Genomic DNA, 50,464 nt, shown 5'->3' on the forward strand with positions numbered 1-50,464 from the left:
AGCAGGCGGGTGCGGGCGTGGTCGATGACCTTGATGACGCGTCCGCGATAGGGCGTGCCAGCGGTGTCGTCGGTCTTCTCGACGCGCAGCAGCGCCCGGTCGCCGACCCCGGCGGCGGTGCCCGGCTGCGGGCGGCGCGGGACGTGAATGCGGATCTTCGGTGCCGCGCCAAACTCCTCTTCATCCCATTCGGTTGGCGTGGCGAGCAGTTCGCCGTCGGTATCGCGGCCGGTGATATCGGCCATCACGGTCGGCGGCAGGGCGGCGGGCTCGAGAACCTTGCGGCCGCGCTTGGCGATGGTGCCTTCGTCAGCGAGTTCGCGCAGGATTCGCTTCAGCTCGACGCGGTCGGCATTCTTCAGACCGAACTCGCGGGCGATCTCGCGGGTGCCGATCTTGCCTGGATTCGCACGGATGAAGGCAACGATGGCGTCCCGGGCCGGAAAGCCATTGTCGTGTTTTCTCTTCACTTATCCCCGGGCCTTGCCCGCGCTCTTTTTCGCAGGCGTTTTGGGTGCTGCTGCAGGCTTTGCTGCTGAGGTCTTTGCCGCCGACGCGACCGGCGCGCGCGCCTTGCTGACGGCTTCCGATTTCGGTTTCGCCGGGGCCTTCTTCACCGCGGCCTTCTTGGCGGGTTTTGGCGCGTCTGGATCAACGGGCGCCTTGGCCTTGGCGGCCTTCTTCGGTGCGGCTTTCTTGGCGCCACGCTTCGGCTTGCCGCCGCCCTTGGCGGCGCGTTCGTCGATCAGCGCGATGGCTTCGGCGAGCGTAATCGTATCCGGCGTCTTGTCGCTCGGGATGGTGGCGTTGACGCCGCCGGCGGTCACGTAAGCGCCGTAGCGGCCGTTCTTCACGGCGACACCGCCCAGACTCGGGTGCTCACCGATCGGCCTGCCCGGATCGGCGCCGAAGCGGCGGCCGCTCGGACCCTTCAAGATCTTTTCGGCGATCAGCGTCACCGCGCGATTGAGGCCGATGTCGAACACCTCGTCGCCGGCCTCCAGGCTCGCATAGGTCTTTTCATGGCGCACGAACGGACCGAAGCGGCCGATGCCGGCGGTGATCGGCTCGCCAGTCTCGGGATGCTTGCCGATCTCGCGCGGCAACGACAGCAGTTTTAGCGCAAGCTCAAGCTCCATATCGCCGGGCGAGGAGCCTTTCGGAATACCGGCGCGCTTGGGCTTTTCGCCCTCGGCATAATCCTTCTGCTCGCCGAGCTGGATATAGGGACCGAAGCGTCCGGCCTTCACCGTGACGTCGAGATCGGTCTCGGGATCCTTGCCGAGGACGCGGTCGGCGCTGGCCTCGCTGTCAGCGGCAAGCGGACGGGTGTGACGGCATTCCGGATAATTCGAGCAGCCGACAAAGGCGCCGAACTTTCCAGCCTTCAGGTTGAGCCTGCCGGTGCCGCAGGTCGGGCACTGCCGGACATCGCCTCCGTCAGCGCGAGGCGGATAGATGTGCGGGCCCAGCATGTCGTCGAGCGCATCGAGCACCTCAGAGACGCGAATATCCTTGATGTCGCTGACTGCACCGGCGAAACCGGTCCAGAATTCCTTCAGCACATCCTGCCAGGAAATCTCGTTGTTGGAGATGCGGTCGAGCTGTTCTTCCAGATTGGCGGTGAAGTCATACTCTACATAGCGCGCGAAGAAGTTTTCCAGGAACGCGACCACGACGCGGCCCTTGTCTTCGCCATGCAATCGTTTCTTCTCGAGCTTGACGTAGCCGCGGTCCTTCAGGACCTGCAGGATGGAAGCGTAGGTCGAGGGCCGGCCGATGCCGAGTTCTTCCATCCGCTTGACCAGCGACGCTTCGGAGAAGCGCGGCGGCGGTTCAGTGAAATGCTGGGTGACGGCGAGATCCTGCCGCTTCAACGCTTCGCCCTCGCTCATTGCGGGGAGGCGACGGGAATCCTCGTCTTCCTCGTCGTCGCGGCCTTCCTGATAGAGGGCGAGGAAACCGTCGAACTTCACGACCTGGCCGCTGGCGCGCAGGTCCAGCACGCGTGAGCCAGCCTTGGCCGCGATATCGACGGTGGTGCGTTCCAGTTCGGCGGATTCCATCTGGCTCGCGATGGTGCGGATCCAGATCAGCTCATAGAGCTTGGCCTGATCGGTATCGAGACGCCGGCGCATTTCGGCCGGACGGCGCGACATATCGGTCGGGCGAATCGCTTCATGCGCTTCCTGCGCGTTCTTGGCCTTGCTGACATACTGGCGCGGCGCGTCCGGGACATAGGCGTTGCCGTAATCCTCGCCGATCACCTTGCGGGCCTGGGTAATGGCCGAGCCGTCGATCTGCACGCCGTCGGTACGCATATAGGTGATGAGACCGGTGGTCTCGCCGCCGATATCGATGCCTTCATACAGGCGCTGCGCGATCCGCATCGTATGCGCCGGCGCGAAGCCGAGCTTGCGGCTGGCTTCCTGCTGCAGCGTCGAGGTGGTGAAGGGGGCCTGCGGATTGCGGCGGGCGGGTTTTGCTTCGACGGTCGAGACCGTGAAGTTGGCGGCCTCGATCGCTTTTTTGAGGTCTTCGGCTTCGGCGCCGGTGCCGATGTCGAGGCGCTGGATCTTCTTGCCGTCGGCGCCGACCAGCCGCGCTTCGAACGTGTCGCCGCGCGGCGTCGTCAAGGTGGCCACCAGCGACCAGTATTCGCGGGGCACGAATTTTTCGATTTCAAGTTCGCGGTCGCAAACCAGCCGCAACGCCACCGACTGCACGCGGCCGGCCGAGCGGGCGCCCGGCAGTTTGCGCCACAGCACCGGCGACAGCGTGAAGCCGACCAGATAGTCCAGCGCGCGGCGCGCCATATAGGCGTCGACCAGCGCGCCATCGATCTGGCGCGGCGACTTCATCGCATCGGTCACCGCCTGCTTGGTGATGGCGTTGAACACCACGCGCTCGATCTTGTGATCCTTGATCGCGCGCTTCTCTTTCAGGACTTCGAGCACGTGCCAGGAGATCGCTTCGCCCTCGCGATCAGGGTCGGTTGCGAGAATCAGTCGGTCGGCGCCCTTCAGGGCCTTGGCGATATCGTTGAGCCGGCCGGCCGCCTTGGGGTCGATCTCCCAGATCATCTGAAAATTTGCGTCCGGATCGACCGATCCGTTCTTGGCGGGGAGGTCGCGAACATGGCCGAACGAGGCCAGAACCTCGTAGGAGGCGCCCAAATATTTGTTGATCGTCTTGGCTTTCGCCGGCGACTCCACAATGACGATATTCATGTCATTCCAATGGCTTACGGGAAAAGATTAAGGCCGGTTCCGCGAGACTCGCGGCCGCCGTTTCGACCCGAACATGGGTGGTGAGGCGGCCCCTGTCAAATCGACAGATATTGAGTGGGGGCCGGAAAGGGGTCTTGGACGTCCGGACTTATATACAGGAAGTTGCGGATTGCGCCCTAGAGTTGCGCCCGCAAAGAGGTTATTTCTCGTCCATATTATATGGGATTGGGTCATTTTATTTGAGCAAGGCAGGGGGCGGCCGGAAGCGCACCGCTTCGGGCGGTAATCGGCGATATCAAGCGGTTGAATCAGGCGAGGAGGGCGGCCCCGACGAGGCCGTGGCCTTCATCGCGGAGACCGTTGCCGAATTGACAAAACTCGCCGAGCGCCACCGGCTTGAGGTCCTCAGCCATTTGCTCGGGATGGCGCTGCTGGAAGCCCAGGAGCACCTGCGGCTGCGGAGCAAGCGCAAGCTGTCGTAGGCGGCGCGTCCGTTCAGGCCGAAATAGACCTGAGTTTCCGTGATGGCTTGGTGTCCGGGCGCGGTTTGAGCGCCGTATCGGCCGCGGTCAATAGCCGCCCATCTTGCGAATGGAGTTCGAGCTTGCGAACGGGGCGGCCCTTTTCCTTGTCGACCAGGATGGTCGTGATTTCCTCGGGATGGTCGTCGAATTCCTCGCTCCACTGGCGCAGAGCTACCAGGATCGGAAACACGCCGCGGCCTTTCGGCGTCAAAAGATATTCCTGATAGGCGCTGCCATCGGAGGCGGGAGCCAGCTTGAGAATGCCCTGATCGACCAGCGCGCGCAGGCGCACGGTGAGGATGTTTTTGGCGAGCCCGAGACTTTTCTGAAATTCGCCGAAGCGGCGGCTTCCGAACAGCGCCTCGCGGATGATCAGCAGCGACCACCAGTCGCCGATCGCGTCCAGCGAGCGCGCGATCGGGCAATCGTCCTTGTCAAAACTCGTCCGTTTCACCATGGCAGTCTCCGGATGACATCACGGCTTTGTGGTTGCATTATAAAACCAGATGATCTAGAAAGCAATCTAGTTTAATAATGCAACCATCGGAGGCTCCCGTGAGACTGGCGAACAAGACGGCGTTCATTACTGGCGGAAACAGCGGCATCGGACTTGCGACCGCCAAGCTGTTCGTGGCGGAGGGGGCGCGGGTCGCCATCACCGGGCGCAACAAGGAGACGCTGGAGGCGGCTGCCAAAGAACTCGGGCCAAATGCGCTTGCGATCGTCGCCGACGCCACCGACATCGCCGCCACCGAGGCTGCGATCAAGCAGGCGGTTGGGAAATTCGGCAAGCTCGACGTCATCTTCGCCAATGCCGGCATTGCCGGTGGCACGCCGCTTGGATCAGCCACGCTTGAGACCTTTGAGAAGGTCATCAGCACCAACATCACGGCGGTGTTCTTCACCGTGCAGGCCGCGGTGCCGCATCTCAACGACGGCGCCTCCATCATCCTGAACGGCTCGGTGATTTCGGTGCTCGGCAATCCCGGCTATTCCGCCTACGCGGCAAGCAAGGCCGGCGTGCGCGCGATGGCGCGGGTGATGGCGTCCGAACTGTCGCCGCGCAATATCCGCGTCAACGTGGTCTCGCCGGGTGCGATCCGAACCCCGATCTGGGGCGCGGCACTGGCGACCCCCGAAGCCGAAAAGGCGTTCGAGCAGCGCATCGGCGCCACCACGCCGCTCGGCCGCATCGGTGAACCCGATCATATTTCGAAGACGGTGCTGTTCCTGGCCTCCGACGATGCCGCGCATATCCAGGGGCAGGAATTGTTCGTCGACGGGGGTGCTACGGCTTCGCCAAGTGGCGCGCCGATTTATCGGGGCTGAGGCAATCCCAGCAATATCGAGGCCGGCCGGCGGGACGCTGGCCGGCTCACGCCCTGCGGCGGATTGGCGCTGAGCCAGAACGCGCATTGAACCATGCGTGCAACTGCTTGAGATTTCGAGGATAGTAGCTTTGTAGACAACCATGAACCGGTGAGCCCAGTCGTGCCGAAGACCACTGGCATCTCCTCGACCCCGGCGGAAAATTCGGACACCGCGCAATTCGTTTCAGTCGCGCTGTTTTCGGGTGTCGGTCTGCTGTTCTCCCTGATTGTCGTTATCCTCCGCATCAACGGCGTTTTCTGATTGGAGCGGCTGCCGTCACTCGCATGGTGACGGCAACCGCTCGCGCATCAACTCAGGCTGCGTTCAGACTGCCCGCGGCTTTCAGCGCGCCGGCGACCGCTTTTTCGCGATGCTCGGGACCGACCTGGATGCCATCAGCCGAAATGAATTCCGGATTCTTGTTGCCGATGAACCCGAACACCCAGCGCAGATAGGTCTCCAGATGTTCGCCGACGGCGGCCGGCGTGCCGGGGCCGTAATATCCGCCGCGCGAGATCGCGACGATGACGCGCTTGTTGCCGGCCAGGCCTTCGACGCCCTGCGCGTCGTATTTGAACGTCTTGCCCGCGACCAAAATCCGGTCGATCCAAGCCTTGAGCTGGCTCGGAATGGTGAAATTGTACATGGGCGCCCCGAGCACGACGATGTCGGCGGCCAAAAACTCTTCCAGCACCGCGTGGCCGGCGGCGAGGTCCGGCTGCAGCGAAGCCTCGGGCGTGGCGCCCTGGCCGGCCGCGAGATGCGAGCCCGACAGATGCGCCAGCGGCGTCAGGGTCAGGTCGCGGTAAGTGACCTCGAGGCCGGGGGTGGATTGGCGCAGCCGGTCCACGATGGCGGCGGAAACCTGGCGGCTGACGGAGTGGGGGCCGAGGACGCTGGAGTCGATATGCAGAAGTTTCATTTGGGTCACCCTTGGTATTGATTTGTAACTGGCGCTATATGAGTGACTGCCCTAGAACGCCGCAAGAACGCACATTTTTGAAACCCGAGCACATCTATGAGACCCGAGCACATCAATGTGCCTGCCTTGCCCCCGAGCCCACATGCGTCAGGCGACTGCCGCGCGGTGGCTTCGGTGCTGGCCCGCGTCGGTGACAAATGGAGCGTGTTCGTGATCATGCAGTTGATCGGTGGGCCGCAGCGCTTCAACGAGCTCAAGCGCGTGATTGGCGGTATCTCGCAGCGAATGCTGACCCTGACGCTGCGCGGACTGGAGCGCGACGGCCTGGTCACACGCACGGTGTTTCCGACCATTCCGCCGCGGGTTGATTACGAACTGACCGATCTCGGCCGCGGGCTGGCGGAGCCGGTCAAGGCGCTCGGCCAATGGGCGTTCGCGCATCTGCCGGAAATCGAGGGCGCGCGCACCAGTTTCGACGCGCGTAACGACAAGTAGTTAAATAGTGGTTATATGATACCCTTTCTTTGCATGGGGTTGTTTTCGCGATTTTGTGTCTCGTCCCTGCCGACGAGGCACGGCGCTTCTAGATCAGCGACACCAGCCCGCCGCCGTGGCGCTCCAGCCGTCCGGCAAGCTCGAGCTCGAGCAGCACCGACCGGACGATCGCGGGCGAGGCGTCCGACATCCGGATCAGATCGTCGAGGCTGATCGGGCTTGGCCCAAGCAGATCGATGATGCGCTTGCGTTCGCTAACGCCCGCGTCGAAATCCAGCGGCTCGCCGTCGGGCTCGCGCAGTTCAATTGCGAGCGGACGCTCCATGATCGGCGCGACCGCGTTGATGACGTCGCTGGCTTCCGTGGTCAGAGTCGCCCCCTGCTTGATCAGATCGTTGGTGCCGGCGGCGCGGGGATCGAGCGGCGAGCCGGGGACCGCAAACACTTCGCGGCCTTGTTCGGCGGCCATCCGCGCCGTGATCAACGAGCCCGAGCGGTGGGCTGCTTCGACCACGACGACGCCGAGCGAAGCGCCGGAGATCAGGCGATTGCGGCGCGGAAAATCGCGGGCGCGCGGCACGTGGCCAAGCGGCATTTCGGAGATCGCGCCGCCTTGTTCGAGCAATGCGGCCAGCAGGTCCTCATGCTCGGGCGGATAGATCCGGTCATGGCCACCGGCCAGCACCGCAACCGTGCCGCTCGCAACCGTTGCCCGATGCGCGGCCTGGTCGATGCCGCGCGCCAATCCGGAGATAACGACAAACCCGGCATCGCCGAGGTCGCGCGCGATCTGGCCCGCGAATTTCAATCCGGCGCCGGAGGCGTTGCGCGAGCCGACGATCGCAATCATCGGCCGCATCATCACCTCAGGCGCGCCGCGGACGCCGAGCAGCGGCGGCGCATCGTCCAGCGTGGCCAGCCGCGGCGGGTAGCCGGCTTCACCGGGCGCGACGAGCGCTAAGCCGATCTTTCGGCCAGCTGCGAGTTCACCCCGCGCGTCGTCCTCGCTGCAGATGCGTCCCGGTCCTGGCGCGCCGCCCCGCCGCGCCAGATCGGGCAGCCGCTCCAGCGCGGCGCGGGCGCTGCCGAAATGCCGGAGCAGCGAGGCGAAGGTGCGTGGGCCGACATTGTCGGAGCGAATGAGCCGCAACCGGTCGATCCGCTCGGAATCGGTGAGGTGGGGTGCGCTGGGCGTACGGTCGTGCATGTCGGTGCAGCTTTGCCCAACCGGAGATTGCAATCAACACCTGTTCTCACGGCTGCCATGCCCGCCGATGCGTTGCTCCGTTCCGGTCCGCTCCGTAAAACCCGTTGGTCCGCCGCAGGAGGAATGTCCATGATCTCGCTCGCCGACCTTCAACGCCGTATCGCGCAGGGTGATCTTTCCGCGGATGCCGCGATTGCCCAGTCGCTGGAGGCGATCGGCGCACAGGAGAAAATGATCGGCGCCTTCGTCTGCCATGATCCGAACATCCGCGCCGAGAACGCCGGGCCGTTGCGCGGCGTCGCCGTCGGCATCAAGGACATCATGGATACCGCTGATTTCCCGACCGAGATGGGCTCGTCGATCTACAAGGGATTTCGATCGCGCGGGGATGCGGCGGTCGTGATGGCGCTGAAAGCGGCAGGAGCCAGCATCGTCGGCAAGACTACGACGACGGCGTTCGCATCGTCAGATCCGACCGCGACGCTTAACCCGCGCAACAACGCTCACACGCCCGGTGGATCATCGGCCGGTTCGGCAGCCGCGGTCGCGGCCGGCATGATCCCGCTGGCGCTGGGCACGCAGACCGGTGGCTCGGTGATCCGGCCGGCCTCGTTCTGCGGCTGTGCCGCGATCAAGCCGTCCTACCGCCTGCTGCCGACCGTCGGCGTGAAGTGCTATTCGTGGACGCTGGATACCGTTGGTTTGTTCGCCGCCGGTGTTCGCGATGTTGCGCACGGCCTTGCGGCGATGACGGGCCGGGATGAATTTTTGCCACAGGCGTCAGTGCCGACGCCGCGCATCGGCGTCGTTACCCAGGACTTTGCCGGTGCACCTGAGGCCGAAGGCGCCGAGGCACTGCAGATCGCCGCCAGGGCTGCGGAACGGGCAGGGGCATCTGTGCGCACGCTGGCGATGCCGGAGATCGTAGCCGAAGCGTGGCGCGAGCATCCCACAGTGCAGGAATTCGAGGCGCATCAGGCGCTCGCGTGGGAATACCGCGTGCATTACGACGCTGTCGCGCCGAACCTGCGCGGACGGCTCGATGAAAGCAAGGGCATGCTGCCTGCTGCCTATGACGGGGCAATGCAAGTTACACGTCAGGCCAGAATCGCGCTGACGAAGGTTTTTGATGACGTCGACGTGCTGCTGGCCATATCAGCCCCGGGTGCAGCACCTGCGGGGTTGGGCTCAACGGGCGACGCCCGCTACAATCGGCTGTGGACGCTGATGGGAACGCCCTGCGTCAACATTCCCGCGCACATCGCCGCGGGAGGATTGCCGGTGGGCGTGCAGGTCATTGCGCGCTATGGCGAGGACGCGAAGGCGCTGGCAGCGGCGCGGTTCGTCGAGGAGGCGCTGGCGCAGAAGTAGGATTATTTCGCGCCGATGCGGCTCTCGGTTCCGGTCTGCAAGCGCTTGATATTTTCGCGGTGCGCGTAGAACAGCAGGAGCGTCATTACCGCAAACAGCGAAGCCAGCGCCGGGTGGAGGAACCACCACAGGAACAGCGGCGTCACGAAGGCTGCGATCAATGCCGACAGCGAGGAGTAGCGCGTGGTGATGGCGGTCGCGATCCACATCACGCAGAACACGATGGCCGCAGGCCAGAACAAGCCGATCAGCACGCCGATATAGGTCGCGACGCCTTTGCCGCCTTTGAACTTGAGCCAGACCGGATAGAGATGGCCCAGAAAGGCGCCGAATCCGGCCAGCATCGCGGCGTTGGGGCCGCCATAATAGCCGCAGAGGACGACCGCGAGCGTGCCCTTGAGCGCGTCGCCGATCAGCGTCCCGGCGGCGAGGCTCTTGCGGCCAGTGCGAAGCACGTTGGTGGCGCCGATACTGCCGGAGCCGATCGAGCGCAGATCCTCGGTGCCGGCGAACTTGGTCAGCAACAGCCCGAATGGAATCGAGCCAAAGAAATAGCCCACGAAAAATGCAACGATGAGAAATGGCTCAAACGTCATCGGCGTTGCTCCCGCCGCGGAGCATTTCACGCACGTCTGCGTTTTCTTGACGCGAACCGGTGTCCACTTGGCTTGAAAACGCTCTATCAGACATGTTCATAGACCGTCCGTCCGCCCACGATAGTACGCACGACGCGGCCCGAGAAGCGGGCTTCGTCGAACGGCGTATTTTTGCATTGCGATTTGAGGTCGTCGCGGTCGAGCACCCAGGGTACGTCGGCATCGATCACGACGACGTCGGCAGGGGAACCCGCCCGCAGCGAGCCGCCGGGGAGGCCCAAAATCTCGGCCGGGCGCGTCGACATCGCGCGGATCAGGGTCTTGAAGTCCATCTCGCCATTGTGGATCAGCCGCAGGCCCGCCGGCAGCATGGTCTGCAGCCCGACCGCGCCGGCGGCGGCTTCCGCGAACGGCAGCCGCTTCACCTCGACGTCCTGCGGATTGTGATCGGACATCACGACGTCGATCAGGCCGGAGGCCACGGCGGCGACCAGCGCCAGGCGGTCGTCCTCGGTGCGCAGCGGCGGCGACAGTTTCAGGAACGTCCGGTAGGGACCGATGTCGTTTTCGTTCAGCGTGACGTGGTTGATCGAAACCGACGCCGAAACTGCAAGCCCCGCGTCGCGCGCGCGCTTGAGGATTTCCAGCGACTCGATGCAGCTCAGTGAGGCCGCGTGATAGCGGCCGCCGGTCAGCGCCACCAGGCGCATGTCGCGTTCCAGCATCACGGCCTCGGCGGCATTGGGGATCCCGACCAGGCCCAGCCGTGCGGCGAACTCGCCTTCGTTCATCACACCTTCGCCGACCAGATCGGGGTCTTCGGTGTGGTGTACGATCAGCGCGTCGAAATCGCGCGCATAGGTCAGAGCGCGCCGCATCACCTGCGCATTGGTGACGCTGTGGGCGCCATCGGTGAAGGCGACGGCGCCGGCGGCCTTCAACAGGCCGATCTCGGTCATTTCCTCGCCGCCCATGCCCTTGGTCAGCGCCGCCATCGGGTGGATGTTGACGATCGCGGTGTCGCGCGCCCGGCGCAGCACGAAGTCGACGGTGGCCGAATTGTCGATCACCGGCGAGGTATCGGGCTGGCAGATGATGGTGGTGATGCCGCCGGCGGCCGCCGCCTGGCTGGCGGAAGCAAAGGTTTCGCGGTGGCTGGCGCCGGGCTCGCCGACAAAGGCGCGCATGTCGATCAGCCCGGGGGCGACGACCTTGCCGGCGCAATTGACGATGTCAGTGCCTTCGGGGACGCCGGCAGCGCCGATGCCGCGCTTGGAGTCGCGGATCACGCCGTCGGCGATCAGGACGTCACCAGGGCCGTCGAAGTCGCGCGAGGGGTCGACGACGCGGGCGTTGGCCAGGAGGATGGGGCGGCGATCGGTCAGCATGTCAGGCGTTCGGCAGGTTACGGGCGAGTGCTTCCAGCACCGCCATGCGCACCGCCACTCCCATTTCGACCTGCTCGCGGATCAGCGATTGCGCTCCGTCAGCCACGAATGAGTCGATTTCGACGCCTCGGTTCATCGGACCGGGATGCATCACCAGCGCGTCGGGTTTTGCGTAGGCGAGCTTTTTCTGGTCGAGGCCGAAATAATGGAAATACTCGCCGGACGACGGCACGAACGAGCCGTTCATGCGCTCGCGCTGCAGCCGCAGCATCATGACGATGTCGGCGCCGTTGAGACCCTCGCGCATGTCGCGCGCCACCTCGACGCCCATCCGCTCGATGCCGCGCGGCAACAGCGTGGAGGGCGCCACCACGCGCACCCGGGCGCCCATGGTGTTCAGCAGTAGGATATTGGAGCGGGCGACGCGGGAATGCATCACGTCGCCGCAGATCGCGATCACGAGGCCTTCCAGCCGGCCTTTGTTGCGGCGGATCGTCAGCGCATCCAAGAGCGCCTGGGTCGGATGCTCGTGGCTGCCGTCGCCGGCATTGATCACGGAACCGTCAACCTTGCGCGCCAGAAGTTCCACCGCACCTGAGGCGTGGTGGCGCACCACCAGGATGTCCGGATGCATGGCATTGAGCGTGACGGCGGTATCCATCAGCGTCTCGCCCTTGCGGATCGAGGACGAGGATACCGACATGTTCATGACGTCGGCGCCGAGCCGTTTGCCGGCCAGTTCGAACGAGGATTGGGTGCGGGTCGAGGCCTCGAAGAACAGGTTCACCTGGGTGCGACCGCGCAGCGAAGTGCGCTTTTTGTCTACCTGGCGGTTGAGCTCGACATATTCCTCGGAAAGGTCGAGCAGGCCGGTAATATCGGCGGCGGAAAGCCCCTCGATTCCCAGCAGATGCCGGTGACCGAGGACGAAGGTCGATTTCGATGCAGGGGTCATTAAAACGAGAGCTATAGGCAGACTTCCCAAGCGGGGCAAGTGCGAATAGGGGGCTTGCGAGTTATCCCCCGGTCAGTCGCCGCGCAGGGTAAAGAGGGTTGCCGCAATTGCGCCGCGTTCGGCGCGCGGGGAAGGCGTCCAATGCAGAAATGGCACGTTATTTTAGCGATCGGATTAACCTGTCTTGGCCTGTCCGGGCCGCAGACTGCAAAGGCGCAGGGGCTGCCGGGCGGCTTCGTCTACCTGCGCGATATCGATCCCAGCATCATCCAGGACATGCGCTACGCCACCTCGAACAACTTTGTAGGCAAGCCGTTGAGGGGGTATGACGCCGCCGAATGCGTCGTGAAGCGCGAAGTCGGCCTGGCGCTGAAGAACATCCAGCAGGAACTCGCCAGGCAAAAGCTGTCGTTGAAAATGTTTGACTGCTATCGGCCCGAACGCGCGGTCGCCGACATGGTGGCGTGGTCGAAGAACGGCAAGGAGACGCAAGCCGACCGCCGCTATAACCCGGCCTTCCGCAAGGCCGATTTGTTCCGTCTGGGCTATATCGCAACCCGGTCCGGACATTCGACCGGCGCCGCGCTCGATCTGACCCTGGTCGACCTGACCGCCGACAATTCCGCGAAGTTCGATTCCACCAAGGCCTATGCCGACTGCACCGCGCCTGCCGAGGCGCGCGCGCCGGAAGGCAGCGTCGATATGGGTACCGGCTATGATTGCTCGGACGTCAAATCGCATACCGCCGCCCCCTCGATCACGCCGGCGCAACGGCGATCGCGGAATGTGCTGGTGGCTGCGATGGCCCGGCAGGGGTTTGTGAACTATTCGAAGGAGTGGTGGCACTTTTCGCTGCCGGGGGTCGGCCGGCAGGCCTATGATTTCCCGATTGCGCGACGGAATTGATTCGAGCAAGACCCGCCATGAGCCAGGCATCATTTTCGACCCACGAAGTCTTCAACCAGTCGCCGCCGTTCGAAGATGTCGATCTGTTCACGGCCGACCGCCCGCTGGCTGAAGCGGCAGCCGCCAATGGCGGTGGCGAGGCGAGCCCTGAACTATCCGACTTCGGCAAGCATTGGGGGTCGGCGGCGATGGCGGCGCGAGGCCGTGCCGCCAATGAGAACACTCCGAAGCTGCGGACCTTCGATTCCCGCGGCAACCGCCGCGACGAGGTCGAGTTTCATCCGGCCTATCACGAACTGATGGCCCGCTCGGCGGATGCCGGCGTGCATAATTCGACCTGGAGCGCCGACGGCAAGCCGGCGGGCGGTGCTTCGGAAGTCGTGCGCGCCGCCAAATTCTACATCGCCTCGCAGGTCGAGACCGGGCATCTCTGCCCGATCACGATGACGCGCGCATCAGTGGCGGCGCTGGCCGAGCAGCCGGATCTGCTGGCGAAGGTAATGCCGGTGTTGGCGACGCGGTCTTACGATCCGGGCTTTGCGCCGTGGTGGACCAAGCGCGGCATGACGGTCGGCATGGGCATGACCGAGAAGCAGGGCGGCACCGATGTGCGCTCCAACATGACGCGCGCCGAGCGCGACGGCGATGCCTATCGCATCACCGGCCACAAATGGTTCATGTCGGCGCCGATGTGCGATGCGTTCCTGGTGCTGGCGCAGACGGACGGCGGGTTGAGCTGCTTCTTCATGCCGCGCTTTGCGCCGGATGGTTCGGTCAACGCGATCCGCTTTCAGCGGCTGAAGGACAAGCTCGGCAACCGCTCCAACGCCTCATCAGAAGTGGAATTCACTGGCGCCTATGCGGAGCGCATCGGCGACGAGGGCAAAGGCATCCGCACCATCATCCAGATGGTGCAACTGACCCGGCAGGATTGCGCGATTGCCTCCGCCGGCCTGATGCGTTCAGGCCTGGCGCATGCGCTCCACCACGCCAGGCACCGCAGCGTGTTTCAGAAGCATCTTTCTGACCAGCCGCTGATGCAGGCGGTGCTGTCGGACATGGCGCTGCATGTCGAAGCCTCGATCGCGCTGGTCATGCGCCTGTGCCGGGCGTTCGACCGGGCGCCGTCCGACGCCAAGGAGGCCGCCTATATGCGGCTGCTGACGCCGGCGATCAAATACTGGGTCTGCAAGAGTGCCCCGGGCTTTCTCTATGAGGCGATGGAATGCCTCGGCGGCAACGGCTACGTCGAGGAGGGTATTTTGGCGCGGCATTACCGGGAGTCGCCGGTCAACGCGATCTGGGAAGGGTCAGGCAATGTGATGTGCCTCGACGTGCTCCGGGCGCTGTCGCGCGAGGCCGAGGCGGCATCCGCCGTGTTGCACGAACTCACCGGCGAAACGCTGGGCCTGCCGGGGGCCGGCGAGGCGGTCGGTTTTATCGGCAAAGCTTTCCGCCGACCCGACAGCGAGCGCGTCGCGCGGCTGGCGGTCGAAAAACTGGCGTTGCTCGCCGCCGCCGCGGCGCTCAACGCGGTGTCGCCGCGGCACGCGGAACTGTTTGCCGCCACGCGCCTTGCCGGGAATCACGCCAGCATGTACGGCGCGGTCGATCTTGCCAGCGCCGACGTCGCTGGTCTGCTGGAACGGGCGCTGCCCTGAAAGTCAGTTGATGGATTCCCTCAGCCTCCCGCAATCGCCCCCTCCCGTCGCGTCCGCGCTGCGTCCACCCCGGATATGGAAGTTCTGGGGCACGGCGCTGTGGGGGCTGTTCATCTTTGCCGGCATGTTTGTCGGCCAGGCCGTGGTCATCGCTTACTTCGTGTTGCGGCAAGGTTCGTGGGATCTTGCGGCTGCGATCCATGTCGTCGGGGCCGGGCTGACGATCTCGCTGTCCGTGATCATGGGAATGCCGGCGGTGCTGCTCGCAGCCTGGGTCGCGACGCGCGCCTCGCGCACGCCCTTTGTCGACTATCTCGCGCTGCGCTGGACCACGTGGCAGAATTTCCTGATCGGCGCCGTCTCACTGGCCGTGCTGGTCGGCGGCTGGGACCTGCTGTCGCGTGCGCTGGGGCGCGAGGTGACGCCGGGCTTTATGGGCGATGTGCTGAAATCGGCGCAGGCCGACGGCGCGCTGTGGCTGCTCGCGATCGCGTTCTGCGTCGCTGCACCGATCTCGGAGGAGATTATGGCGCGCGGCTTTCTCTACCGCGGCTGGTCGGAATCGCGCCTCGGAGTGCCCGGCGCCATCTTCCTGTCGTCGCTGGTCTGGACGTCGATGCATCTGCAGTACAGCTGGTTCTTCTTCGGTGAGGTGTTCACCATCGGACTGCTGCTCGGCTATTTCCGCTACCGCACCGGTTCGACCTGGCTGACGATCGTGCTGCACGGTCTCAACAACACCGCGGCGACAATTCAAACTTTCTGGCTGGCGGGCAATTAACACATCGCCGCGATCGCAATCGCGATCGGCATCGTGATCGCCGCCAGAATGGTCTGCAGCGTGATGATCTGCGCCAGCAAAGGCGCATCGCCGCCCATCTGCCGGGCCAGCACATAGGCGCTGGATGAGGCCGGCACCGCCGCGCACGCTGTGACGATCGCCAGGTTCGAGCCTGACAGCCCGAACCACAGTGCCAGCGCGACGGCGATCACCGGCATCAGCACCAGCTTGAGGAACACCGCGACCGACGACGCAAGGCTCGGGCGGAACAGGCCTTCGAGATGCAGGCCGGCGCCGGTCACCAGCAGGCCGATTGCCAGCGAGGATCGGCCCAGCGCGTCGGCGACGTCATGCCAGAGCTTTGGCAGGGGAAGGTGGGTGACGTTGATCAGGAGCCCAATCGCGCAGGCCCAGATCAGGGGATTGCGCACGACCGTCATGGCGATCGATCCGGCCGATTGTTTTTCGCTCGAGGCGTACTGCGCGAGCACGCTGACGCTGAACACGTTGACCAGGGGGATGATGGCGACCATCGCGACCGAGGCCAGCGCCAGTCCGGCATCGCCGAACAGGCTGCCCGAGACGGCCAGCGCCACATAGGTCTGCCAGCGGATGGCGCCCTGGAACACCGAGGTGAAGGCGGGTCCGTCGACCGCGCCGCGGGCGAGCAGGGGCCGCAGCGCCAGGCACAGCACCGACATCAGCAGCGCCGACAGCATCAGCGCGCCGCCGACGCCTGCGACCGGGACCTTGCTGAGGTCGGCCTTCACCAGCGTCTGGATCAAGAGCACCGGAAACAGCACGTAATAGGTCAGCCGCTCCAGCCCGTGCCACTGCGTCTCCAGCCGCATCAAGGTCCGCTTCAGGATGAAGCCGAGCACGATCAGCAAGAACACCGGCAGCAGCGCCGCCACCACCACCGCCATCTTCAGCGCTCGCCGCGCAGTGTGGCGAGCCGGTCCAGCGCGCCCTGCAGGATGAAGATCGCGGCATGCTCGTCGATCACTTCGGCGCGGCGGGCCCGGCTGACATCCATCCCGATCAGTTCGCGCTCGACGGCTGCTGTTGAGAGCCGTTCGTCCCACAGGCCGATCGCCAGATCCGTGAGTTTGGAAAAATTGCGCGCAAAGGCGCGGGTCGATTGCGCGCGCGGACCTTCGCTACCGTCCATGTTGATGGGCAGGCCGAGCACGAAGCCGACCGCGTTGCGCTCGCCGGCAAGGATGAGCAGCCGCACCGCGTCGGCCTTGAAGGCCTTGCGCTGGATGGTTTCAACGCCGGTCGCCAGCCTGCGATCGGCATTGGAAACCGCAACGCCGATGGTCTTGGTGCCGAGATCGAGGCCGACCAGCGCACCGCGTTCGGGCCAGTGCGTGACCGCTTCGATCAGAGGGAGGATGAGGGCGGGCATGGACCCGCATAACACGCAGCTAGTCTGACATGCAAAGCCGGATGCGGCGTGGCGTCCATGCGGGAACGCCACGCCATCCGTCGAGATCGTCCTAGCGGATCGCGACCGGGTTGATCATGCTCTGCACGCCGCCCTTGAAGCGCGGCTGACCGAGCACGAACAGGAACTCGTAGGCCTTGTCGGCTGCGAGTTCGGCAGTATTGATGACTTCGAGAATGTAGGTCCCGTTCATTGGCAGCAGGATCTGGTGCACCTCGAACACGTTCTTCGATTCAAACGGAATCACTTCCAGCCCCCAGGTATCGGCGCCTACGGCAACCACGCCCTTGCCGGTGAGATATTTGGCGCCTTCGACGCCAAGGCCGGGCTCACCAGAGTTGAAGCGCTTGTCGTCCTTACCGATCAGACTGGCCCAACCGGTGTGAAAGAGGACGACGTCGCCCTGGCGGATTTCCACGCCTTGTTTCTTGGCGACTTCCTCGATCTCCTTGACGTTGAAGGCGGTGCCTTCCTTCACCACATCGGTGCCGTAGTGAGCGGCCATGTCCAACAGCACACCGCGGGTCACCATCGGTGGCACTTTCTCGATGCCGAGCTTCTTCAGGCCGGTGGGGTCAGCGAATTCGAGCAGCTTGTTGCCGTTGTAATAAACGTGCTCCACGCCGATATGGCCGAGGCCGTCCATCTGGCTGCCGACGCCGACCCAGCCTTCGATGATGTCGTCGTTATAGGTGGTCTTGCTCGGCCCAAGGCCGGGAATGCCGGCCTGACCGGGCTGGACGACGGTGATCTTGAAGGCGCGCGGGGGGTAGGCGGGCATCTTGGAGTCGACGGGGAAGCCGAGCGCGTAGGTCTTGCCGGTCTTGACGAGGCCGGCCGCCTTCACAACGAGCTCCGGGGTCATATAGTTGGCGGCGCCGATCTCGTCGTTCGGTCCCCATTTCGATTTCGTCCAGTCTTGAGCGCTTGCCGTTGCAACCGATCCCAACAAGGCAGCCGAACAGCACAGCACGAACGCGTGGCGCATCGCAGATCCTCCCAGAGTTGACGTTATGGTTTTGGGTAGTCAGCGCCTCATACTAACGTAGTAGTGTGCGGCGTCCAAAAATATTTGAAGCGGCGGTCGCGCTGCGATGGAAAGCCGCACGTGTGCGGTGCAAATCGATTTGTTGCAGAAATATGGCGACGAAATTTCATACAGCGGAACGTCCGCCTGATGAGGCTACGCGATGGATGCACTGCAATTGTTTGGGCTGTTCGCAGTGACCGCGATGCTCGTTTGTTATGCGGTGGAAGACCGCAGCCACTGGTTTATCCTCGGCTTCGCCGGTGCCTGTGCGCTCGGTTCTGCCTACGGTTTCTTGCAGGGCGCCTGGCCGTTCGGGCTGGTCGAAGCCATCTGGGCCGTTGTTGCGCTGCGGCGCTGGAGCGTCAGGCGGCGGCTGATTGCATAGGCCGCCCCGTCGTGTCGCAACTCCGGCGCCGTTGAATGGCCGCTGCCCCGAAGGGGCTGGCGTCAGTAGCATTGCATGATCACCCGTGCCTCTTCAAAGCGCCGAGCGCGCAAGGCGTTCCGATGGATCCAAACATAGAGGTTGTCCACGTCACCCCACATCATGCCGGCACGATCGTCGGATGCGATTTGCAGCAGCAGCAGCCAGTTCGCCGCGTCGGATTTCAACCGCTCGGCCGCCTTCGAATTCCACGCGCTGAGGTCGAGCCCCTTACTGACGAGCGCGCATTCGGTTTGCATGTTGCCCTGAATCTGCAGCGGATGCCCGCCGAAGCGGTGGTCATGACCGTCCCGGGTGACGTCGTACCACCAGGCTTGCACGGACTTCTCCGCCCTGGCTTTGATCTCGCAGGCATTCCATTCGGGCGAGCCGTAATAGGGCGGCCACATGCCGGCATGAAGCACGCACCGCTGCGGCCGGAAGCCGGCGGTCTGTTTGTGAGCCATAATTCGGCCGGCGGGCTTGCTCGTTTTAATGAAGCGACGGGCGTCAAATCATAGATCAGCCGCGCACCCGTGATATCTCCCGGTTTATCGCCCCCGGGCCGATGGTCGGTGTCATAGAAAAAGAAAAGCCGTCCCTCGCGCGGGATGTCCGGATCGACGGGTCCCATAAGCCAGACTTCGGCGAGGTCGACCTGCGCGATGAACTGGAGCGGTGCCGGCTCCCCAGTCCGCCTGATATCCTCGACCAAAGAATCGAGACCGAATTTGCTGTAATCGACCTTTGCGGATTCGGCCGCGAAGGCTTCAAACTCGTTGGGCGGCAATAGCTTCCGAAACTCTTCGAGCATCTCGGCCGGTTCAGCCATCATGTCTTGCGGGTTGAAGAGTGCCACGCCAGCCTGCATCTCTTCGATCCGCTGCTTATGATCGGGATATCGAGGACGCCAGGGCCATGGCATCGTGACCGGAAGGTCTGGGCGTTCCGCCTATTTTGGTTGCGCCCAAAACAATTTCGGCTTCGTCGTGGACCGGTGCTGTTTCGAGCCAGATGTATGGCTTCGACCCTGCCGCCAGGGCCGTCGCGTCGGCTGCATGAACTCCCGCCGCGCGCAGCGAGCCATCGATCTCGGCTGCGGTCCTGAATAGCTTTCGCATCGCGGTCTCACCATGTCTCACGGGATTTCGTGAAACGGTAGACGACAGATCCGCGGACTCGGTTCGATCTGAAATCTCAGGCGGCGATGACCTCGCCGCTATTGTTCAGGCAGGCGGTAAAGCCTTGCAGCGCGCTATACTGATGTGCGCTGCGGCGCTGGATGAACAGGGTGTCAACCCCAGACTGAACGGCCTTCAGCTTGTGGACGTTGACGGTCTCGTTTTTCCCGACAACGGCACGGGGCAGCAGCGTTACACCCATGTCAGCGGCGACGCAGCCGATCATGCCGTCGAGCGTGCCGAGCTCGAACCGCGCAGAGGACGGCCAGCCGAACTCGGAAAACACCTGTTCGAGTCGCTGCCGATAGCTGCAGCCGGTGCGGAATACCAGGGCGGTCGGTCCGGATTCCGGCGTGCCCGCGCGCAAGGCGGGCAGATTTGCCCAGCGCCTCGACGTCACCAGCACGAGTTCTTCCCTGAAGGCGAGTGTCGAACTGAGGTCGGCGTGATCGATCGGACCGGCAACAAATGCGCCGTCGAGCGATCCGTCAAGCACGGCCGCGACCAGGTCTGCGGTCGGCGAGGTGCGCAGGCTCAAGCGCACCGCTGGAAAGCGGCGGTGGAATTCGGCGAGCAGGGAAGGCAGCCGTACGGCCGCGGTGGTCTCCATCGAGCCGATCGACAACGGCCCCTTTGGCTCGCCGTCGTCGCGCGCGGCCAGCACGGCTTCGCGTGACAAGGCGGCCATTCGTTGCGCATAGGGAAGCAAGCGGCGGCCGGCGCCGGTCAATGTCATCCCGCGGCTGTGCCGCTCGAACAGTGCGGTGCCGATCTCGGTCTCCAGCGCTTTGACGCGCTGGGTGACGTTGGACTGCACGGTGTTGAGTTCGTCCGCGGCGCGGGTGATGCCGCCGAGGCGGGCCACCGTCGAAAATGTCACGAGATCGCTCAATTCCATGGACCGGCCTCCGTTTCATTGTAGCGATGGCAGCATTCTGTAGTATTCATTTTATGAGAATGATACGTCGGCTTATCGTATCTGTCCAGATAGAGGGGTTTGGACATGTCGATCAGCACGCCATTGACGGCTCTCCTGGGCATCACGCATCCAGTCCTGTCGGCGCCCATGGACGTGATCGCGGGCGCGCGGCTGACGGCGGCGGTCAGCGCCGCCGGCGGTTTTGGCATTCTGGGTGGTGGCTATGGCGATAAGGCCTGGCTGGAGCAGGAGACCGCCAAGCTCAAAGGCATATCCGCTCCCTTTGGCATCGGCTTCATCACCTGGAGTCTCGCCAAACGGCCGGAGCTGATGGACATCGCGCTCGCGGCACGGCCGCGCGCGATCATGCTCTCGTTCGGCGATCCAAAACCCTTTGCGACCAAGATCAAATCCAGCGGCGCGCTGCTGATCTGCCAGGTGCAGGACGAGGGCATGGCGCTGATGGCACTCGACGCCGGTGCCGACCTGCTGATTGCGCAAGGCAGCGAGGCCGGTGGCCATGGTGCCTCCCGCACCACCATCGACATCGTGCCGGCGATTGTCGATCTGGTGGCCGGCCGGGTGCCGGTGGCGGCGGCGGGCGGCATCGGTGACGGCCGCGGGCTGGCGGCGATGATGATGCTGGGTGCGTCCGGAGTGCTGCTCGGCACGCGCTTTTATGCCAGCCAGGAATGCGACGGCGCCGATGAAGCCAAAAAGCGTATCTGCAACGCGACCAGCGGCAGCAGCATCAGGAGCATCATCTTCGATATTTCCCGAAACAATGTCTGGCCGGCGCCGTTCAACGGCCGCTGCCTGATCAATGATCACGCGCGCCGCTGGATCGGGCGCGAGGTCGAACTGATGCAGAACGTCTCCGCTGTCGCGGCCGAATATGCCGCCGCAAGAGCTGCCGGAAATTACGACGTCGCCGCTGTGATCGCCGGTGAGGCCGTCGGCCTGATTCATGACATTCCGCCGGCGGCCGTGATCGTTGACAGGATCGCCACAGAGGCCGACCAGATACTGGCTGGACGGCGCAACTCTTCCGCACCATCAAGAGCCTGATTGCACTCATTCAAGCGAGCAGAACCATGTGGCCAGACCGCCGACTTCTCGATCTCTTCAAGACTGAATTCCCGATCGTGCTGGCGCCGATGGCCGGAGTGATGGACCAGGAGCTCGTGATCGCGGCGGCCCAGGGTGGCGCGCTGGGTTCGCTGCCATGCGCGATGATCACGGCGGAAAAGGCGCGCGAACAGATCAGCATCGTGCGCCAGCGCGTCTCGGCGCCGATCAACTTGAACTTTTTCTGCCATACGCCGGTCGCAGCCGATCCCGCGCGCGAAGCCGGATGGAAGGTGAGGCTCGCATCCTATTACAAGGAGTTGGGCCTCGATCCCGCAGCGCCTGTCACTGCCGCGAACCGCGCGCCGTTCGACGAGGCGATGTGCGCGCTGGTCGAGGAGATGAAGCCGGAAGTGGTCAGCTTCCATTTCGGCCTGCCGGATCAGGCGCTGGTCAAGCGCGTCAAGGCGGCGGGCGCCATCGTGATGTCGTCAGCCACGATCGTGAAAGAGGCGATCTGGCTCGAGGAGCACGGCGCCGACGTCATCATTGCGCAGGGCGCCGAAGCCGGCGGCCATCGCGGCATGTTCCTGACCGAGAATATCGCCCAGCAGCCGGGCACCTTCGCGCTGGTGCCGCAGATCGTCGACGCCGTGAAAGTGCCTGTCATCGCGGCCGGTGGCATTGCCGACGGGCGCGGGATCGCAGCGGCCTTTGCGCTCGGAGCTGCGGGCGTGCAGATCGGCACGGCCTATCTGCGCTGCCCGGAATCGAAGGTGACCGCGCCGGCGCGGGTAGCGCTTGCCCAGGCGAGCGATGAAGCCACCGTCATCACCAACGTCATGACGGGGCGGCCCGCGCGCGGCGTCGCCAACCGCGTGATGCGCGAGGTCGGGCCGATTTCGCCGGATGCGCCTGATTTTCCGCACGCCGCAACCGCGCTCGGTCCGCTGAAGGCGGGCGCCGAAAAGCTCGGCAAGGTCGATTTCACCAATCTCTGGGCCGGGCAGGCAGTGCGGATGGGCCGCGAGATGCCGGCCGCAGAACTGACGCGGGCGCTGGCGGGCGCGGCGTTGGCTAGGCTGAGTTCGCTGGCTTAACGTCGGGCGGCTACCGGGGTCATGGCGCTAATGCGCCGGCTCGTCGCGTTTGACGACGTCCAGATGCTCGACGGCGAGCGATCGATAATGCGCGGCCATCTCTTTGTAGTGACGTTGCGAGATGGAATCGGTGGCGCCTTCTGCGCGCCGCTCGAACATCTCGGCTTTTTCCTGAAGTTCTCTCGCTTTGGACATGGCGTTGCCTCACGTTCGTCAGGCTAGACACGCCAAATATAGGATCGCGACGCCAAGCACGCCACCGATCGACCACAGAGCAGGATCCCAACTTTCCGTTACACTGTCGTGTTCCGTTGTCCACATGGCACGGCCTCCAGGGTGATGGCCGAGTACACGCCGCAACTGTTTCAAAACGACTGCGTCAGCCGGCCAAATTGGTTTCGTCGGCGGCTTTTCCCTCTCGAATCTCCGGACTCCCGGCGTGGACAGCAATGGCGGCACTTTGATGCGGCCTTTGGGGCCTGTTTGGCGGTATTTTGGCCCCAAAATGCCGACGGAGCGGTTCCCCGTGGTTGCGGCGCAAAACCGGGCTCTGCTATACGGCGGGTGCGATCCCCCGATTGAGGCCTTATATTAATGTCCGTTGATGCCGCTACCGTTCGCCGCATCGCGCATCTTGCGCGAATTGCGGTTGCCGAGGCCGAAGTTCCCCATTTGCAGGGCGAACTGAACGCCATGCTGGCGTTCGTCGAGCAGCTTTCGGAGGTGAACGTCGACGGCGTCGAGCCAATGACCTCGGTGACCCCGATGGAAATGAAGAAACGTCCGGATGTGATCAATGACGGCGAGATCACCGACGATGTGGTCAGGAACGCGCCCGACACCGTGAACCATTTCTTTCTGGTGCCGAAGGTCGTCGAGTAAGGAAGTCAGCGATGTGCATGCTCTGCGACGATGAAAAGGCCTACCAGGCCTACATGAACTATCTCGACGCGATGGAGCGCCAGGGCAAGGTCGCCGATCCCGACAAGGCGATGGACGCCGTGCTCGACGCGCTCGAAGCCTCCGAGCTGACGCGGCCCAAGCAAGACGACCCCGCCAACGACAAGACCCTGTCTCCGTTCTTCTGCAGCCCGATCAATAAATGACCGATTTGATTTCGATGACGATCGCTGAGGCCAGGAATGGCCTCGCGAACAAGTCTTTCACCTCGCTTGAACTGACCGACGCGCACCTTGCCGCGATCGAAGCGGCGCGCGCGCTCAACGCCTTCGTGCTGGAAACGCCGGACAAGGCCCGCGCCATGGCGCGCGCGATCGACGCCAAGATCGCCAAAGGCGAGGGCGGTCCGTTGGCCGGCATTCCGCTCGGCATCAAGGACCTGTTCGCGACCAAGGACGTGCGCACCACTGCGTGCTCGAAAATCCTCGGCAATTTCGTGCCGCCCTATGAGTCGACAGTCACTTCGCAGCTCTGGCGCGACGGCGCCGTGATGCTGGGCAAGCTCAACAACGACGAATTCGCGATGGGCTCCTCGAACGAGACCTCGTGCTTCGGCCCGGTGGTCAATCCGTGGCGGCGCGAAGGCTCCAATACCTCGCTGGTGCCGGGCGGCTCGTCGGGCGGCTCGGCTTCCGCGGTGGCGGCACTGCTTTGCATGGGCGCGACCGCGACCGACACCGGCGGTTCGATCCGCCAGCCGGCGGCGTTCACCGCCACCGTCGGCGTCAAGCCGACCTATGGCCGCTGCTCGCGCTGGGGCATCGTCGCCTTTGCGTCTTCGCTCGATCAGGCCGGGCCCATCGCGCGTACCACGCGCGACGCCGCGATCCTGATGCGCTCGATGGCGGGGCACGATCCGAAGGACACGACCTCCGTCGATCGCGCGGTGCCGGACTACGAGGCCGCGATCGGAAAATCGGTCAAGGGCATGAAGATCGGAATTCCCAAGGAGTACCGCCTCGACGGCATGCCGGCCGAAGTCGAAAAGCTCTGGAGCGAAGGCGCGGCCTGGCTGAAGGCGGCCGGCGCGGAGCTTGTCGAGATATCGCTGCCGCACACCAAATACGCGCTGCCGGCCTATTACATCGTCGCACCCGCCGAGGCGTCTTCGAACCTGGCGCGCTACGACGGCGTGCGCTACGGCCTGCGCGTGCCCGGCCGCTCCATCGGGGAGATGTACGAGAACACCCGTGCCGAAGGTTTTGGCGACGAAGTGCGCCGCCGCGTCATGATCGGCACCTATGTGCTCTCCGCCGGGTATTACGACGCCTATTATTTGCGCGCGCAAAAAGTCCGCACCCTGATCAAGAAGGACTTTGAGGATTGTTTTGCGAAGGGCGTCAACGCGATCCTGACGCCGGCGACACCGTCGGCGGCATTCGGCATCGGCGAGAAGGGCGGCGCCGATCCCGTGGAAATGTATCTCAACGACATCTTCACGGTGACCGTGAACATGGCGGGACTGCCGGGCATCGCCGTTCCCGCCGGCAAGGACGCGCAGGGGCTGCCGCTCGGCCTGCAACTGATCGGCCGGCCTTTCGACGAAGAGACGCTGTTCTCGCTCGGCGAAGTGGTTGAGCAGGCGGCCGGACGCTTCACGCCGGCCAGATGGTGGTGAGGCCATGGCAGATTTCAAGGCCAGCCTTTCCGATGACGCGCCGCAGCCGGCGCTGAGCCCGTCACTCACCGCGTTGTGGTGGGCTGCCAAGGGCAATTGGGACGCGGCGCATAAGATCGTTCAGGACGAATCCTCAGCGGAAGCGGCGTGGGTGCACGCCTATTTGCACCGCGTGGAAGGTGATCTCGGCAACGCCGGTTACTGGTATCGCCAGTCCGGCCAACCAGCGGCGATCGATTCGCTTGAGGCAGAGTGGGACCGGATCGTCTTTACACTGCTGTTGGGAGAACGGACATGACGGCGGCGAGCGGCAAGCTGATCAAGGGCCAGACCGGCGATTGGGAAATGGTGATCGGGCTGGAAGTCCACGCCCAGGTCACCTCGAACTCAAAGCTGTTCTCGGGCGCTTCGACCGAATTCGGCGGCGAGCCGAACACCCACGTCTCGCTGGTGGATGCCGCGATGCCGGGCATGCTGCCCGTGATCAACGAGGAATGCGTGCGGCAGGCGGTGCGGACCGGCCTTGGCCTCAACGCAAAGATCAATCTGCGCTCGGTGTTCGACCGCAAGAACTATTTCTATCCGGATTCGCCGCAGGGCTACCAGATCAGCCAGTACAAGTCGCCGATCGTGGGCGAGGGCGTGGTCGAGGTCGAACTCGACGGCGGCCACAGCGTCGCCATCGGGATCGAACGGCTGCATCTGGAACAGGACGCCGGCAAATTGCTGCACGACCAGAGCCCGACCATGTCCTACGTCGACCTCAACCGGTGCGGCGTGGCGTTGATGGAGATCGTCTCCAAGCCTGACATCCGCGATGCAGAGCAGGCCAAGGCATACGTGACAAAGCTGCGTTCGATCCTGCGCTATCTCGGCACCTGCGACGGCGACATGGAGAAGGGCTCCTTGCGCGCCGACGTCAATGTCTCCGTGCGCAAGCCCGGCGGGCCGCTCGGCACCCGCTGCGAGATCAAGAACATGAACTCGATCAACTTCATCGGCCAGGCGATCGAGTATGAGGCGCGGCGCCAGATCGAGATCATCGAGGACGGCGGCGCGATCGACCAGGAGACCCGGCTGTTCGACCCAAACAAGGGCGAGACGCGCTCGATGCGCTCCAAGGAAGAGGCGCACGACTACCGATACTTCCCCGATCCCGACCTGCTGCCGCTCGAGTTCAGCGAAGCCTATGTCGCCGGCCTGAAGGCCGATCTGCCGGAATTGCCGGACCAGAAGAAGATCCGCTTCATCGAAGGTTTCGGACTGTCGCCCTACGACGCCGGCGTGCTGGTGGCCGAGCGCGAGAGCGCGGACTTCTATGAAACCGTGCTGGCCGGGCTTAGCGACAAGCCGCGCGACGGCAAGCTTGCGGCCAACTGGGTGATCAACGAGCTGTTCGGACGTCTCAACAAGGAAGGCCGTGATATTACGGCCTCACCGGTGTCGGCGGTGCAACTCGCGGCGATCGTCGAGCTGATCGGCGAGGGCACGATCTCCGGAAAGATCGCAAAGGACCTGTTCGAGATCGTCTGGCAGGAAGGTGGCGACCCGCGTGAGCTGGTCGAGACGCGCGGCATGAAGCAGGTCACGGACTTGAGCGCGATCGAGAAGGTGGTCGACGACATCATCGCCGCCAACCCGGACAAGGTCGCGCAAGCGAAAGCCAAGCCGCAACTCGCCGGCTGGTTCGTCGGCCAGGTGATGAAGTCGTCCGGCGGCAAGGCCAATCCGCAAGCCGTCAACGATCTCTTGAAGGCGAAGCTCGGCATCTGAAGCGTCCCGTAACGGGACGCTTTTTGCGGTAGCTGACGTTGCGATCGACGCGAAGAAGCGTGCATCGATCTCGCATCACGGATCAAAATCATCGTCGCGACGGACAACGGGCCTTGCGAATCGGTCGCAGCGATTCGTCCGAAAATGCGGTTCTGGCGAGCGCCGATGAGACGTGACGGCGGTATCCACGAAAATTTTTTTATTGCCAAAATTCGCGACTCAGAGTCCGCGCAAGCGGCTTTTGGGCCATCTCACCGAGTCGCGATGACGTCGATTGTGCGATGATCATCACATGCGTGAATCGCCAAAACATCTATAGTGCAAGCGTTTCCTTCAATATTGACAAACGCCGACGTCGGTCGTTGCTGCACTTTTTGCATCGTCGCGCGAGCATGTTGCGCCGCCGCCGAACGATGCTTCGAGCGCGCCCTCGCATTGCCGCGTCAACACTTCCTTAAGCGGGACGCTGTTTTTTTGAACGTGTTGGTGTATTCGGGATGTAGTGCACATCGATTCCCGAGTGCACGCAGCGAACTAAGCCATCTCACTTACATTAGGAGGGCAACATGGCCAAGAAAGCTAAGAAGGCAAAGAAGGCGAAGAGCGCAGTGAAGAAGACTGCGAAGAAGACCCGCAAGGTCGCCAAGAAGAAGAAGTAAGCTCTCGTCTTTGAGAGAATTGCCGGCGGCTTGATGCCGGCGCGTCACTCGAGCCTTCAGACGGTTTGCTTCTCGGAGCAAACCTAACTCGGACGGCTCGGTCGACGAAAGAGGGTGTCGGCGAGACATCAGGTCAAACGGCTGGATCGACTTTCGGAAGAGTTCGCTTTTCCAAAACCGGTCCGGCAGAAGAAACAAGTTTTCTTCGTTCGGTGCGGAATCTTTGCTGCGCAATTTCACCGGGCCAAAGCCCGATTGAAATCTGGTCCTGACGTGTTCGCCGACGCCCTCGTTCCCCGGAACGCCTCCTGTTCCCCGGAACGTCTTGCGTTCCGAATGCCGCGCCCTTGGCGCCAGGCGCTTCGAGCCTTCCAATCCATGACATGTCTGTCCCGACTGCCCACGGCCTGCGCCGGGCTGTCGCAGATCGCGCTCATGCGCCGCCGGGCATCGGTTCCGCCGCACACCCCGCCGATCCTTATCATTGGGACTTCTGTAATTCCGGGTCCTCGGTTCGCGCCGATCACGACGCGCGCGAGATGCGAGCCGTTGCAATGGTTATCGTTCTGCCAAGCGGCAGGGTAAACCGGTCTTCACGAATCCTCACTTGTTGCTGCGGCACAGGCACTTCTGTGATTCCCCACCGGCACCCGGGCGCCTCGCGTTTACACCCCGTTCATCGCGATATTTAAACTGCCCTTCAAATTTGATGGGCCATGATCATCCCAACAAGCCGGCAAACGGCGTGGGGAATAACGGGACGTTTTGACAGTGGACAGGGGCCGCGCTCGGGGGAGGGCGGCAACAATAAAAAGGGGAGACTTTCGATGTTTCAGGGACAATTCGATCTGGAGACGGCGACACCGGTGGAAACCGCAATCCCCGATCTGCTGTTCGAGCGCGGCCTGTACTGGGCGAGCGGCCGTTCCGGCGTCGTCAACCTGGTCGCCGCCCATAAATGGTTCAATCTCGCCGCCCTGAAGGGCCGCGCTGACGCGATCTCGATGCGTCGCGAAGTCGCCGAGATGATGTCGGATGTCGAGATCGCCACGGCGCAGCGCGAAGCCCGCGCCTGGATGACCTCGCACTGAGTTCGCGAACCGCGACGGACCGGCGGGAATGCCTGGTGCCGTGTACCGGCCATCGGCAGCACCCAAAATGGGCTCAGTGCCCGCTCAGCACCAGCGTCTTGACGGGCAGCAGCAGGGCCTGAATCCGCAACAGCAGAGCGTGCACGAGGCCGGTGGCGTCGACGACGTGCAGCCCAAAGCTCTTGAACGCGCTGAGCTTGCCTGAGGCGATCAGTTCGTGATTGCTGGTATAGGCGTTGGCGATACAGCTGCTGCCCGGCGTCACGCCCTCCAGCCCGCCCTTGTAGATCGGCTCCATGAAAACGAGAATGGTGCCCGGACGCGCGGTGTTCTGCGCCTCGATCAGTTGTTCGCCGCCCCTGAACTGGCCAGCCGCGATGTAGTCCTGCACATTGGTCACCACCATCGGAATGATCACCCACGGCTTGGAAATGCAGGTGGCCTCGGCGACCATTCCGGCTTTCATGACCTGACCCTCGATCTGGCCAAATCCGGCCATGAGAGCCCTCTTTCCCGCGCCCTCCGGAATCAAAACGCCGGCCGTCCGCATGATTGGAGTGACGATATCACCCGGCCTCAGTCCGAACTGCTCGACCCGCCCGTCGACGCCGGCGCGAATAAAGGTCTTGTCCAGATCGACCTGCGCTTCGGCCAGCGCCGCCTCCGCGCTGGCTTTCTCGGCCGGGAGAAGGGCGGTGACGCGGACCGCGGCCGATTGTTTTGCAGCGTTGGCGGCATCAAGCGCACCCTGGCGGCCCGCCTGCAGCACCTGCAGTTTTTCGATGTCACGCTGCGGGACGATGCCGGGATTGCGTTGCTGGAGATCCCGCTTGACGTTCAGCTCATCGGTTGCCTGCTGATAATCGCCCTGAGCCTGCTGGACCTGTCCTTCCGCCTTTAGAACATCGGCCTGTGCGGTCAGCATGGCGGCATCGACTTCGGCGATCTTTCGTTTGGCGGTCAGCAGCGCGGCTTCCTGCTTGGCGCTGTCCAGTCTGAAAATCACCTCACCTTGCTTGACGGGCGCGCTGACATCGATGTTAACCTCCGCCACCCGGCCGGTCACTTCGGTCATGATCGGGACGGTCCGGTAGTACATCGTCGCCGAATTGGTCGACGGATGATAATAGAAGATCATCGTGATCAGCGCGACCGTGAGCATCAGGCAGGTGATGATGCCATATCGCAGCTCGAACCAGACCGAAAAAAGCGTGATTTCGTGGCCGATGCGCTTTCCCTGCCGATAGCGGCGATAGAGATAGTCCGGCAGTATCGTCACCAGCGAGCAGAGGATGATCTCAAGCATGAGCCTTTGCCTCACTCTTGGCGGCGGGGGCGTGCGTGCTGGCGTGGCCTGCGGTTTCTGGAGCCGGCTCGGTCGGGTCTGGTTCGGGCGGACCGCCGGCCATCTTCTCGACCGATCCGGCAATCCTGCGCAGCGGCGTGCCGAAGTCGGGCAGGTCGATCATGGCGAGGAACAGGCCGATCACCCAGAACAAATGGTTGTGCGTAAACAGCGCCAGCAGGCCCAGCACGGCCACGATTTCAAACTGCAGCTTCTGCGATTTGTGTGCCATCCGCTCCGGCATCGTGTGCAGGTGCAAATAGAGATTGCCGACCCCGACGACGGCAGCAATCAGGAAAATGCCGACAACGACCATCAGAATGTCGGTGTCTCCCGGCGCCGTGATGAACCCTGGCAGATGATGTGGGGCGGCAGGGTGAAGGGATTCGCTCACGCAACTCTCCATTCCGAAAGAGCAAGCCGAATAGCAAGCAAAACGAAGGCATGGACAGGCGCCCGGCCAGGCGCAGCCATCTTTGCATAATGCGGGAACTTGGCAAGCACGGGTTGTCGTTTCGAGTTAGTGCTTCGATTTTGATTTGTCTTCCGCAACGCGAAATTAGCCCGATTGCGGTGATGGTCTTCTGATCTGAATCAAACAATGTGAGGGCATGGGTCTACATTCTCACGGCATGAGATGCCCGAGTTTTGCGTCACTTTGCACCTCCCAGAAAGAGGAGGGCGCAGGGAAGACCGGGTGCGCGCTGCACCCGCGGTCCCGTGTGCGGTTTGCAAAGGCTGCACACGAGCATACAGGGCAGCGGTGAACACCCGGCCTTCCCTGCGCAGTGGCTTTACGGCTTATGACGTGATCTCCCCGGAGACGAGTTCTTGATTGACTCCGTCGCCACCGGTTCAGCTCTCGCTTCTCCGGCAGCTTAATGCCAGCAACGGGCACCAGGACCACACGCTTTTGCCGTACGCTTCAGCCGCGTTCGTCTTCGCAACTGTCACGTCCACCGCAACCCGCCCAACGTCCGTGACGACGGCCGACACCCTTCTGACCAGGACGGGATGGCCAAAGATATGCACCTGATTTGCCGTTCTGTAAAAGCGAAATATTTTTTATTCTTGGGCTTGACATTATTTCCGAAAACCAGAACTGATTTGCCCGTCGGGTTGTTTTGTCGCACCCGCCGCATCCAGATCGCTGTTGCGCGCGGCGCAGTCCGCAGCCCATCGCATCGATCTCGCGCATATCATCGCCAGCGGTTCGCTGCCGCCCGCTTCCCGGCCACCGAGATCGACGGCGAGTACTATTGGGACGGTGGGCTCGTTTCCCACACACCTCGGCACTCCACAGTCGGCCGCGGCCGGACACGCTGGCCTTCCAGATCGATCTGTGGAGTGCGCGCGGCAAAGCCGACGTGTGGCAGAAGGAAATCCAGTTCTCCCGCGACCGATCGGTACAAGCGGACGCAGAAGCTCCGCATCGCCTTCGCCAGTCCGCTGAAGGATCTTCCCGCCGAACTGCTGGATCGTCCGGAGGCCCGCAAGAACTTCATTTTTGCCGAAGTAGCTCACCCAAAAGGGTGATGGAAAGTTTGGCTTGAGAGGTTTAATCCTTGTCAACTTGCACGCATTAAGTGTCCGCTGATTCTTATTATTGCGCTTTAGCGAATTCTTTTTTTTAAGATTTGAGATGGCTCGGGAAAACGACAGGATAGTTGTCGGGACTCGCTTCAAGATGAGTAGGCTAGGTGCTGCTCGATGCCCCGAGCTGGCAAACCTGACCGGAATCGTTGTCGAGGTGAGCAATAGCAATACGGGCGTTACCGTGTTGTTCGATGGCGCCAAAAGATCGACTTGCCTGCACCGAGACTTCATATCCTCGGTCTCGGGTATCAGATCGGGGAGCTATTCGGCTGGCTCTGAAAAAGCGCGTCCCTGACCTCGACCGCGGCGATTGGCGTGAAGGCGCCTTTCCCCGGATTCGTCGAGACCGCAAGGAAACGGGCGGGGCCGACGTTGAACGGCCAGTGAGCACTCACCTGCATTATTGCGGCCGGTAATGGCCCAGTCGAAGGAGCGAACGCCTTCCAACTGGTCGGGTTGCTGCAATACTTCCGGATGGGAGATGGCGCGAACGACTTTTGCCATCGAAGGCCTGTCCGAGGTCCGCGCCAGCGGGAGCCGGCGCCTTGCTAGGCGCCATCTACACCTGCGAGAGATGTGACCGGGGCGACCCGATGGACCAGGCCGATCTCTGGATTAATGGCCAACTGAACCCGGCGGGCCTGCTCAAGCAAACAGATCGGCGCCGGCCGTAGTAAACTTCACAGGCTGTGGCCGATCTCGACCGGCAGGGCTCAATCGAGCACGAGGACACCTAAACCGGTGAGATTCGGTATACCTTCTCGCATCTCGACGAAGCCCAAGTCCATGAGCGCCGCTAGGTCATTTTCGCTGACGGGCGTCAATTTCGTTCGTTGGGCCCTGATATCGCGCATCGCCCAGCGGAGGCGGATCGCGGTGTCAAGGCTAAGTCCTTCCAGCAATGACTTTGCTTGTCCTGCCCGTCTCACCGCATCTTCAGCATCGGATGGAGCGTCAACTGCAGGGGCTTGAACAGAAGGCTCCTCTTCGTTTGGTTGGTCAAAGGAAGTTGCCGGCGGGGGCACAATCTGGGTCGAAATTAGTGGAGGCTCGCGGAATATCTCCGCAAGAACTTTGTCCATCGCCTGAAGTTTATCCGTACTCATTTTTTGGGCCTTCACCCCCGGACGGGCCGAATTTGTCGCGATTGCGGATCCAAATTAGCGCCGGATAGCCGTCTCCAAGAACTCCTGCACGGAGCGCGGCACTTGATCGTACTCGACATATCGCCGGCGCAGCTCGTCGGCGATATCCATTGTCACGTCCCGCGACCAGCCGTCGGCGGTATTGAACGCTACGATGCGCGCCGGATGTCCACATTGGTCGTTCATAAGGTCTTGGATCAGCGTCGCGCGATCGGCACCTGCTTCGTCGGTCTCGCGCCATGCTCGACCTAAACGGGTGCCGAAATCGTCCAGCACCAGGTAGACGTCCCGGTCGGCTTCTCGCGGCACGATCGACGGTGAGCGACGCATAACGGAACTCCCGGTCCAGAAGACAATGCCAGCCTGCAGAAGGAGGCACCGAAGCCGTCACTCGAAACACCCATCGGGTCTATTCGTTAACAAGAATATTCGATCCCGTGCGTGGGCCTTTTGGGGTAATCCCCGGACATTCGTGAATCCGGCAACCCGAGCGAGCGCGCAAGCTTTACGGCGGGTCTAACCGCTCCTTCTTGGGTTCTAACGCGCGGTCGATCGCCGCTTTTCGTCCCGAATGGCGACTCCCTGCGCGCTTCCAGCAACATGGGCCGGATCTATCAGGGCTTAACATCCGCTAGAGGTTGCGCAGGATCTCTCGTCCTCCGAGCAGCGCTTGCACCAGCTCGACATTGCCGTTGGGGCAAGTCATGCCACCGTCGGCGTCGAAGAACTCCGCCTTGAACTCGGGCCGAACTTCCGCGATCCAGGAACTGACCGGCAGCGCGACCTCGACGTGCTCGGCGTCTTTCCAGCCGCGTGCTTCGGCGTTCCCGCGCACGATCGTCGTGTGATCATCAATGACGAAGTGCGTGGACGTTCCGGCCGACTTCGATAAAGCCGTGATTGTAGGTCGAGCTCAGTAGACCATCGATCCGCGCATCCCCCGCGATCCTGATGTCGGCGCTGCTCGCGACCAGGTTCTTGCAGCGCAGGTCGCGACCGACGGCAAGGAAGCAGGCCGGCGTATCGATCTCCCAGTTGAAGATGGTGCCGCCAACGATCAAATCCTTCTCGGCCCAGATGCCCGCGACGCCATTCCAAAAAAGCGCATCAAGGTCGAGGTCACCCTCGATGATGGCGTCCCCGGCATAGTGCCGGATAGCGCGGCCGTCGTCGTCATAGTCGTGGAACGAAAAATGGTTTTCCAGTCCCAACCGGTCAACCACGTCGGCGATCGCAATCGTCTCGAACGGCGAATTTGGCAAGTTTACTCTCCCATCGGCCACGAAGACCTCCGGGATGAGTGACGAGTGAAGGCTGGCAGGTTCAAATGTGAACACCGTCCGGGTGCTCGTCGACGGCTGCACGCCTTGTCGCGTCGCCGAAATTGTGAATCGCGTCCGGGCAAACAAATCCGTGCCGGCCGGCGACGCCAGGAGGTCGGCGACGTCTCATGACCAAGCGAGAAGAAACGGCCCCAGCCTCGGGGTTAGGACGCTGAGGCCGTTTCCATATGTCCGGTATCCTCCAGACGGAACGTTCAACGCCGCTCATTACCACTTGTTCCCGACTTCTGGAACTTAACAGGGTTCTCGCTGTTGTGTGCAGGGCAACAGTGGGCGCGGATGATGAAATGGATGCTTGTGGTCCTGGTCGGCGGCATCACGCCCGTGAATACAAACCTGGTGTTTGAGAAGTTCTCCGAGTGTCTCGCCGCGGAAGAACAGATGCGCAAGCACTATGCTGATGCATTCGAGGCCTGGGATCGAGGGGCTGCCGTCACCTTCGAGCGACGGCGCGAGTACGCCAGAGCGCGTGATCTGCAGGCCAAACGGCTGCTAAGCAATGTCGGCACCTGTGTGCCCCACGGGACTGGCGAGCCCCAGCCCGCGCCGCCACAAACGTCGACGACGCCTCCGGCCAGCCCCCGAAGCTAGCGTTTTTCGTCATCCGGATAGGATCCGGAGAAAATGACGTTGCCGCGCAGCGGCGGAAGAATCGTTACGAAAAAGGGGGCCCAGGATGGACCCCCTCACTTTCGAGCTTAGTTGTAATCCGAATATTTGAACTGCGGCATCGCCTTGAGCTGCTCCTTGGTGCCGCTCATCACGGCATGATCGGGTACCCAATCATTGGCGCCGGCTGTGCGCGCGGGGGCCGTGTTCGCCGGGGCTGTGGCCGTGCCGGTCGTGCTATCACGCGGCGTCGCCGGAGCGGTTGTCGTCGCCGGAGCGGTTGAGGCGGTGCGGGCGGGCTCTTCCATAAACTTCAACTTGTCCATGGAAACGGCGATGTCGTGCTCGCCCATTCCCAGGAAGCCGCCGACGCCGATAACGACGGCACTGACCTTGCCGTTCTTGTCCAGGATGATTTCGTTGACATCACCCAGCTTCTCATTGGCTTCATTGTAGACGTCGAGGCCCATGAGTTTCGACGCGCGCCAGTTTCCCTTCAGCATCATCTTGTTGGAAGCCGCCGGGCTGGTGGTTGCGGCCGGGGCAGCGCGATCAGCGGGCTGGGCGGTCTGGGCATAGGCCGGGGCGCTAATTACGGCAACGCTCAAGAGAGCGGCAGTGACGAGGGTCTTCATTTCATCCTCCAGTGTTAAAACAGTTCTTGGAGAACAGAACAGAAGATCAAATGTTCCAGAGAGCCGTAGCCCACCGCACACGATGAGGGGGACAGTCGCCGCGCAGCCGCTTGCGCACTAGACCGGGAACAAGGGGCAATTGGGGAAGTTAGTCCCTGCGGTCGGCAGGGTTTTTCTTTGCTGTTTTTGATTTGCGGCGGCCCATTCAAAATCAGTAGCCACGAAACGATTGGTACCGCACTTGTTTGCGTTCATTACCAACCGATGGAATGGCAGCACCCAGCGTGCAGCTTTCGTCTGATCCGAATGCCAGGAACTTATCCTCACTTCTTCGCTTTTCCCTGCACGGTATCGTTCAGCCTTTTGACCTGTGGCGGCAGGATGTCGGCGATGGAGAGCACTTTAGTCAGGCGCGACCAGTTCAATATCACTCCGCAAGGCATCGTCCATAAGCCGACCGACGCAGCCTTCACGCCATATCCGGGCGATCCCTTTTCGGGAATCGAACGCTCAGGTCAACTCGCAAACAAACATCCGAATGGAAGTGGCTTCAGGGCCGAGGACGTCAGGCGGATGATGCGCGAGCTTTGGGCCGAATACGTCACGAGCAATCCGCAACTGTTTAACCTGTGAGACGTCCGCGGGCCGGGAGGGATCGAGGTCGTCGAGGCGGCGAGCTGACGACAACGTTGGTCGCTGCTGCAGCGTAATCTTGAAAAAGAACGGCCTCAGCGCGCGGGGGGAAGCGCGCTGAGGCCGTTTAGGGGTTCTATGTCCGTATCCTTCAGACGCGGGGATAAGGTCAAACATTGCCACTTGTTCCCGAACGTGGCCGGAAAAGTTTGCAGTGTCCTGATGAGCCGAAGCAGCACTTTCAGCCACTTGAGCCATTCCTGTAAAGTTTCGCGCCCGAAACAAAATATAAGACTGGCTATCCCCCGGACCGAGGCGCACGCTCAACGTTCGCAGCCCGTCTTGCGGCGTTTTATCTGTGAGGAGAACGCCTGGTAGCGCTCCCGCCTTCCTCCGATCGAAAGGAGAGCGTCATGAAAACAGGGCGTCGTTTCAGATACTCAGAATCACCAACAGAGCGCCTTCTCGAAGAAGCGCAAAATCTGCGAGACGCGGCGATGATCCTGCCTCATGGACCGCTCCGCGACGCGGCCCTGAGAAAGGCGCGGCAGACCGAAGCGGCGGCCCATATGGACGGCTGGCTCAACTCGCCCAGGATCGATGCCAAGGCGCTGGAGGGCATCGATGCTCATGCAGCGTAGGTCCATCTTCGGGCAACTGCGAGACACCCTCGCCAATGATTGGATAGTGAAGGCGCGCCCGTCGCAACTGGCACCGCCTGGCGACTGGTCAATCTGGTTGCTGCTCGCCGGTCGCGGTTTTGGCAAGACACGCGCCGGCATCGGCTGGGTGCGGTCGCTGTATCTCGCCGGGTGCGGTCGCATCGCACTGATAGCACCGACCGCGGCGGACGCACGGGACCGAAGTTCTTGAGGTGTTGGAAATTATTCACGCTCACGGGCCTCAAGCCGGCTTCAATTTTGATAGATCATAGACAGCCGCGCGCCGGCGCGGGTAGGGCTTTGACCCCCAGTGATGCTCTTTGGCGTTTGGATTGAACTGCCGCGCCTCGTGGCGGTGCACATGACGGCCATTCGCGCCAGGAACACCTAGGCAGGATCGCGCTACCGCGTCTTCGATCCGTGACCGAGGTCACAGCGATCTGCGAAGCAATCTGACATTTCGTTCTCGATCAATGGAACAGACCCACCGTGGAGCTGTAGGAGAGGAGCGGCCGAAAATGGACATTATCGCCCGAAAGAATGAAATCGCTCTAGAGAACAAATCGCCGCACGGCAATGGCGACATGGCGGTCTTGCGAGACGATGAGCTTGATGCCGTTACCGGCGGAGTCGGCAAGACCATTGGAGCAAAAGCCAAAATTATAGACGGCCGGTTTAGTACATCACCCTTGGTTTGCCCGCATTGAGCGCATCGCCGATGGCGGGCGAGGGGTGCGCTGGCCCATGAAAACCGAGCATGCGCATGTTCTAGCCTTGCACGCGATCTGATGCGCATTCTTGCGCGCCCGCGGGCCGGGACGTTTTCGCGTGCGCATGCCGGATCGAAACAACCGCGCGCGGTGAAGCCCAATTCTACAAGCCGGCGGAAGCCGGCGGATGGCGCTGAGGGATTCTGGCGCGGAGGTACTCCAAAGTAGCTCTGAACGATCAACCCACTTACGGTAATTTGGCTCGCCGTTGGTCGCTTTTTCGCGTTGCCCGCGGGTTGGAATGAACGGCCCCAGCGCGGCCTCCCGCCCTTGCTGGGACCGCTCCTGAAAGGAGCATGATGACTGACGGGCAACGTTTCAAACCAATCGACCCGCTAGACAAAGACCTCCTGAAGGAGGCTGAGCGTCGCTGGAGAGAGGCCCGACGCACCCTGCCTGGAGTGATGGAACGCGACAGGCTGACTTGCAGAGCGCTTGCAAAACCGGCCTCCCACATCAACGGGAAGCAAAAGCATAAGGCCGCGCGCGTTTCGGTCGAGCACACATCCTTTCGGGTATTGCCGAGGTGGCAGTTGGGAATCGATGAGACGGCGCGTTAGCCCATTGACCCCGCGCAAGGCGAGCTGAAGCCGCCACAACCGATCAAGCGAACAGCTCCGCGCCGGCCGGCGTGAATTTCACGAAGGTTCCGGACTCGTGCAGCAACAGCCAGCCGCGGGATATCGCAGATCAAGCCCAGCTTTGTATTCGGCCGGGGTGGCGCGCTCCTGGTACAGCATCGGCGCGTTTATCTTCTCGATGTAGATCTTTCCGTCTACCGGCTCGGTCGCGTTGGCGATCTCCAGCAGCTTGCGCGCAGCCTTTTCAGGATCGGAATAGGGGCGGTCGGTGCTGAACTTCATGCTTGCTGCGAATCCATATGCGCTTCGTGAACGTGACGGTCGGTTACCGCTATATCGATCGCCGCGCCACAGAAACAGCGCGCCCGTCCACGACTCAATTGAGTCGGCAGCGGCAGGCCCGCGTCATGCATGGCGTCTTTCCATGCCGTCCAGGCGCGCTGGCGCCGGTACTCGACGAAGTCGGCTTCCGTGCACCGCGGCAGATAGTCCGTCCACGCCCGGTTCGAAGCCGGCTCTCGCTTCGTCGAAGCTTGGCGTGTAGCCGCTGCGGGAACGACCGCGATGTGATGCCGGGTAGAAGCCGACGTCCCATCAGGCCGGACTGGATCGCGATCGTGCCTACCTGAACGTCACCGTAAAAGACGTGCCAGCAGTCGGAGCGTTCGGGGTGAGGGCGGCGGGTGAGGGCGGACATGCCCCCATTGAAGCGCGCTCGCGGCGTCTAGGCAAACGATCCCAGCGCTTGGGTTCGTAACTGCCGCGGCATACTCGGGATTGCGCTGTATCTTCAGCCGGAGCTGGACAAGCCGAACTGCTTTGCTCGTTTTCTGTACCGCCGTTGCAATCGAGCATAGACAGCTTGGCGTGTTCGATTCAGTTCAACAGCTATCTCGGCGGCTTCCTTTCCGGCATCGAGAAGCTCATCAAGCTTCTGCTCCTCTTCGGAGGTCCAACGCCGTCTCGCTGGACTCGGAGCTGTCATTTCTTCGCCTTGGGTTGGGCTTTTGTGGGCGGTGGCGCTGCAGCCTCGCGCCCCAGCCGCTCGGCCTTGAGACGCTCGCGGTTTTTGAGAACGCCTTTTGCGCGATCTCGTGCTCGGTCATTGCCTTTTCGGCGTCGACTTGGCGGAATGCCTTACGCGCTTCGCGCTCGGCTTTGCTGATCGGCTTCTGTGGTTCAGCTTTGCCCGGTGTCTTAGTCATTTCTTAGCCCTTCAGCCAAGATCTCGACAAGCCGCAGTTTTCGGCAACCAGAGCGAGCAAGCAAGCGACAAGAAAACCTCGACAACGATCCCAGTCTTTCCGGCTAGCGATCGCAATCGAGCGGCTCCGAGTTCACTGATCTTGAAGCGAGCGCCGACGACTAGTCTGTTAAATTCTTCCACGTCACTCACAATTTTACTCCACGGTAAAAAACAGACTTAGAATGAAATTTTTAAACTAATGTCCCGGCCCAGCTGTTCCAAACGGACGGCTTGTTTACGAAGGGGCGGCGGAGGTACTCCAAAGTAGCTCGGAACGATCCAACAAGCTGCGTTAATTGTGGGCACCGCTGGCGCATTTTTCGGCGCTGCGGCTGGAATGGGCGGCCCCAGCACAGCCAGCCCCTGCTGGGGCCGCTTTTTGAGGCTAGAAGATTTAAGCGGCTCGGCAAATCGCTTGCTCTGATATTGGCTTCCGAAACCCATTTTGCGACTGGAACAAAGCGCAACGTGCACCAATTGGTGAGGCATGATCGATCCCGATTGCCCCATCTGCCACGGTCTAGGCTGGGTGTGCGAGAACCACCCGTACAAGGCTTGGGACCGCGACAAGGGCTGCGAGTGCGGCGCGGGGATGCCGTGCGAATGCCAGCGCGCCAACGGCCTTGAGCAGCCTGATATCAGCAAGGTGATGGACGATCGTTAGCCATGAAATTTGTAGCCTACGCCGTCGACCTCAGCGGCACACGGCGCTGGCCCGGTACGACCTGGTGGCCACCGATACGAAAACCGCAGAGCAGGAAGCTCGGCAATACCTAGAGCTGCATCCGGTTATCGAGGTGTGGTCTGACGACCACCGGCGGGTCGCGCGGCTCGTGAAGCGTTAAGACAATCGTCCAGTTAAGCGTGCCGCCAACTGGCGCAGCAACGGCTAGCCGTCGAGATGGTTGAAGGTGGCGATCTTCTCGGCGCCACGCCACAGCTCAACGTCGTGGCCGCCAACGAGTAGCTTCGCTTGCTCTCTGGCGGCTTCTGCGTCTTGCAGAATATGGCCGTCCCGGTCGAGCAAATAAGCGCGGTATTCTGGCATTGCTAGCGATCCCAGCGTTCGGGCAGTCATGCCCTCATGCGGCGCACAGCTAGGTTCAGTTTCTTCGCCTTAGCTTGGACGCCCATAAAAGACCTGTGAAGTTCCTTACCGATGCTCCGGGCGTCTTTTCCGGCCTGGACCATTGACCGTAGCGCAGCCACCTCGGCTTCCGTCCAGCGGCGCGTTTTGTATGGCGCCCGCCGTGTTATCATTTGTTCTTCGCCTTCAGCCCCAGGTCTCCCAACGTGATGGGGAGACGTGTGACGCCTTTCGCCTTCATCAGTACGACGTTAATGGCCTTTGCCCGGCCGCGAACAGATGCCGGTGTCCGCTTCATCCGTTCCGCGATCGTTACTGAGGTGCGGCCTTCCGCGGCGAGCTTGCGAAGGCGATCGTCATCTTCAGGCGTCCACGGCTGAATAATGCGCCTCTTCATTTTCCCTTCGCCTTTAGCCCCCGCCCCACAGCGCTGCGGCGTGCCGAACAGCGGTCGGCGGAACGACCACATAACTTATGGTGAGAGTAGGCGATGCTGATACAGGCGAACGCATCACCTCGTGTCCGCTGTTGTTCCTAGCATCTGGTCGATCTGGTTCTGGCTGCGCTGGTAATGGAAAACGATGAAAACCATCGCGAGGCAGGAAACCACGATTACCGCGATGCCGATCGCCCTCATGCGCGCCTCCCTCCCTAAAACCGGCCTGAGAACAGCTTTAGCGTATTTACTGGGATATTGTATCGTTGAGAGCATCCTATTTCTTCGCCTTCAGCCCCAGCTGTAAAAGCCGGCGGACTGTGACCTTCTCATTTCGACCACAGGCAATGGTGATATCCAGCCTTTCAGCATTTGCGCGTATCGCCGATCTTGATCGCCTCATATGAGTGGCAATGTCTTCGCTTCCTAAGCCCGATTGCGCTAAATCGCGGAGGCGTTGATCCTCTTCTTTCGACCAAGGCGCGCTGCTGGTCACTTCTTCGCCCTCAGCCCGATCTCGACCAGGCGGCGGATGGCAATTCTTCCGGCGCATTCGTCCCCTAACGGGGCAGGTTTCGATGAGCACTATGCGCGCACTGGATGGAACTCCGCCAGCGAGACCGGCACTAAATGCACATGCAACATGTGCAGCCCCGCCCTGCGGTCCCGTCGATCGCGCGTACTGGTTCACGCTCACTTCTGAAAGGAACTTCGCAGGACACAATTGATGCGTAATTCTCATAGACGACGGGACCATGAGTATTGCATATCAGCTAAAGCTGCCTCCGTTCGCCCCAGCGGTGATCTTGCTATCCAGCCTGTTGCTCGGAGGATGTGCGAGTTCAGCTGGCTCGTCACTGATGGACGCGCGAGCTGAAGTGCCAACGTCACAAAAAACTAGCAGTTATCCTGCGGTGTTTGATCCCTCGCCCAAGCGAAAAATACCTGCCATGACACCTGACGAACGGTCGAAGCTTTCGCAAGAACTCAACGCCGCGCTTGATCGAGCGGCTGCCGCAAAAGCGCAAGGCGGCCCTCTGAAACCCATCAACCGCTAATTCGCATCCGGCTTAGATAGGCGAGGGGGCGGGAATGCGAATCCTCGGAGTATTGGAAAGAACGGCCCCAGCGCGCGGCGGTGCACTGGAGCCGTCACTTGGATTTGCCAACCGGCCAGCGGGGAAAGATGACCGGAGGGCGACGAGTCCGACTCCGCGGCCTGCGAAAGGTTCCTACAGCGGATGATGGGAGAGTTGTGGCGCCGCGCGTTTTTGCATTCACAAACCGGTATTTTGAGCCGGCTTTTCTGGCCAATGAAAAAGGCCGCAGGCGTTGCGCGCTGCGGCCTTGTCCGGGAAAACTGATTGTCAGTGCAATAAAAATACTCCCAGTCCCGATAACGTCGAGGCTGGCGCAAGACTTTCGGCCGGGGAAGTCTTAGTTTGTGTCCCCGCAGCGGAACAATCTGCATGTTGCAGGGCGGTGACAGTTCACTCGCTGCCTAAGTCCCCGCTCGTCAGCCAATCAAGCCCGCCGGTTCACCCCGACGGGTTTTTCTTTGGCTTTTGCCGCGCGCGGAGGAATGTTCGGTGGGACTTTCAATCGGACGGTCTTTGATAAGGCCGGCTTTGCCAGCGAACCGAATTGAGCAGCCCATCGGCGCTCGAAGCGTCTTTGTACGTCAAGTGGAATAGTGCTCATGGCTGAAGCTTCGTTCTGGATCGCCCAACATTCACAGAACGCGTGCGGCGGCTTAAAGGTCCTCACGCCGAATGTGCTATGGGCGGCATTGCTCCTTATCCTCTGGATGCAGCGTCGCCTTTTCGGCTTGAAGGACGCCGATAGCTTCTGCGGTCAAAGCTGATGCTAGCCTGTCATCGCGTTGCATGCAGGCGTTGAAAGTTATCGATCTGCCTCTCTAGTTCAACGCACTTGCCGCACATGGCAGCCTCCGCATTTGCGCGAGTTGAGTCCGCCCCCTGAACCAAGACCGGCACGGCCCTTTTGTTTCATACGTAAATCAACCCGCATTCGGCGGCGTCAGTGCGCAGCCTTTCCAATAGGTTTGGTAGTCCTTCATTGGAATGCCCCGCCCGCAATTTCGATTGGGCCAGCTAATTATCCGGCGGCTTGCGATGGCGGGCTAGGGGCGGGAAGCCCATACCTTGCCGCGCGATCGGCTAGTTTTCGATATGCTGCTGCCTGCTCCTCGAACTGCGCTTTGACCTCCGGCCTCTCCTCGTGGGCCGCCAACCGTTCAAAAGAGAGCGCGTGGTCCAAATATTCGTTGAGCAGCTTCATCGCAGTTTCCCCAGACGGCGCCCATCACAGGCTGCTCAAATGATCCATCACGAAAAGCAGCGGCGGGTTTTTCTTCGCCAGCCGTACAGGAACTTTCCTAATTTTCCCGATTTGTTTTGGTAGGAAAGTGAGGAGGGTTGAAATGGATCGTCGACGCTGGTCCGAAGATGACATCGCCAGGCTTCGCGGCATGGCTCAAAAAATGCCGGGCTCGCAAATAGCAGTCGAGGTGGGTAGGGGTGTTGCGGCCGTCGCAGTTAAAGCGCACGAGCTGAAACTTTCGCTCCGGATAAAGCGGAAGGAAGGAAGCCACTCACCTACCGCGGCGGACGCTAATACGCATGCGGCTTAGATAGGCGAGGGCACTTAAAATACGAATCCACTCACACCAAAGCGAATGGCCGTTTTGCGTAGAATTACGCAACTGGAAAAAAATACGAATTGCCTTGAGGGGCAAAAATGGAATGTGGGTACAGATGTAGTTATGCTTGGGGTTATTCAGAATAAGTCTTTATTTTTAATGTGTTGTTCGAATAATTGGCGGAGCCGGAGGGATTCGAACCCTCGATAGGGCTTTACAACCCTATAACGGTTTAGCAAACCGCCGCCTTCAGCCTCTCGGCCACAGCTCCGTGAGGGCGGATATGCCCGACGCGAGGGCGGGCCGCAAGCGGCAGATTCAGGTTACGCCGGGGTCATTTAGCGACGCTGCCGCCTCCTGGCGCGGCTGGTACGCCAATTCGCATCTGGCGGCGCCGGTTTGAGAGGCTTCCTTGCGGGCTTCGGAGCCCCGTGCGGACAGGCGGTCAGGTGGCGTCCGCTCAATAACGGCTACTTTGGGATCATTTCGCGCGTGTGTCAGGCGACACGCTGTCAGCGATTCGGCGCCATTCACCGCGGATTCGGATGAGCCGGGGTGTCTGCCAGGGTAAAGGCGCGTTTCGGCCGTCCCTAACAGGGCCTTTTGCAATCCTGGGCGCGATTCCGCTGAGCCGTTCGTTGCCGCAGCCGTTCCGGTAAAGCGACGCCCGCGGCCACGGAGCCTTTATATGGCTGCGATGGTTATATGGCGGCGAACGGGCATTACGGCGGTCGTTTTGCCGATCCTCATTTCACCACGAGTGTGACGGTCTGACGGGATTCGGTGATTTTGGGTCCTCGATTCGACGCCGCAATACGTCCGAAGAGGGAAAACCGCCCGTCGGCCCGTCGCCAGCGACAATTCTAGAGGCAAATGGAGCTTTCAAAAAATATCTATTTGAAACAATTAGTTATGGAGAAATCCCGATCACGTCCGCGTGTTATTTGTGCAACACCCTTTGGAAAAGGCGCTGAGTCATGCGTCTGGAAGCGGTTCCTTTGTTGCGTGTGCAGAAGTCCTCGGTAATTGTGATCACGCGACGGAGGGGGGCATCCCGAGGTCGTCCCGTTAGGTGGTTCGCTTAAGTCCACCCGCGCTACGAGGAGCCGTTGTTTTCCTTGGTAGTTTCAACGGCGCTTTTATCAGCTTTGTACGACCTTTCGTACCGGGCAACAACTTGGAGGTTAACATGAAGATGGTTAAGAGCCTTATCCTCGGCTCAGCGGCGGGTCTGGTCGCCATGAGTGGAGCACAGGCCGCCGATCTTCCCGTCAAGGCCAAAGCGGTCGAGTACGTGAGGATCTGCTCCCTGTACGGTGCTGGTTTCTACTACATCCCCGGCACGGACACCTGCATCAAGCTGGGTGGCTACCTGCGCGTTGAAACGGCATTCAACGGCTCAGTTTACAATTCCGCCACCGCCGCGCAGCTGGGCGCGCAAAATCGCTTGACCAACTACTACACCACTCGTTCTCGCCAAGACTTCAACATCGATACGCGCACTGCGACCGAATACGGCGTCGTCCGCACCTACTTCGATGCGACGTTCTCTTGGACGACAGGCACATACGCCGGTACTGGCGCTGGCGGCACCTTCTACTCTGCGGCTGCCCAGTCCGGTGGTTTTGGTGGCGTTGGTAACCCGTCTGACGGTGGTATCGCGGGCGGTTCGCTCGGCGTCTACCATGCGTTCATCCAGTTCGCTGGGTTCACCATGGGTAAAACGATTTCCCAGTTCGACGCTCCCTGGGTTAACTATCCCGCCAACAACTACGACGGTCTCGTCGGCGGTAGCGGCCAAGTCACCGGCGTCAACCAGTTGACTTACACCGCTCAGTTCGGAAACGGCGTGTCGGGCACCTTGTCGCTCCAGGATCCGACTGCTCACACTCAGAGCAATCTGATCAACGCGAGTGCCGGTCTCTTCACCGGTCCGGGCTTCGCCGGCGGTAGCTACGGCGCCAGCGCTTTCGGTGGAACCAGGGCTCCCGACATCATCGGCGTGCTCAAGGTCGACCAGGCTTGGGGTCTGTTCCAGTTGTCGGCCGTTGGGCATAACAACCATGCTGGTTATTACGGCGGCTTTGAACCAACCGGTCATCCCGGCGACAAGTGGGGCTGGGCTGTGCAGGGTGCCTTGCAGATCAAGAACCTCCCGACCGGAGCGGGTGACACTCTGAACTTGCAAGCTGTCTACACGGACGGTGCAACGCGTTACAACCTCCAAAGCTTGGTTGGTCAGAACTTCGCGATGTACGGCGGCACCAATCTGCCGGGTGCCTATCAGAGCGTTGGCCTCGCAGCCGCAGCTGACGGCATCTACGCGACAGGAACCGGAATTGACACGGTGCAGACCTGGGGCTTCCGCGGTGGTTACAACCACAACTGGGATCCCTACTGGAGCACGGGCCTTTACGGTGCTTACGCTGCGGTGAACTACAAGGGCGCTGGTACCGCGCTGATCTGCGGTGCTCTCGGAACCTTTGGCGCGGTCACCGCTGGTATCACCACCTGTAACCCGGACTTCAACATCGCTCAGGCGGGTATAATCACTCGCTGGACCCCGGTGAAGGGCCTGACGTTCTCGGCAGATGCCACCTGGATGCATCTCGACCAGAAGCATGTCGGAGTGGTTGCTGCGGCAGCAGGAATTGCCGGTGTAGCCAAGCCGGCAGCCGTGTACGAGCTGAAGGACCAGAACACCGTGAGCCTGCTGCTCCGCGCTCAGCGCAACTGGTAATCCAGTCGTCTTATCAACGTCTAAGCGAGACCCCGGCGGGAAACTGCCGGGGTTTTTGCTGTGTTGTATCGGAAGGGTATAGCCCAGCGACACACACAGATGAGACGTCATCTCCGTCTCAATAGGATTGACTTGCCAATTTTGAGACAGTATTGTCGCGGGTCTAGAACCTAACGAGACAAAGGGCACTCACCATGACCATCATTGGCTACGCTCGCGTGAGCACAATTGATCAGAACCTTGAAATTCAAGAGACCGCCCTTCGTGCTGCTGGATGCGAAGTGATCCGTTCAGAGAAGCGGAGCGGGACGACCACAGCCGGGCGCGCAGAGCTTCAGACAGTCCTGGAGTTCCTTCGCAAGGATGACGTTCTGATGGTGACGCGCATTGATCGGCTCGCACGCAGCATTGGAGACCTTCAGGACATCGTCCGTACTGTTCGCGGGAAGGGCGCTGCTCTTAAGGCTTCCGAACAACCCATCGACACAAGCACGGCAGCAGGCAAGGCCTTCCTCGATATGCTTGGGGTGTTCGCAGAGTTCGAGACCAATCTCAGGAAGGAACGCCAGCTTGAGGGCATCGCCGATGCCAAGGCTCGGGGCGTGTACAAGGGTCGCAAAGCGAGCATTGATCCTTCGATGGTTCGCGAGATGGCCGCGCAGGGCCTCGGTGCAACGGCAATCGCTAAGGCTCTCCACATTGGGCGCGCGTCTGTTTACCGCGCTCTCGAGGGAGCCGGATGAGCCGGTGATTTGGGTCCCATGCTCGCCCTCAAATTCCCCGAATTTTCCCAAGCGCGACTTCAAACTGCAGGGGCTTTACAACCGCTGCTGCTAGACCGAACGCTGCAGTGTGTTGCACTGGATTGCTGGTTGCCCTCACAGCTTCAAAACGTTTCTTGGGCATTTCCACCGATGCCGTTTGCTGGACTCTGGAGAGTCCCTCAGAGCCTCTGAAGAGGCCGCTACCCTGAGCGGGAATGAACGCAAACGAGTCTAGGGAGTTCCTCAGGTGCCTCTGGGCGGCGCTAAGCAGAGCCTCGACAAGAGCGACCTCCGGCTTAGTTTGCGACAACATTCTAGGGCTACCCCCGTACCGCCAGTTAATTGCATGGGCTTCTCACGGCGTCCAACGACCACCAAAACGCTCGTATCCGACCTCACAAAATACGCGCTATGTGCATGTGAGCCCCTCATGAACCACCTACGAGTTCCCCCGAGGCCTTCCTCAGAACCTCTGCGGCTCCTCCGGCACCCTGCGCGCCTCCAGTTCCTTGCGCTCCCGCTGGTCTGCGATGAACTCGTCGGCTAACTCTTGGTTCTCGGGTCTCCACAACCACTCAGCGACCAACGTGTGGACTAAGGCAGCGTTCACTCGCTCCAAGGCAATCGCCGCGATTTCATGATCCTGTCGGAGCAGGAACCCAATGCCTGCCGCTTCGATCCTCTTGACAATCTTGTCGGCCGCTTTCTGCATCCAAGTCTCAGGTTCCCATGGCTCTCCGCCATCGTCAGTGCTCATCTTGCCAAGTGCCTGCGCGTAGGTCATGCCGTCGATGGTCGCCGCTTCAATTCCCTTGGCCTTGAGGGCCTTAAGCACCTTCCGCATCCCGTCGATGCTGCTGGGCGACACCGCGGTCTCACTGCTGATCCACTCTCGTGTCGGCAGCGGGTCGCGCTTCCCAAGCGTCCACGCAGCTTCTCGCTTATCGTTGCGGGACATCGGGAGCTTGTCTCTGATGTTGCCCGCCCGCCCAGCATCTGACGCGCCCTCAAGCGTTCCTTCGAACACCGTCGCCGGGATCATCTTCCGCCATTGTGCTGTATCGTAAGCTGCAAGCCGGTGGTGGCCATCAACCACGTAGAACGCGTCTCCCACGGTGAACACGAGGATCGGGTCCAGGGGCTTTCCTGTATCTCTAATCGCGTTCGCCAGTGTCTGGATGTGGTCATCGCGTGCGCCCTCGTTCTCATTCGGCAATCGCCATTGGAAGGCCTTAGCAGCAACGAAGATGCTGTCCCTCTTGAGGTTGCAGCGCCCTTTTGGTTGCTCAAAAGAGGCATCTGTCTTTGCGAGTAACGCCGCAATGTCGGCCAGCGTGTGCCCAGTATCTCCGGGCTGAACTATCTCGGACCCGCGAAGCCTCGGAGGCCTGCGTGATCTTTGCGGTCTAATCTTCTTCGCCATCCTCAAGCCTCGCAAGTTGCATAATTGCCGTGTGGGTCTTGTTACGGCTGGCCAGCCGTTCAACCCACGCTGTATGGCGGGAATTTTCTAATCGCTTCGGCCAGGTCCTCAGGAATTGGCTTGGTGTAGGTCCTACCCGTCGTCGGTGGTGTGTGGCCGGTGATCGCGTCGCTATAGCGCTCATCCATCCCAATTCGCGCCGCTTGTGCTTTAAACGTATGTCGCCATGCATGGTTCGGACTTAGCTCAAGATCGGTGATCCCGAGAGAGCGTACCCATGCTCCTAAGCGGCCGCGCGTACGTTCCGCCGCGCTCTGTCGCGGCCTCTTCTTGCCAGGCGGTGAAGCAGTCATCCTCTCAACATCATAAAACAGCGGACCGCCCTTTGCCCTGTCGACGAACTCGAGGAAGCCCTGTGAGACCAAGTGTTCGTGCAGAGGAATGGTCCGCGCGTTACGCGTTTTAATCTTTCCGGCAGACGGTGTAAGGCGCGCGAAGTAATCGTTGCCTCTTTGCAGGATGTCGATCCCGCGCAGTTGCGTAATCTCACCCGCACGCGCTCCACTGTAGGCGCAAATCCATGGCACCCAGCGTCGCGCTCGTTCATCAAAGGATTTCCTATCGTTACAGGTAAGGGCCGCGGCAAGAATAACCTTGGCTTCATCCTGGCTGAAAGCTTTGGTTTCTCGCTCGACATTCTTGCGGGGCACACTGATCCGGACGTCACGGAACGGATTGCTCTTGACTAGTTTCTCCGCCATGCCCCAAGCGAACAGGGTTTTGAGCGCCGTTTTCCAAACCGTGGCGACCGTGTGCGCCGAACGCTCCTCAGTGATTAGGCCGTTCATCCACGGCTTAGCGCCGGCGAACTCTATGTCAGCGGCATCCGGAAAATGTTCATCAGCAGCATTGAATACAGCCGACCATCGGTCGATTGTGCTTGTCGCTGGCTGGACTGCTTTTGCCCAAGCCTCGAACAAGGCTTTCACTCCAAGGCGGTGGCCAGGCTCGGCAGGTCTCTCGTATTGCGGAAACCAAGCGAGTGTGCCGTCGGACGCATAATTGCCGCGCGCAATGTTTTCCAAGCGCACGAATGCGCTGTACAGGCTGCCTGCGACAGCATCAATAAACAGATTATTCGCGTCGGGCGTCAAGCTCTTACCGTGTTCGATCAGGAAGGTTCTTGTCTGAGCGTCTGTCGCTATCGTTGGTCTTATTGCTGCGCGCACCTCTACGTCATATTGCCAATCCCAATGCGGATCATCTTCGGGACGATTTTCGTACTCTTCGGGGGCATGAGGGCGGATTATGTCCCACATCAGGCTGTTCGCTAAGGCGTTCCAGTGTCCCGGCGTGCAGATGTCTTTCTCTTGGCGAGCGATGAACCAAGCGTACCAGACGCCTGCTAAGGCATAAGCGTTTTGGCGGGTGAGAGGCTCAGGGGCCTGCTGCCTTGAGGCACGAAGTTTGCCGATCCGCATTTCAATGTCCGCCAACCACTCGCCGAAGCGCGCCTTGGCTTCGTGTTGGGAAGCGGGGTGGCCAAGATAGAACTTTTCCTCCCAGGCCATCCCGTAGCGGGCAGCATAGTCGGACCGAATGTCCTTCGGGATTACCTTCCGAGCAACGTACGCTCCAGTGGTCGTCCGCTTCAGCTTAGCCACAAGCACCACCATTTGTACGACGCCTTGTACTTATCGGCATCCAAATGGCGTTGGCAATCAATAAGTTATTGATCTTACAGACCTCGACGCTCCGGTTCCCCAGATCGCTTAAGTCCCTCGCGTTAAGCGGGAGTGGTCCGAAGGCGCGAAGCGACTAAGCGGGTTTCATGGGATTAAGGGAACCAACCTTAGGGTGTTTGCACCCGGCGGATCCGGAACCTTCCCTACAGAGCAACTTGGAGGTTATCATGAAGATGGTTAAGAGCCTTATTCTCGGCTCAGCGGCGGGTCTGGTCGCCATGAGCGGAGCACAGGCTGCCGATCTTCCCGTCAAGGCCAAAGCGGTCGAGTACGTGAGGATCTGCTCCCTGTACGGTGCTGGTTTCTACTACATCCCCGGCACGGACACCTGCATCAAGCTGGGTGGCTACCTGCGCGTTGAA

General features: G+C 61.6%; 56 protein-coding genes, 1 tRNA gene and 1 pseudogene (1 of these 58 running past the window's edge). 28 read left to right on the forward strand and 30 right to left on the reverse strand.

Translation table 11 applies throughout. The features are described from left to right. Positions 1-470, reverse strand: the 5' end (the start) of a protein-coding gene (gene rnr / locus JQ575_RS20085; RefSeq protein ID WP_212034934.1) for a ribonuclease R. It extends 1,867 nt beyond the left edge of the window; only the first 470 of its 2,337 coding nucleotides appear in the window; its start codon is at positions 468-470; its stop codon lies off the left edge, out of view. Beyond that, complete coding sequence (topA, locus tag JQ575_RS20090) at positions 471-3,230, reverse strand: type I DNA topoisomerase (protein ID WP_212034935.1); 2,760 nt, start codon at positions 3,228-3,230, stop codon at positions 471-473. It lies immediately after the preceding gene. Positions 3,231-3,469: 239 nt separating this feature from the next. On the opposite strand from topA, the gene JQ575_RS20095 reads away from it, so the two are divergent. Beyond that, a complete protein-coding gene (locus JQ575_RS20095; protein ID WP_210337126.1) occupies positions 3,470-3,712 on the forward strand; it encodes a hypothetical protein in 243 nt (80 codons plus the stop codon). A 13-nt stretch (positions 3,713-3,725) separates the two neighbouring features. Here the strand turns inward: JQ575_RS20095 and JQ575_RS20100 are convergent, their stop codons facing one another. Next, on the reverse strand, positions 3,726-4,211 hold the full coding sequence (locus JQ575_RS20100) for a helix-turn-helix domain-containing protein (protein ID WP_212034936.1): 486 nt from the start codon (positions 4,209-4,211) through the stop codon (positions 3,726-3,728). Between the two features lie 98 nt (positions 4,212-4,309). On the opposite strand from JQ575_RS20100, the gene JQ575_RS20105 reads away from it, so the two are divergent. Continuing rightward, the gene (locus JQ575_RS20105) at positions 4,310-5,083 is read left to right on the forward strand and encodes an SDR family NAD(P)-dependent oxidoreductase (RefSeq protein WP_212034937.1); all 774 of its coding nucleotides are present in this window, start codon (positions 4,310-4,312) and stop codon (positions 5,081-5,083) included. 162 nt (positions 5,084-5,245) lie between these two features. Further along, positions 5,246-5,386 carry a hypothetical protein gene (locus JQ575_RS20110; RefSeq protein ID WP_211996142.1) on the forward strand — a complete coding sequence of 47 codons (141 nt, stop codon included), beginning with the start codon at positions 5,246-5,248 and terminating at the stop codon, positions 5,384-5,386. A 52-nt stretch (positions 5,387-5,438) separates the two neighbouring features. On the opposite strand, the gene JQ575_RS20115 is transcribed toward JQ575_RS20110, so the two are convergent. Continuing rightward, the gene (locus JQ575_RS20115; RefSeq protein WP_212034938.1) at positions 5,439-6,047 is read right to left on the reverse strand and encodes an FMN-dependent NADH-azoreductase; all 609 of its coding nucleotides are present in this window, start codon (positions 6,045-6,047) and stop codon (positions 5,439-5,441) included. 96 nt (positions 6,048-6,143) lie between these two features. Between JQ575_RS20115 and JQ575_RS20120 the strand changes: the two genes are divergently transcribed. After that, positions 6,144-6,542, forward strand: a complete 399-nt coding sequence (locus tag JQ575_RS20120; protein ID WP_212034939.1) for a helix-turn-helix domain-containing protein — start codon at positions 6,144-6,146, stop codon at positions 6,540-6,542. 88 nt (positions 6,543-6,630) lie between these two features. Here JQ575_RS20120 and dprA read toward each other — a convergent pair whose 3' ends face one another. After that, positions 6,631-7,749 (reverse strand): DNA-processing protein DprA, encoded by a 1,119-nt coding sequence (gene dprA / locus JQ575_RS20125; protein ID WP_212034940.1) that lies wholly within the window; start codon positions 7,747-7,749, stop codon positions 6,631-6,633. A gap of 129 nt (positions 7,750-7,878) precedes the next feature. Here dprA and JQ575_RS20130 point away from each other — a divergent pair, with 129 nt between their 5' ends. Further along, on the forward strand, positions 7,879-9,120 hold the full coding sequence (locus JQ575_RS20130) for an amidase (RefSeq protein ID WP_212034941.1): 1,242 nt from the start codon (positions 7,879-7,881) through the stop codon (positions 9,118-9,120). Between the two features lie 2 nt (positions 9,121-9,122). Here JQ575_RS20130 and plsY read toward each other — a convergent pair whose 3' ends face one another. From plsY to JQ575_RS20145, 3 genes are all read right to left on the reverse strand, one after another. Then, entirely contained in the window at positions 9,123-9,716 is a 594-nt protein-coding gene (gene plsY, locus JQ575_RS20135) for a glycerol-3-phosphate 1-O-acyltransferase PlsY (protein WP_212034942.1), read from the reverse strand. A gap of 86 nt (positions 9,717-9,802) precedes the next feature. Then, positions 9,803-11,104 carry a dihydroorotase gene (locus tag JQ575_RS20140; protein ID WP_212034943.1) on the reverse strand — a complete coding sequence of 434 codons (1,302 nt, stop codon included), beginning with the start codon at positions 11,102-11,104 and terminating at the stop codon, positions 9,803-9,805. Between the two features lies 1 nt (position 11,105). Beyond that, positions 11,106-12,059, reverse strand: a complete 954-nt coding sequence (locus JQ575_RS20145) for an aspartate carbamoyltransferase catalytic subunit (protein ID WP_192733697.1) — start codon at positions 12,057-12,059, stop codon at positions 11,106-11,108. A 141-nt stretch (positions 12,060-12,200) separates the two neighbouring features. Between JQ575_RS20145 and JQ575_RS20150 the strand changes: the two genes are divergently transcribed. Genes JQ575_RS20150 through JQ575_RS20160 form a run of 3 tightly spaced genes read left to right on the forward strand, consistent with a single transcriptional unit; the run spans position 12,201 to position 15,407 of the window. Next, the gene (locus tag JQ575_RS20150; RefSeq protein WP_212034944.1) at positions 12,201-12,965 is read left to right on the forward strand and encodes a M15 family metallopeptidase; all 765 of its coding nucleotides are present in this window, start codon (positions 12,201-12,203) and stop codon (positions 12,963-12,965) included. Positions 12,966-12,982: 17 nt separating this feature from the next. Beyond that, on the forward strand, positions 12,983-14,626 hold the full coding sequence (locus tag JQ575_RS20155) for an acyl-CoA dehydrogenase family protein (RefSeq protein ID WP_212034945.1): 1,644 nt from the start codon (positions 12,983-12,985) through the stop codon (positions 14,624-14,626). A gap of 10 nt (positions 14,627-14,636) precedes the next feature. Beyond that, positions 14,637-15,407: a CPBP family intramembrane glutamic endopeptidase gene (locus tag JQ575_RS20160; protein ID WP_212034946.1), complete on the forward strand. Its 771-nt coding sequence runs from the start codon at positions 14,637-14,639 to the stop codon at positions 15,405-15,407. Here the strand turns inward: JQ575_RS20160 and JQ575_RS20165 are convergent. The 3 genes from JQ575_RS20165 to JQ575_RS20175 all read right to left on the reverse strand — a co-directional run bounded on the left by JQ575_RS20165 (position 15,404) and on the right by JQ575_RS20175 (position 17,845). Then, positions 15,404-16,333 carry an AEC family transporter gene (locus JQ575_RS20165; protein ID WP_212034947.1) on the reverse strand — a complete coding sequence of 310 codons (930 nt, stop codon included), beginning with the start codon at positions 16,331-16,333 and terminating at the stop codon, positions 15,404-15,406. The genes JQ575_RS20160 and JQ575_RS20165 overlap by 4 nt on opposite strands. Positions 16,334-16,335: 2 nt before the next feature. After that, entirely contained in the window at positions 16,336-16,818 is a 483-nt protein-coding gene (gene ruvX / locus JQ575_RS20170) for a Holliday junction resolvase RuvX (protein ID WP_212034948.1), read from the reverse strand. Positions 16,819-16,909: 91 nt separating this feature from the next. Beyond that, a complete protein-coding gene (locus tag JQ575_RS20175; RefSeq protein WP_212034949.1) occupies positions 16,910-17,845 on the reverse strand; it encodes a cyclase family protein in 936 nt (311 codons plus the stop codon). A 202-nt stretch (positions 17,846-18,047) separates the two neighbouring features. Between JQ575_RS20175 and JQ575_RS20180 the strand changes: the two genes are divergently transcribed. After that, positions 18,048-18,272: a hypothetical protein gene (locus tag JQ575_RS20180; protein WP_212034950.1), complete on the forward strand. Its 225-nt coding sequence runs from the start codon at positions 18,048-18,050 to the stop codon at positions 18,270-18,272. Between the two features lie 62 nt (positions 18,273-18,334). Here the strand turns inward: JQ575_RS20180 and JQ575_RS44710 are convergent, their stop codons facing one another. The 3 genes and pseudogenes from JQ575_RS44710 to JQ575_RS20190 all read right to left on the reverse strand — a co-directional run bounded on the left by JQ575_RS44710 (position 18,335) and on the right by JQ575_RS20190 (position 20,390). Then, positions 18,335-18,736 (reverse strand): DUF1963 domain-containing protein, encoded by a 402-nt coding sequence (locus JQ575_RS44710; protein ID WP_312015975.1) that lies wholly within the window; start codon positions 18,734-18,736, stop codon positions 18,335-18,337. A gap of 95 nt (positions 18,737-18,831) precedes the next feature. Next, positions 18,832-19,245: pseudogene (locus tag JQ575_RS46485) on the reverse strand (DUF1963 domain-containing protein); the annotation flags it as partial. A gap of 263 nt (positions 19,246-19,508) precedes the next feature. After that, positions 19,509-20,390, reverse strand: a complete 882-nt coding sequence (locus JQ575_RS20190; RefSeq protein WP_212034952.1) for a LysR family transcriptional regulator — start codon at positions 20,388-20,390, stop codon at positions 19,509-19,511. A 105-nt stretch (positions 20,391-20,495) separates the two neighbouring features. On the opposite strand from JQ575_RS20190, the gene JQ575_RS20195 reads away from it, so the two are divergent. Further along, positions 20,496-21,479, forward strand: coding sequence for a nitronate monooxygenase family protein (locus JQ575_RS20195; RefSeq protein ID WP_212034953.1), 984 nt, complete (start codon positions 20,496-20,498; stop codon positions 21,477-21,479). A gap of 26 nt (positions 21,480-21,505) precedes the next feature. After that, complete coding sequence (locus tag JQ575_RS20200; RefSeq protein ID WP_212034954.1) at positions 21,506-22,579, forward strand: nitronate monooxygenase family protein; 1,074 nt, start codon at positions 21,506-21,508, stop codon at positions 22,577-22,579. 27 nt (positions 22,580-22,606) lie between these two features. Here JQ575_RS20200 and JQ575_RS20205 read toward each other — a convergent pair whose 3' ends face one another. Then, complete coding sequence (locus JQ575_RS20205; protein WP_212034955.1) at positions 22,607-22,774, reverse strand: hypothetical protein; 168 nt, start codon at positions 22,772-22,774, stop codon at positions 22,607-22,609. A 399-nt stretch (positions 22,775-23,173) separates the two neighbouring features. On the opposite strand from JQ575_RS20205, the gene gatC reads away from it, so the two are divergent. From gatC to JQ575_RS20235, 6 genes are all read left to right on the forward strand, one after another. Then, positions 23,174-23,461 carry an Asp-tRNA(Asn)/Glu-tRNA(Gln) amidotransferase subunit GatC gene (gatC, locus tag JQ575_RS20210; RefSeq protein ID WP_192733685.1) on the forward strand — a complete coding sequence of 96 codons (288 nt, stop codon included), beginning with the start codon at positions 23,174-23,176 and terminating at the stop codon, positions 23,459-23,461. 11 nt (positions 23,462-23,472) lie between these two features. Further along, positions 23,473-23,685: a hypothetical protein gene (locus JQ575_RS20215; RefSeq protein ID WP_192733684.1), complete on the forward strand. Its 213-nt coding sequence runs from the start codon at positions 23,473-23,475 to the stop codon at positions 23,683-23,685. Continuing rightward, positions 23,682-25,157, forward strand: a complete 1,476-nt coding sequence (gene gatA, locus JQ575_RS20220; RefSeq protein ID WP_212034956.1) for an Asp-tRNA(Asn)/Glu-tRNA(Gln) amidotransferase subunit GatA — start codon at positions 23,682-23,684, stop codon at positions 25,155-25,157. The genes JQ575_RS20215 and gatA overlap by 4 nt, the downstream gene beginning before the upstream one ends. 4 nt (positions 25,158-25,161) lie before the next feature. After that, on the forward strand, positions 25,162-25,455 hold the full coding sequence (locus JQ575_RS20225) for a hypothetical protein (RefSeq protein ID WP_212034957.1): 294 nt from the start codon (positions 25,162-25,164) through the stop codon (positions 25,453-25,455). Next, entirely contained in the window at positions 25,452-26,930 is a 1,479-nt protein-coding gene (gene gatB, locus JQ575_RS20230; RefSeq protein ID WP_212034958.1) for an Asp-tRNA(Asn)/Glu-tRNA(Gln) amidotransferase subunit GatB, read from the forward strand. Before JQ575_RS20225 ends, gatB begins: the two co-directional genes overlap by 4 nt. Before the next feature lie 1,486 nt (positions 26,931-28,416). Beyond that, positions 28,417-28,680, forward strand: coding sequence for a hypothetical protein (locus JQ575_RS20235; protein ID WP_192733680.1), 264 nt, complete (start codon positions 28,417-28,419; stop codon positions 28,678-28,680). A 73-nt stretch (positions 28,681-28,753) separates the two neighbouring features. Here JQ575_RS20235 and JQ575_RS20240 read toward each other — a convergent pair whose 3' ends face one another. Then, positions 28,754-29,986, reverse strand: a complete 1,233-nt coding sequence (locus tag JQ575_RS20240) for an HlyD family secretion protein (protein ID WP_212034959.1) — start codon at positions 29,984-29,986, stop codon at positions 28,754-28,756. Then, on the reverse strand, positions 29,979-30,419 hold the full coding sequence (locus JQ575_RS20245; protein ID WP_212034960.1) for a hypothetical protein: 441 nt from the start codon (positions 30,417-30,419) through the stop codon (positions 29,979-29,981). The genes JQ575_RS20240 and JQ575_RS20245 overlap by 8 nt, the downstream gene beginning before the upstream one ends. 620 nt (positions 30,420-31,039) lie before the next feature. Here JQ575_RS20245 and JQ575_RS46115 point away from each other — a divergent pair. Beyond that, positions 31,040-31,561: a hypothetical protein gene (locus tag JQ575_RS46115; RefSeq protein ID WP_212034961.1), complete on the forward strand. Its 522-nt coding sequence runs from the start codon at positions 31,040-31,042 to the stop codon at positions 31,559-31,561. 773 nt (positions 31,562-32,334) lie between these two features. On the opposite strand, the gene JQ575_RS44720 is transcribed toward JQ575_RS46115, so the two are convergent. From JQ575_RS44720 to JQ575_RS20270, 4 genes are all read right to left on the reverse strand, one after another. Further along, complete coding sequence (locus JQ575_RS44720; RefSeq protein WP_249166776.1) at positions 32,335-32,727, reverse strand: hypothetical protein; 393 nt, start codon at positions 32,725-32,727, stop codon at positions 32,335-32,337. A 54-nt stretch (positions 32,728-32,781) separates the two neighbouring features. Next, positions 32,782-33,096: a hypothetical protein gene (locus tag JQ575_RS20260; protein ID WP_212034962.1), complete on the reverse strand. Its 315-nt coding sequence runs from the start codon at positions 33,094-33,096 to the stop codon at positions 32,782-32,784. Positions 33,097-33,397: 301 nt separating this feature from the next. Beyond that, positions 33,398-33,601: a hypothetical protein gene (locus tag JQ575_RS20265; protein WP_212034963.1), complete on the reverse strand. Its 204-nt coding sequence runs from the start codon at positions 33,599-33,601 to the stop codon at positions 33,398-33,400. Positions 33,602-33,617: 16 nt separating this feature from the next. Further along, a complete protein-coding gene (locus JQ575_RS20270) occupies positions 33,618-34,028 on the reverse strand; it encodes a hypothetical protein (protein ID WP_212034964.1) in 411 nt (136 codons plus the stop codon). 363 nt (positions 34,029-34,391) lie between these two features. On the opposite strand from JQ575_RS20270, the gene JQ575_RS20275 reads away from it, so the two are divergent. Continuing rightward, positions 34,392-34,700, forward strand: a complete 309-nt coding sequence (locus tag JQ575_RS20275) for a hypothetical protein (RefSeq protein ID WP_212034965.1) — start codon at positions 34,392-34,394, stop codon at positions 34,698-34,700. A gap of 107 nt (positions 34,701-34,807) precedes the next feature. Here the strand turns inward: JQ575_RS20275 and JQ575_RS20280 are convergent, their stop codons facing one another. Further along, a complete protein-coding gene (locus tag JQ575_RS20280; protein ID WP_212034966.1) occupies positions 34,808-35,353 on the reverse strand; it encodes a PRC-barrel domain-containing protein in 546 nt (181 codons plus the stop codon). Positions 35,354-35,530: 177 nt separating this feature from the next. On the opposite strand from JQ575_RS20280, the gene JQ575_RS20285 reads away from it, so the two are divergent. The 3 genes from JQ575_RS20285 to JQ575_RS20295 all read left to right on the forward strand — a co-directional run bounded on the left by JQ575_RS20285 (position 35,531) and on the right by JQ575_RS20295 (position 37,355). Beyond that, positions 35,531-35,986: a hypothetical protein gene (locus tag JQ575_RS20285; protein ID WP_212034967.1), complete on the forward strand. Its 456-nt coding sequence runs from the start codon at positions 35,531-35,533 to the stop codon at positions 35,984-35,986. A gap of 413 nt (positions 35,987-36,399) precedes the next feature. Next, positions 36,400-36,627, forward strand: a complete 228-nt coding sequence (locus JQ575_RS20290) for a hypothetical protein (RefSeq protein ID WP_212034968.1) — start codon at positions 36,400-36,402, stop codon at positions 36,625-36,627. 539 nt (positions 36,628-37,166) lie between these two features. Then, the gene (locus JQ575_RS20295) at positions 37,167-37,355 is read left to right on the forward strand and encodes a hypothetical protein (protein WP_212034969.1); all 189 of its coding nucleotides are present in this window, start codon (positions 37,167-37,169) and stop codon (positions 37,353-37,355) included. Positions 37,356-38,056: 701 nt separating this feature from the next. Here the strand turns inward: JQ575_RS20295 and JQ575_RS20300 are convergent. Then, the gene (locus JQ575_RS20300) at positions 38,057-38,281 is read right to left on the reverse strand and encodes a hypothetical protein (protein WP_312015976.1); all 225 of its coding nucleotides are present in this window, start codon (positions 38,279-38,281) and stop codon (positions 38,057-38,059) included. 1,451 nt (positions 38,282-39,732) lie between these two features. Here JQ575_RS20300 and JQ575_RS20305 point away from each other — a divergent pair. Continuing rightward, a complete protein-coding gene (locus JQ575_RS20305) occupies positions 39,733-39,909 on the forward strand; it encodes a hypothetical protein (RefSeq protein ID WP_212034970.1) in 177 nt (58 codons plus the stop codon). A 225-nt stretch (positions 39,910-40,134) separates the two neighbouring features. Here JQ575_RS20305 and JQ575_RS20310 read toward each other — a convergent pair whose 3' ends face one another. The 3 genes from JQ575_RS20310 to JQ575_RS45745 form a co-directional block, all read right to left on the reverse strand. Then, the gene (locus JQ575_RS20310) at positions 40,135-40,293 is read right to left on the reverse strand and encodes a hypothetical protein (RefSeq protein WP_212034971.1); all 159 of its coding nucleotides are present in this window, start codon (positions 40,291-40,293) and stop codon (positions 40,135-40,137) included. 208 nt (positions 40,294-40,501) lie between these two features. After that, complete coding sequence (locus tag JQ575_RS20315; RefSeq protein ID WP_212034972.1) at positions 40,502-40,729, reverse strand: hypothetical protein; 228 nt, start codon at positions 40,727-40,729, stop codon at positions 40,502-40,504. 114 nt (positions 40,730-40,843) lie between these two features. Next, positions 40,844-40,969, reverse strand: coding sequence for a hypothetical protein (locus JQ575_RS45745; protein ID WP_283813480.1), 126 nt, complete (start codon positions 40,967-40,969; stop codon positions 40,844-40,846). Positions 40,970-41,523: 554 nt separating this feature from the next. Between JQ575_RS45745 and JQ575_RS20320 the strand changes: the two genes are divergently transcribed. Further along, on the forward strand, positions 41,524-41,826 hold the full coding sequence (locus JQ575_RS20320; RefSeq protein WP_212034973.1) for a hypothetical protein: 303 nt from the start codon (positions 41,524-41,526) through the stop codon (positions 41,824-41,826). A gap of 641 nt (positions 41,827-42,467) precedes the next feature. Continuing rightward, on the forward strand, positions 42,468-42,632 hold the full coding sequence (locus tag JQ575_RS20325; protein ID WP_212034974.1) for a hypothetical protein: 165 nt from the start codon (positions 42,468-42,470) through the stop codon (positions 42,630-42,632). Between the two features lie 254 nt (positions 42,633-42,886). Here the strand turns inward: JQ575_RS20325 and JQ575_RS20330 are convergent, their stop codons facing one another. Beyond that, a complete protein-coding gene (locus JQ575_RS20330) occupies positions 42,887-43,069 on the reverse strand; it encodes a hypothetical protein (protein WP_212034975.1) in 183 nt (60 codons plus the stop codon). 538 nt (positions 43,070-43,607) lie between these two features. After that, positions 43,608-43,701, reverse strand: a tRNA-Ser gene (locus JQ575_RS20335). 918 nt (positions 43,702-44,619) lie between these two features. Here JQ575_RS20335 and JQ575_RS20340 point away from each other — a divergent pair. Both JQ575_RS20340 and JQ575_RS20345 read left to right on the forward strand, forming a co-directional pair. Further along, positions 44,620-46,170, forward strand: a complete 1,551-nt coding sequence (locus tag JQ575_RS20340) for a porin (protein WP_212034976.1) — start codon at positions 44,620-44,622, stop codon at positions 46,168-46,170. A 194-nt stretch (positions 46,171-46,364) separates the two neighbouring features. Next, a complete protein-coding gene (locus tag JQ575_RS20345) occupies positions 46,365-46,913 on the forward strand; it encodes a recombinase family protein (RefSeq protein ID WP_212034977.1) in 549 nt (182 codons plus the stop codon). Between the two features lie 484 nt (positions 46,914-47,397). On the opposite strand, the gene JQ575_RS20350 is transcribed toward JQ575_RS20345, so the two are convergent. Next, positions 47,398-48,357 (reverse strand): ParB/RepB/Spo0J family partition protein, encoded by a 960-nt coding sequence (locus JQ575_RS20350; RefSeq protein WP_212034978.1) that lies wholly within the window; start codon positions 48,355-48,357, stop codon positions 47,398-47,400. Between the two features lie 59 nt (positions 48,358-48,416). Further along, positions 48,417-50,033: a tyrosine-type recombinase/integrase gene (locus JQ575_RS20355; protein ID WP_212034979.1), complete on the reverse strand. Its 1,617-nt coding sequence runs from the start codon at positions 50,031-50,033 to the stop codon at positions 48,417-48,419. Positions 50,034-50,269: 236 nt separating this feature from the next. On the opposite strand from JQ575_RS20355, the gene JQ575_RS20360 reads away from it, so the two are divergent. Then, positions 50,270-50,464, forward strand: a 195-nt coding sequence (locus tag JQ575_RS20360) for a porin (protein ID WP_212034980.1), incomplete at its 3' end; no start/stop codon positions are given.

This window comes from Bradyrhizobium sp. JYMT SZCCT0428 (assembly GCF_018131075.1).
GTDB lineage: Bacteria > Pseudomonadota > Alphaproteobacteria > Rhizobiales > Xanthobacteraceae > Bradyrhizobium.

Bases quoted from the DNA above. Each gene is read 5' to 3' on its own strand.
- gatA (WP_212034956.1), top strand. From the start codon at position 23,682: ATGACCGATTTGATTTCGATGACGATCGCTGAGGCCAGGAATGGCCTC.
- JQ575_RS20140 (WP_212034943.1), bottom strand. From the start codon at position 11,104: ATGCTGACCGATCGCCGCCCCATCCTCCTGGCCAACGCCCGCGTCGTC.
- dprA (WP_212034940.1), bottom strand. From the start codon at position 7,749: ATGCACGACCGTACGCCCAGCGCACCCCACCTCACCGATTCCGAGCGG.
- JQ575_RS20300 (WP_312015976.1), bottom strand. From the start codon at position 38,281: ATGAAGTTCAGCACCGACCGCCCCTATTCCGATCCTGAAAAGGCTGCG.
- JQ575_RS20100 (WP_212034936.1), bottom strand. From the start codon at position 4,211: ATGGTGAAACGGACGAGTTTTGACAAGGACGATTGCCCGATCGCGCGC.
- JQ575_RS20235 (WP_192733680.1), top strand. From the start codon at position 28,417: ATGTTTCAGGGACAATTCGATCTGGAGACGGCGACACCGGTGGAAACC.
- JQ575_RS20120 (WP_212034939.1), top strand. From the start codon at position 6,144: ATGAGACCCGAGCACATCAATGTGCCTGCCTTGCCCCCGAGCCCACAT.
- topA (WP_212034935.1), bottom strand. From the start codon at position 3,230: ATGAATATCGTCATTGTGGAGTCGCCGGCGAAAGCCAAGACGATCAAC.
- JQ575_RS20275 (WP_212034965.1), top strand. From the start codon at position 34,392: ATGAAATGGATGCTTGTGGTCCTGGTCGGCGGCATCACGCCCGTGAAT.
- gatB (WP_212034958.1), top strand. From the start codon at position 25,452: ATGACGGCGGCGAGCGGCAAGCTGATCAAGGGCCAGACCGGCGATTGG.
- gatC (WP_192733685.1), top strand. From the start codon at position 23,174: ATGTCCGTTGATGCCGCTACCGTTCGCCGCATCGCGCATCTTGCGCGA.
- JQ575_RS46115 (WP_212034961.1), top strand. From the start codon at position 31,040: ATGGCCAAAGATATGCACCTGATTTGCCGTTCTGTAAAAGCGAAATAT.
- ruvX (WP_212034948.1), bottom strand. From the start codon at position 16,818: ATGCCCGCCCTCATCCTCCCTCTGATCGAAGCGGTCACGCACTGGCCC.
- JQ575_RS20320 (WP_212034973.1), top strand. From the start codon at position 41,524: ATGAGTATTGCATATCAGCTAAAGCTGCCTCCGTTCGCCCCAGCGGTG.
- JQ575_RS20215 (WP_192733684.1), top strand. From the start codon at position 23,473: ATGTGCATGCTCTGCGACGATGAAAAGGCCTACCAGGCCTACATGAAC.
- JQ575_RS20325 (WP_212034974.1), top strand. From the start codon at position 42,468: ATGGCTGAAGCTTCGTTCTGGATCGCCCAACATTCACAGAACGCGTGC.
- JQ575_RS20225 (WP_212034957.1), top strand. From the start codon at position 25,162: ATGGCAGATTTCAAGGCCAGCCTTTCCGATGACGCGCCGCAGCCGGCG.
- JQ575_RS20345 (WP_212034977.1), top strand. From the start codon at position 46,365: ATGACCATCATTGGCTACGCTCGCGTGAGCACAATTGATCAGAACCTT.
- JQ575_RS20240 (WP_212034959.1), bottom strand. From the start codon at position 29,986: ATGCTTGAGATCATCCTCTGCTCGCTGGTGACGATACTGCCGGACTAT.
- JQ575_RS20200 (WP_212034954.1), top strand. From the start codon at position 21,506: ATGTGGCCAGACCGCCGACTTCTCGATCTCTTCAAGACTGAATTCCCG.
- JQ575_RS20175 (WP_212034949.1), bottom strand. From the start codon at position 17,845: ATGCGCCACGCGTTCGTGCTGTGCTGTTCGGCTGCCTTGTTGGGATCG.
- JQ575_RS20295 (WP_212034969.1), top strand. From the start codon at position 37,167: ATGGACATTATCGCCCGAAAGAATGAAATCGCTCTAGAGAACAAATCG.
- JQ575_RS20290 (WP_212034968.1), top strand. From the start codon at position 36,400: ATGAAAACAGGGCGTCGTTTCAGATACTCAGAATCACCAACAGAGCGC.
- JQ575_RS20115 (WP_212034938.1), bottom strand. From the start codon at position 6,047: ATGAAACTTCTGCATATCGACTCCAGCGTCCTCGGCCCCCACTCCGTC.
- JQ575_RS20355 (WP_212034979.1), bottom strand. From the start codon at position 50,033: ATGGTGGTGCTTGTGGCTAAGCTGAAGCGGACGACCACTGGAGCGTAC.
- JQ575_RS20350 (WP_212034978.1), bottom strand. From the start codon at position 48,357: ATGGCGAAGAAGATTAGACCGCAAAGATCACGCAGGCCTCCGAGGCTT.
- JQ575_RS20315 (WP_212034972.1), bottom strand. From the start codon at position 40,729: ATGAAGAGGCGCATTATTCAGCCGTGGACGCCTGAAGATGACGATCGC.
- JQ575_RS20190 (WP_212034952.1), bottom strand. From the start codon at position 20,390: ATGGAATTGAGCGATCTCGTGACATTTTCGACGGTGGCCCGCCTCGGC.
- JQ575_RS20155 (WP_212034945.1), top strand. From the start codon at position 12,983: ATGAGCCAGGCATCATTTTCGACCCACGAAGTCTTCAACCAGTCGCCG.
- JQ575_RS20180 (WP_212034950.1), top strand. From the start codon at position 18,048: ATGGATGCACTGCAATTGTTTGGGCTGTTCGCAGTGACCGCGATGCTC.
- JQ575_RS20195 (WP_212034953.1), top strand. From the start codon at position 20,496: ATGTCGATCAGCACGCCATTGACGGCTCTCCTGGGCATCACGCATCCA.
- JQ575_RS45745 (WP_283813480.1), bottom strand. From the start codon at position 40,969: ATGAGGGCGATCGGCATCGCGGTAATCGTGGTTTCCTGCCTCGCGATG.
- JQ575_RS44720 (WP_249166776.1), bottom strand. From the start codon at position 32,727: ATGAGTACGGATAAACTTCAGGCGATGGACAAAGTTCTTGCGGAGATA.
- JQ575_RS20310 (WP_212034971.1), bottom strand. From the start codon at position 40,293: ATGCCAGAATACCGCGCTTATTTGCTCGACCGGGACGGCCATATTCTG.
- JQ575_RS20330 (WP_212034975.1), bottom strand. From the start codon at position 43,069: ATGAAGCTGCTCAACGAATATTTGGACCACGCGCTCTCTTTTGAACGG.
- JQ575_RS20150 (WP_212034944.1), top strand. From the start codon at position 12,201: ATGCAGAAATGGCACGTTATTTTAGCGATCGGATTAACCTGTCTTGGC.
- JQ575_RS20165 (WP_212034947.1), bottom strand. From the start codon at position 16,333: ATGGCGGTGGTGGTGGCGGCGCTGCTGCCGGTGTTCTTGCTGATCGTG.
- plsY (WP_212034942.1), bottom strand. From the start codon at position 9,716: ATGACGTTTGAGCCATTTCTCATCGTTGCATTTTTCGTGGGCTATTTC.
- JQ575_RS20205 (WP_212034955.1), bottom strand. From the start codon at position 22,774: ATGTCCAAAGCGAGAGAACTTCAGGAAAAAGCCGAGATGTTCGAGCGG.
- JQ575_RS20160 (WP_212034946.1), top strand. From the start codon at position 14,637: ATGGATTCCCTCAGCCTCCCGCAATCGCCCCCTCCCGTCGCGTCCGCG.
- JQ575_RS20280 (WP_212034966.1), bottom strand. From the start codon at position 35,353: ATGAAGACCCTCGTCACTGCCGCTCTCTTGAGCGTTGCCGTAATTAGC.
- JQ575_RS20145 (WP_192733697.1), bottom strand. From the start codon at position 12,059: ATGACCCCTGCATCGAAATCGACCTTCGTCCTCGGTCACCGGCATCTG.
- JQ575_RS20260 (WP_212034962.1), bottom strand. From the start codon at position 33,096: ATGCGTCGCTCACCGTCGATCGTGCCGCGAGAAGCCGACCGGGACGTC.
- JQ575_RS20305 (WP_212034970.1), top strand. From the start codon at position 39,733: ATGATCGATCCCGATTGCCCCATCTGCCACGGTCTAGGCTGGGTGTGC.
- JQ575_RS20130 (WP_212034941.1), top strand. From the start codon at position 7,879: ATGATCTCGCTCGCCGACCTTCAACGCCGTATCGCGCAGGGTGATCTT.
- JQ575_RS20340 (WP_212034976.1), top strand. From the start codon at position 44,620: ATGAAGATGGTTAAGAGCCTTATCCTCGGCTCAGCGGCGGGTCTGGTC.